The organism is Olsenella sp. KH1P3, from assembly GCF_900167315.1.
Classification (GTDB): domain Bacteria; phylum Actinomycetota; class Coriobacteriia; order Coriobacteriales; family Atopobiaceae; genus Olsenella_J; species Olsenella_J umbonata_A.
Map to the genome: position 1 here is coordinate 467,900 of NZ_FUWQ01000002.1, position 47,909 is coordinate 515,808.

General features: G+C 63.8%; 44 protein-coding genes and 4 tRNA genes (1 of these 48 cut by a window edge). 13 read left to right on the forward strand and 35 right to left on the reverse strand.

The window, feature by feature from the left end:
- The 4 genes from B5D13_RS04415 to B5D13_RS04430 all read right to left on the reverse strand — a co-directional run.
- Positions 1-577: the 5' portion of a PTS mannose/fructose/sorbose/N-acetylgalactosamine transporter subunit IIC gene (locus tag B5D13_RS04415; protein WP_078687117.1), read on the reverse strand. 224 nt of this gene lie to the left of the window's left edge; the window shows 577 of its 801 coding nt (coding positions 1-577); it begins with the start codon at positions 575-577; its stop codon lies beyond the left edge, outside the window.
- 124 nt (positions 578-701) lie between these two features.
- Positions 702-1,184 carry a PTS galactosamine transporter subunit IIB gene (gene agaB, locus B5D13_RS04420; RefSeq protein WP_078687118.1) on the reverse strand — a complete coding sequence of 161 codons (483 nt, stop codon included), beginning with the start codon at positions 1,182-1,184 and terminating at the stop codon, positions 702-704.
- A gap of 186 nt (positions 1,185-1,370) precedes the next feature.
- Positions 1,371-1,658: a preprotein translocase subunit YajC gene (yajC, locus tag B5D13_RS04425; protein ID WP_078687119.1), complete on the reverse strand. Its 288-nt coding sequence runs from the start codon at positions 1,656-1,658 to the stop codon at positions 1,371-1,373.
- Positions 1,658-2,092 carry a PTS sugar transporter subunit IIA gene (locus B5D13_RS04430; RefSeq protein WP_159443991.1) on the reverse strand — a complete coding sequence of 145 codons (435 nt, stop codon included), beginning with the start codon at positions 2,090-2,092 and terminating at the stop codon, positions 1,658-1,660. Before B5D13_RS04430 ends, yajC begins: the two co-directional genes overlap by 1 nt.
- 426 nt (positions 2,093-2,518) lie before the next feature.
- Here B5D13_RS04430 and B5D13_RS04435 point away from each other — a divergent pair, with 426 nt between their 5' ends.
- Complete coding sequence (locus B5D13_RS04435; RefSeq protein WP_078687121.1) at positions 2,519-3,451, forward strand: 1-phosphofructokinase family hexose kinase; 933 nt, start codon at positions 2,519-2,521, stop codon at positions 3,449-3,451.
- A 399-nt stretch (positions 3,452-3,850) separates the two neighbouring features.
- Here B5D13_RS04435 and B5D13_RS04440 read toward each other — a convergent pair whose 3' ends face one another.
- Positions 3,851-4,660 carry a DeoR/GlpR family DNA-binding transcription regulator gene (locus B5D13_RS04440; protein WP_078687122.1) on the reverse strand — a complete coding sequence of 270 codons (810 nt, stop codon included), beginning with the start codon at positions 4,658-4,660 and terminating at the stop codon, positions 3,851-3,853.
- Positions 4,661-4,979: 319 nt separating this feature from the next.
- Here B5D13_RS04440 and B5D13_RS04445 point away from each other — a divergent pair, with 319 nt between their 5' ends.
- Positions 4,980-5,831, forward strand: a complete 852-nt coding sequence (locus B5D13_RS04445) for a class II fructose-bisphosphate aldolase (RefSeq protein ID WP_078687123.1) — start codon at positions 4,980-4,982, stop codon at positions 5,829-5,831.
- Positions 5,832-6,072: 241 nt separating this feature from the next.
- Here the strand turns inward: B5D13_RS04445 and B5D13_RS04450 are convergent, their stop codons facing one another.
- The gene (locus B5D13_RS04450) at positions 6,073-6,543 is read right to left on the reverse strand and encodes a hypothetical protein (RefSeq protein WP_078687124.1); all 471 of its coding nucleotides are present in this window, start codon (positions 6,541-6,543) and stop codon (positions 6,073-6,075) included.
- Between the two features lie 413 nt (positions 6,544-6,956).
- Here B5D13_RS04450 and B5D13_RS04455 point away from each other — a divergent pair, with 413 nt between their 5' ends.
- The 5 genes from B5D13_RS04455 to B5D13_RS04475 all read left to right on the forward strand — a co-directional run bounded on the left by B5D13_RS04455 (position 6,957) and on the right by B5D13_RS04475 (position 11,154).
- The gene (locus tag B5D13_RS04455; RefSeq protein ID WP_078687125.1) at positions 6,957-7,937 is read left to right on the forward strand and encodes a helix-turn-helix domain-containing protein; all 981 of its coding nucleotides are present in this window, start codon (positions 6,957-6,959) and stop codon (positions 7,935-7,937) included.
- A gap of 71 nt (positions 7,938-8,008) precedes the next feature.
- Entirely contained in the window at positions 8,009-8,491 is a 483-nt protein-coding gene (locus tag B5D13_RS04460; protein ID WP_078687126.1) for a PTS sugar transporter subunit IIB, read from the forward strand.
- Between the two features lie 81 nt (positions 8,492-8,572).
- Positions 8,573-9,346, forward strand: coding sequence for a PTS mannose/fructose/sorbose/N-acetylgalactosamine transporter subunit IIC (locus tag B5D13_RS04465; RefSeq protein WP_078687127.1), 774 nt, complete (start codon positions 8,573-8,575; stop codon positions 9,344-9,346).
- 2 nt (positions 9,347-9,348) lie between these two features.
- The gene (locus B5D13_RS04470) at positions 9,349-10,209 is read left to right on the forward strand and encodes a PTS system mannose/fructose/sorbose family transporter subunit IID (RefSeq protein ID WP_078687128.1); all 861 of its coding nucleotides are present in this window, start codon (positions 9,349-9,351) and stop codon (positions 10,207-10,209) included.
- A 255-nt stretch (positions 10,210-10,464) separates the two neighbouring features.
- Positions 10,465-11,154 carry an N-acetylmannosamine-6-phosphate 2-epimerase gene (locus B5D13_RS04475; protein WP_078687129.1) on the forward strand — a complete coding sequence of 230 codons (690 nt, stop codon included), beginning with the start codon at positions 10,465-10,467 and terminating at the stop codon, positions 11,152-11,154.
- 88 nt (positions 11,155-11,242) lie between these two features.
- Here B5D13_RS04475 and B5D13_RS04480 read toward each other — a convergent pair whose 3' ends face one another.
- Both B5D13_RS04480 and B5D13_RS04485 read right to left on the reverse strand, forming a co-directional pair.
- Positions 11,243-11,848 carry a DNA-3-methyladenine glycosylase I gene (locus B5D13_RS04480; protein ID WP_078687130.1) on the reverse strand — a complete coding sequence of 202 codons (606 nt, stop codon included), beginning with the start codon at positions 11,846-11,848 and terminating at the stop codon, positions 11,243-11,245.
- Positions 11,849-12,685: 837 nt separating this feature from the next.
- Positions 12,686-12,949, reverse strand: coding sequence for a hypothetical protein (locus tag B5D13_RS04485; RefSeq protein WP_078687131.1), 264 nt, complete (start codon positions 12,947-12,949; stop codon positions 12,686-12,688).
- 87 nt (positions 12,950-13,036) lie between these two features.
- Between B5D13_RS04485 and B5D13_RS04490 the strand changes: the two genes are divergently transcribed.
- On the forward strand, positions 13,037-13,723 hold the full coding sequence (locus B5D13_RS04490; protein WP_078687132.1) for an outer membrane protein assembly factor BamD: 687 nt from the start codon (positions 13,037-13,039) through the stop codon (positions 13,721-13,723).
- 175 nt (positions 13,724-13,898) lie between these two features.
- Here B5D13_RS04490 and B5D13_RS04495 read toward each other — a convergent pair.
- The 26 genes from B5D13_RS04495 to murJ form a co-directional block, all read right to left on the reverse strand.
- Positions 13,899-13,973 (reverse strand) — tRNA-Val (locus B5D13_RS04495).
- A 147-nt stretch (positions 13,974-14,120) separates the two neighbouring features.
- Positions 14,121-14,432, reverse strand: a complete 312-nt coding sequence (locus B5D13_RS04500) for a hypothetical protein (RefSeq protein ID WP_078687133.1) — start codon at positions 14,430-14,432, stop codon at positions 14,121-14,123.
- Positions 14,433-14,608: 176 nt separating this feature from the next.
- Positions 14,609-15,754: a tRNA 2-thiouridine(34) synthase MnmA gene (gene mnmA / locus B5D13_RS04505; RefSeq protein ID WP_078687134.1), complete on the reverse strand. Its 1,146-nt coding sequence runs from the start codon at positions 15,752-15,754 to the stop codon at positions 14,609-14,611.
- 1 nt (position 15,755) lies between these two features.
- Positions 15,756-17,003 (reverse strand): cysteine desulfurase family protein, encoded by a 1,248-nt coding sequence (locus B5D13_RS04510; protein ID WP_078687135.1) that lies wholly within the window; start codon positions 17,001-17,003, stop codon positions 15,756-15,758.
- 67 nt (positions 17,004-17,070) lie between these two features.
- Positions 17,071-17,144, reverse strand: a tRNA-Cys gene (locus B5D13_RS04515).
- A 41-nt stretch (positions 17,145-17,185) separates the two neighbouring features.
- A tRNA-Gly gene (locus tag B5D13_RS04520) sits at positions 17,186-17,261 on the reverse strand.
- Between the two features lie 221 nt (positions 17,262-17,482).
- Positions 17,483-18,223 (reverse strand): anti-sigma factor antagonist, encoded by a 741-nt coding sequence (locus tag B5D13_RS04525; RefSeq protein WP_078687136.1) that lies wholly within the window; start codon positions 18,221-18,223, stop codon positions 17,483-17,485.
- A gap of 29 nt (positions 18,224-18,252) precedes the next feature.
- Positions 18,253-20,730, reverse strand: coding sequence for a GAF domain-containing SpoIIE family protein phosphatase (locus B5D13_RS04530; RefSeq protein WP_234970683.1), 2,478 nt, complete (start codon positions 20,728-20,730; stop codon positions 18,253-18,255).
- A 53-nt stretch (positions 20,731-20,783) separates the two neighbouring features.
- Positions 20,784-21,206, reverse strand: a complete 423-nt coding sequence (locus tag B5D13_RS04535) for a hypothetical protein (protein ID WP_078687137.1) — start codon at positions 21,204-21,206, stop codon at positions 20,784-20,786.
- Positions 21,207-21,414: 208 nt separating this feature from the next.
- A tRNA-Leu gene (locus B5D13_RS04540) sits at positions 21,415-21,505 on the reverse strand.
- Between the two features lie 533 nt (positions 21,506-22,038).
- Positions 22,039-23,073, reverse strand: a complete 1,035-nt coding sequence (locus B5D13_RS04545) for an ABC transporter ATP-binding protein (protein WP_078687138.1) — start codon at positions 23,071-23,073, stop codon at positions 22,039-22,041.
- Positions 23,074-24,168 (reverse strand): ABC transporter ATP-binding protein, encoded by a 1,095-nt coding sequence (locus B5D13_RS04550; protein WP_078687139.1) that lies wholly within the window; start codon positions 24,166-24,168, stop codon positions 23,074-23,076.
- The gene (locus B5D13_RS04555; protein WP_180363875.1) at positions 24,168-25,097 is read right to left on the reverse strand and encodes an ABC transporter permease; all 930 of its coding nucleotides are present in this window, start codon (positions 25,095-25,097) and stop codon (positions 24,168-24,170) included. Before B5D13_RS04555 ends, B5D13_RS04550 begins: the two co-directional genes overlap by 1 nt.
- A gap of 44 nt (positions 25,098-25,141) precedes the next feature.
- Entirely contained in the window at positions 25,142-26,179 is a 1,038-nt protein-coding gene (locus B5D13_RS04560; protein WP_078687141.1) for an ABC transporter permease, read from the reverse strand.
- A gap of 222 nt (positions 26,180-26,401) precedes the next feature.
- Positions 26,402-28,036 (reverse strand): peptide ABC transporter substrate-binding protein, encoded by a 1,635-nt coding sequence (locus B5D13_RS04565; protein WP_078687142.1) that lies wholly within the window; start codon positions 28,034-28,036, stop codon positions 26,402-26,404.
- Between the two features lie 666 nt (positions 28,037-28,702).
- On the reverse strand, positions 28,703-28,960 hold the full coding sequence (gene secG / locus B5D13_RS04570) for a preprotein translocase subunit SecG (RefSeq protein WP_078687143.1): 258 nt from the start codon (positions 28,958-28,960) through the stop codon (positions 28,703-28,705).
- A 99-nt stretch (positions 28,961-29,059) separates the two neighbouring features.
- Entirely contained in the window at positions 29,060-30,616 is a 1,557-nt protein-coding gene (gene gpmI, locus B5D13_RS04575; RefSeq protein WP_078687144.1) for a 2,3-bisphosphoglycerate-independent phosphoglycerate mutase, read from the reverse strand.
- Complete coding sequence (gene tpiA / locus B5D13_RS04580) at positions 30,616-31,380, reverse strand: triose-phosphate isomerase (RefSeq protein WP_078687145.1); 765 nt, start codon at positions 31,378-31,380, stop codon at positions 30,616-30,618. Before tpiA ends, gpmI begins: the two co-directional genes overlap by 1 nt.
- Positions 31,373-32,563, reverse strand: coding sequence for a phosphoglycerate kinase (gene pgk, locus B5D13_RS04585; protein ID WP_078687146.1), 1,191 nt, complete (start codon positions 32,561-32,563; stop codon positions 31,373-31,375). Before pgk ends, tpiA begins: the two co-directional genes overlap by 8 nt.
- Positions 32,564-32,674: 111 nt before the next feature.
- Entirely contained in the window at positions 32,675-33,700 is a 1,026-nt protein-coding gene (gene gap, locus B5D13_RS04590; protein ID WP_078687147.1) for a type I glyceraldehyde-3-phosphate dehydrogenase, read from the reverse strand.
- Positions 33,701-34,000: 300 nt separating this feature from the next.
- A complete protein-coding gene (gene whiA, locus B5D13_RS04595) occupies positions 34,001-34,948 on the reverse strand; it encodes a DNA-binding protein WhiA (protein ID WP_078687148.1) in 948 nt (315 codons plus the stop codon).
- Positions 34,949-34,951: 3 nt separating this feature from the next.
- Complete coding sequence (gene rapZ / locus B5D13_RS04600) at positions 34,952-35,878, reverse strand: RNase adapter RapZ (protein ID WP_078687149.1); 927 nt, start codon at positions 35,876-35,878, stop codon at positions 34,952-34,954.
- 149 nt (positions 35,879-36,027) lie between these two features.
- A complete protein-coding gene (uvrC, locus tag B5D13_RS04605; protein ID WP_234970693.1) occupies positions 36,028-37,968 on the reverse strand; it encodes an excinuclease ABC subunit UvrC in 1,941 nt (646 codons plus the stop codon).
- A gap of 81 nt (positions 37,969-38,049) precedes the next feature.
- Positions 38,050-39,291, reverse strand: coding sequence for a carboxylate--amine ligase (locus tag B5D13_RS04610; protein ID WP_078687151.1), 1,242 nt, complete (start codon positions 39,289-39,291; stop codon positions 38,050-38,052).
- Positions 39,292-39,355: 64 nt separating this feature from the next.
- Entirely contained in the window at positions 39,356-40,357 is a 1,002-nt protein-coding gene (locus B5D13_RS04615) for a lipid II:glycine glycyltransferase FemX (protein ID WP_234970686.1), read from the reverse strand.
- 179 nt (positions 40,358-40,536) lie between these two features.
- The gene (gene murJ / locus B5D13_RS04620) at positions 40,537-42,234 is read right to left on the reverse strand and encodes a murein biosynthesis integral membrane protein MurJ (RefSeq protein WP_234970687.1); all 1,698 of its coding nucleotides are present in this window, start codon (positions 42,232-42,234) and stop codon (positions 40,537-40,539) included.
- Between the two features lie 539 nt (positions 42,235-42,773).
- Here murJ and B5D13_RS04625 point away from each other — a divergent pair.
- The 5 genes from B5D13_RS04625 to B5D13_RS04645 all read left to right on the forward strand — a co-directional run bounded on the left by B5D13_RS04625 (position 42,774) and on the right by B5D13_RS04645 (position 47,484).
- Positions 42,774-44,015, forward strand: coding sequence for an ABC transporter ATP-binding protein (locus tag B5D13_RS04625; RefSeq protein WP_078687153.1), 1,242 nt, complete (start codon positions 42,774-42,776; stop codon positions 44,013-44,015).
- Positions 44,012-44,863 (forward strand): ABC transporter permease, encoded by an 852-nt coding sequence (locus tag B5D13_RS04630; RefSeq protein ID WP_078687154.1) that lies wholly within the window; start codon positions 44,012-44,014, stop codon positions 44,861-44,863. Before B5D13_RS04625 ends, B5D13_RS04630 begins: the two co-directional genes overlap by 4 nt.
- Positions 44,864-45,727 (forward strand): ABC transporter permease, encoded by an 864-nt coding sequence (locus tag B5D13_RS04635; protein ID WP_078687155.1) that lies wholly within the window; start codon positions 44,864-44,866, stop codon positions 45,725-45,727. It abuts the gene before it with no gap.
- Between the two features lie 94 nt (positions 45,728-45,821).
- Complete coding sequence (locus B5D13_RS04640) at positions 45,822-46,952, forward strand: ABC transporter substrate-binding protein (protein WP_078687156.1); 1,131 nt, start codon at positions 45,822-45,824, stop codon at positions 46,950-46,952.
- Position 46,953: 1 nt separating this feature from the next.
- On the forward strand, positions 46,954-47,484 hold the full coding sequence (locus tag B5D13_RS04645) for an L-2-amino-thiazoline-4-carboxylic acid hydrolase (protein WP_078687157.1): 531 nt from the start codon (positions 46,954-46,956) through the stop codon (positions 47,482-47,484).
- A 140-nt stretch (positions 47,485-47,624) separates the two neighbouring features.
- Here the strand turns inward: B5D13_RS04645 and B5D13_RS04650 are convergent, their stop codons facing one another.
- Positions 47,625-47,909 (reverse strand): IS3 family transposase, encoded by a 285-nt coding sequence (locus B5D13_RS04650; RefSeq protein WP_143327749.1) that lies wholly within the window; start codon positions 47,907-47,909, stop codon positions 47,625-47,627.

The window sequence follows — 47,909 nt, forward strand, 5'->3', positions numbered from 1 at the left end:
AGCCGACGAAGCGCATCATGCCACCGGCAGCGGAGAGGCCCGCGGACAGCCAGGTGGGGATTGCGTCGACGACGGACTGGCCCATGGTTGCGCCACCGATGAAGAACAGGGTGACGACGGCGCCGAAGACCAGGCCGAGAAGAGCCATGGCGAGGTAGTTGATGCGCTCGATGCCCTTGGGGTTGGCATCGGCGGCATACTGGTCGGCCTTGCCCATGAGGGGAGACATGAGCGTGAAGATCAGCGTAACGCCATACTGGCCAAGCAAGGAGAACGGGATTGCGGTCGCAACCGCGATGTTGGGCTCGAGCTTGAGGGAGATGGCAAGCACGCATGCCATGATGCCGCCAACGACCGCGTTGGGCGGCTGGGCACCTCCGATAGGCATGTTGCCAATGGTCATGAGCTGATAGGTACCACCCACGATAAGACCCGTCTTCAGGTCGCCGAGGATGAGACCGATTACCAGGCCCATAACGATGGGCTGGTACAGAGACTCCAAGAAGTTGAACTGGTCGATTGCCGCCACGAACGTGACGAGGAAGACCAGGGCCACCTGAATGACCGAATACTCCATCCTTGCTCCTCCTTTCCTTTCAGTTACAAATTTGCGCAAAGCTATCGCCAGCACCTCTCATCCCCATCTGAGACGTGCCATTGACCACAGATAAGTTTTCAAATGAATGAGACGAACGGGAGCCCTACTTGAAGAGCTTGCTCACGTCCTCCTCGGGAATGCTGGGGACGCGCTGGATCTGCAGCTCGACGCCGCACTCCTGAATCTCGCGGAAGGCCGCGACGTCCTCGTCGTCGACGGCGACGGAGGTTGCGACCTGGCGCTTGCCGTCGGACATATGCATGTTGCCGATGTTGAGCTTCTTGATGGGGACGCCGCCCTTGATCAGGCGAAGGGCGTCCTCGGGGCTCTCGACGATGATGAAGATGTGCTGACGCGGGGCCGCCTTGTGGATGACGTCAATGGTCTTCTGGATCGTGAAGTACCTAGTCGCGACGCCCTGGGGCGCAGCCATATTCATCAGGTTCTGGCGCATCTTGTTGCCGGCGACCTCGTCGTTGGCGACCAGCAGCAGGTTCGCGCCGATGGTGCTCGTCCACTGGGTCGCAACCTGACCGTGGATGAGGCGGTTGTCGATACGCGTAAGGAGGATGTTTGGTTCAGCCATGCTCTTCTCTCCGTTTCTTTCCGCGCAACGCGCGTCACTCAATAGGACCAACTCGGCTGAGCACACTCCGGGGACGGACGGTCGGATTCGACGGGCCAATCCACCAGTGGCGCTCAGGGGACGGCGCCTTGCCCGGGCGCCGCGACAAGGGGGATAAACGCGACGCCCGGGAAACGCCGGGAAAGGCTAGGACTCGATCGCCTGAATCGCGTAGCGCGACACCTCGATCACCTCGCCGGACTTGACCCGAACGTCACAGGTCTCGCGGCCGACTCTGACGAGTTCGCCAAACAGGCCGCCGGCGAACTGGACGCGCTGCCCCGACTCAAGAGTCTTGTGGAGCTTCTCGTAGTAGCTCTTCTGCTTGCGCGTCCTCATCGCGTTGAAGGCGAACAACACGACTCCCACGAGGGTCATCAGAACCAGAAGGACGATCGAAGAGGCCAGGACGGCCTCGCCCAGCGACGCACTCATTAGATACCGTCCTCTCCAGGCTCCTCGTCGGCTGCCGCGCCGGTCACAGACAGGTGAGCGACGCCGCTGCGGCCCGACTCCTGCGCCAGCGCGGCAAGCCCCTCGGCCGTCATGCTGTCATCGCGGCTCATCAGGCCTTCGAGAAGCATCGGAAGGTTAGTGCCAGCAACGACCTGCACCTGGGGAAGCTCTCCAGTGAGCATCATGGACTGGTTAAAGGGCGTACCGCCCACCAGGTCGCAAAAGACGACGCAGGAGCCGTCGCGATCGACCATGTCCCTTACGGCATCGGAGATCTTCTTCGCGTATTCGCCCGCACCCTCCTCATGGAACGGAACGGCACGGAACTCTTCCTGAGGACCGGCAATCATCTCGAGCGCGCTGGACAGGCCCAGCGCGAAGTCGCCGTGTCCCGTAACGATACAACCAACCATTGCGAACCCTTCCTCGGCCCGGGGACCGTACACCCAACCTGGGCCAGACACCCCAACCAACTGCATGTTCCTCTTCGTAAAGAAGAACAACTATCAATAACTAACTGGTTACAACCACGTGACATGACTGCACCATACAGCTCCTACAAACCATCGGTCAATGACAAATCGACAAACGACTCTCCAAATTTTTGAGCTTTTTGCCCACCATCCTAATACCAGCGTATCCGCAGGTAGATGGTATTGGCATTGAGATACCAGTTAAGCTCGTCGTGTCAAAGGACCAACAGTGGCGCGCCGTGGACAACATATGCGAGACGCCTTGCGGCACGCAGCATTTCTTGACAACTGGTATCAAAATCGTCTATTCACTGAAAGGCATAGGAAACAGTGTTTCGAGCTCGTCTCACGAGAGAGGACAGCCGAATGGTACTCACGATCACCCTCAACACCTCCATTGACAAGGCGTATTGCCTGACAGAGCCCATCGCAGATGGCACGGTGATGCGCGTGAAGGAGTGCATCAACGTTGCCGGCGGAAAGGGGCTCAACGCCTCGCGAGCCATTTCAACATGTGGCGAAGACGTGATTGCGACGGGCTTCTGCGGAGGAAACAACGGCCGGCTCCTCTGCGAACTTCTCGCCCAGGACGGCATCAGCGAGAGCTTCGTGCACGTAAAGAACGAGACGCGCTGCTGTGTGAACGTGCTCGATCCCGACGGTCGCTCGACCGAGTTCCTCGAGCCGGGACGCGAGGTGACCCCCGACGAGGTCGGCGCGTTCCTGAGGCGCATCGACGAGCTGTTGAAAGACGCCGACGTGGTGACCATCAACGGAAGCGTGCCCAAGGGGCTGCCGACCGACACCTACGCCACGCTGGTCGAACGCATCAAGCAGACGAGCGTCCCCGTCATCCTGGACACTTCCGGAGAGCTGCTGCGAGAGGGCATCAGGGCGTGTCCCACCATGGTCAAGCCGAACACCGACGAAATCGGCCAGCTCCTGGGCCGCTGCGTATCCTCGCTCGACGAGGTCGCACGCGCGGCATCCGACCTGCACGAGCAGGGCATCCAGAAGGTCGTCGTCTCACTGGGAGGAGACGGCGCGCTGATGGCCTGCGACGAGGGAGTGTTTCGCGGGATTGCCCCTGCCATCGAGGTGGTCAACCCCGTCGGCGCGGGAGACACCATGGTCGGAGCCTTTGCCGTCGGCATCGCGCGTGGCATGGCACCTGACGCGCAGCTTGCCTATGCCATGAGCTGCGCGAGCGCGAACTGCCTCTCCCCCTCCACCGGTCACTTCGACATGGGCGTTGCACGCGACCTCCTCTCGCGCACGACTGTGGAGAAAATCGCTTAGGCGGCGACTAGGCGTGCGCAAGTCATCGCGACCAGTGTACTTCGGGCAAGATTTACAGCTCGAGGGCCACTGTTTCGCAAATACAGCCGAGCGGTGTGGACGAAACACACCGCTCGGCGTCATCTGTGCAGGGCCCAACGGCATATCCTGCGACTTTGCGAAAGGGAGATCCTCGCGCGGCATGCCGATTGCCCCTTCGGTCACCCGAATCGCTTCAGATAAGCTCTTTGGTCGCCCAAATCGGCTCGCGGCAACTCTCTGGGCCCAGTTTTGCTGGGCAAACGTGGAGGGAAGTGCTTCTTGCGGGCGATTCGGGTGACCGCAGGGCTTCCGGCGGCCGATTCGGGTGACCGCCCACGTCGTTCGTCACCCTTTGTGCAACGGCACCCCTCCCGCGCGCTATGCCTCCGGAGACGCAATCACCAGGCGCGCGTCGCAATCGGCGGCCTCGGCGGCGAGCAATCCTTCGGGGTCACTGTCCGCTACGACCGTGTCGACGTCCTCAAGCGAGCCGAAACGCATAAGCCCCGACGCGCCGACCTTCGCGTAGTCCAGAAGCGCCACGGTGGTCTCGGCGCACGAGAGGAACGCCTGCTTGAGCTCGGCCATCGCTTGGTAGTTGGTCATGAAGCCGCGCCCGGGGACGAACGAGGTCGGGACGACGAAGGCCTTGTCGGGATGGAGCATCCTCAGGGCAGACAGGGCCATGGGACCGCAGGTATAGCGATGGCCCTTCCTCAACCTTCCGCCCAGCATGATGACGTTCATCGCCGGCATCGAGCGATCCACGAAGTCGGCGATAGTGAAGTCGTCCGTCACGACCGTGACGCCGCTCTTTCCGCCCAAGGCGCGCACGAACTCGAGGGCCGTCGTGCCGGAGTCGACCAGAATCGAGTCTCCGTCCGAAACCAGGGCCGATGCCGCAACGCCAATCGCCCGCTTCGCCCCGACGTTTACGTTCACGCGAGCGTCCTGGATGGAAACCGTGAGCGTCTTGGAGAGCGAGACCGCTCCGCCGTGCGTCCTGCGAAGCTTGCCGTCACGCTCGAGCGCGTCCAGGTCGGCGCGCGCCGTCACGCGCGAGACGCCAAACGTCTCGGCGATCTCCGACACCTGCACCGACGAGTTCTGCCGGAGCATCGACAGGATGGCGGCTCGCCTCTCCTCGACATAGAGCTTCTGGTGGGTTGCTTCCTGGGGCAGATCCATGACTTCCTCCCTCGAGCACCTGCGAGGATGCCCTCAAGACGCGCTACTTCAACGTCAATTGTGTAGCTCGTGTGTTTCTTTTCCTTTCGGCAAAAACAAGTATTCGACTTTCTTTTCTTTTGGGAACCAACCGAGGAATACCGTGTCTGAGCTTGCCGAACAGGAGCGTAACGCTAATCATTCCCTTTTTCTTTTCATTTTAGGCCTTTTCGCAAAATGAAAGGAAAACGTCAAAACGAAAACCCCAATAGAATAGCCGCAAACAACAACGACGCCGGGGGCAAAAACACCCGACGCACCGGCGAAAGGGGTCACGCTCATGCTGACAACCACAAAGGAAATGCTTCTCAAGGCACAGGACGGCCACTACGCGGTCGGCGCGTTCAACGTCGAGAACCTCGAGTTCGTCATGGCCGTCATCGCCGCGGCAGAAGAGAGGCACTCCCCCGTCATCATGCAAACCACTCCGGGAACCGTGAAGTACGCGTCGCTGGACTACTTCGCGGCAATGGCCCGCGTCGCCGCCCAGAGTGCCTCGGTCCCCGTCGCAATTCACCTTGACCACGGCGACGGCTTCGACCGCTGCATGCAGGCCATGCACGCAGGCTACACCTCCGTCATGATCGACGGCTCTCACGAGAAGTTCGAGGACAACATCGACCTGACCGCCTCGGTCACGAAGGTCGCCCTTCCCCTCGACATCCCCGTCGAGGCCGAGCTCGGCAAGGTCGGCGGCAAGGAGGACGACGGCCCGGCGGTCGAGGGCGAGAGCCCCTACACCGATCCCGACCAGGCCCAGCAGTTCGTCGAGACCACGCTGTGCTCCAGCCTCGCCGTCGGCGTCGGCACCGCGCACGGCGTCTACAAGGGAACGCCCCACATCGAGCAGCAGGTCCTGAAGGACATCCGCAGCCGCGTCGACGTTCCCCTGGTCCTCCACGGCACCTCCGGCGTGCCCGACGACCAGGTCGCAGAGGCAATCAAGAACGGCATCTGCAAGGTCAACTACGCCACCGAGCTGCGCCAGGCCTACACGCGCGGCTTCATGGGCTTCATGTCCAAGTACCCCGACACCTTCGATCCCAAGAAGGCTGCCAAGCCCGCGATGGAAGAGATCAAGCAGCTCGTCATGAGCCACATGGACAACCTCGGCTCCTCCTACAAGGCCTAGCGCCAAAAAAAGCGGCGCCGCCCGCCGGCAGCGCCGCCACAAAAGCCAATCCCCCCCTAGGCGGCCCGGAAGCGCACAACCGGGCCGCCCCCCTCTTTTTTCGGGCCCGCTTCCGCATCAGGCCCGCTTCCGCGCACGGGAAGAAGGGCCTCCATCTCGGGGCCCCAGCCCGCAACGAACCTCAGGCTGCCGGTGGCCCCAACCCGTCGCTGCCACCGGCCCGTCACCGACCCGGCAGGCGCTAGTACAGCTTCGCGCCCGCGGGAATCGCGTCGTCGACCATCAGCAGGCTCAGGCGCTCCTCGCCCGCGACCTCCCACACGGCCGAAAGCAGCATGCCGCACGAGTCGATGCCCATCATCTTGCGCGGCGGGATGTTCACGATCGCGACGACCGTCTTTCCAACAAGCTCATCGGGCTCGTAGTACATGTGGATACCCGAGAGGATCGTGCGCTCGGTGCCCGAACCGTCATCCAGCGTAAACCGGAGCAGCTTCTTGCTCTTCTTCACAGCGACGCAGTCCAGAACCTTGCAGACGCGCATGTCGGACTTCGAGAACGTGTCAAAGTCGATGTCATCCATCAGCGGCTCGATGGTCGGCGCGCCGGCAGCCCCAGCGCCAGCGCCCTCGGTACCAGTGACCTCAGCGCCAGCAACCTCAACCACGCCTTCCTCCGTCTGCACGTCTTTGACGTCCTCAAGCTCAGCCATTGCACTCCTCCTCACGGCCGCGCATCCGCGCGGCGACGGTCAATCCAGAAATCCCAAGGCAACGCGTCCGTCTGTTCGCGCGCCCAACCAGTCCATTCTATCGCACGGCCCTTGCGCCACCCATGCCCGCAAGCCGCCCGTTAGCGGATTCGGGGTCAGATTTGTTACCACTCGGTGCCGATTAACGAACGCCTGCGCCCACTTCGATTTACAAATCCGAGTCCGAGGAGCACCCTTGCGCTAACGACTTATTTTCACCTTGCAAATAAGTCTCATTTCCAGCTCCGTTCGTCTTGTACGTCACCGTACCAGCTCTTTTAGCCCCCAGGGGGCAACGCCGCTCGCCTTGGTCCCGGCAATCGGGCAGCACGGGCACACGGTTTCGTCACACGAGCTCAAGGGAGAAGGGCAGCATGGGCAGCTTCGGCATCACCAAGGTCGTCACCTCCAACCGCTCCCGGGTCATCCAGGCGGTGGTTGAGGGCAAGGCCCCTTCCCGCACGCAGATTGCCGACGCAACCGGACTCTCCGCATCCACCGTGACGCGCGTGGTGGCGCTCCTCATGACCGAAGGCGTCCTCGCCGAGGACGTGGGACGCGTCGCCACCGAGGGCCGCAGCCGCATTCCCATCAAGATCAACCCCTCGTACGGAAGCGTGCTCGCGCTCTCGGTCAACCGTGACGGCATCACCCTCGCCGAGTATGACATGAACCTCAAGAGCCTGGGCGGCCAGAGGCTCGACCATCCGTGGGCCGGCGCAGACGACCTGGTGGACCATGTCGCGCACACCGTCTCGCTCACCGACAGGCCCCGCCCCTTCCCCGCGCCCATACGCGGCATGGGCGTCGTCCTAGGGGACGACATTGCACTCGAGCTGAGCGTCACGCGGCAGGAGCAGCTGGTCGAAGCGCTCTCCGCGACGCTTGGCATCCCCGTGGTCCAGGCGACCGCGCAGGAATGCACCGAGCGCCACATCATCAGCGGGTCTCCCGAGGACGTCGGCGCCAACCACGCCCTCGTCAGCTGCGGCTCGCACGTGCTCGTCAGCATCACGCAGAACGGCTCCATGCTCCCCATGCGAAACGGCAGCTTCGCCAGCTTCGACCTCGGGCAGGGCGGCCTTGGCACCGGCGAGCTCGAGGCGCAGGCCGTCGAGCGACTGGCGGAGCTCACCCGCACCATCCCGCGGCTCTTCTCCATCAATACGGTGTTCCTCAGGTTCGCCAACCCCAAGCACGACGCGTACGACAGCGGGTCCGCCATCCGGAACATGATGCGCATCGAGGAGCAGCTGGGTCCCAAGGTCCCGCCGTTCGTGCTGCTCAACACGCACTCGAGCGACCTTCGGCGCGCAATCGGCCGCGAGGCCCGCGTCGCCGCGCTGTGCACCTAGCGCCTTTGGCAGCTCCGCCCGCCCGCGGGCGCGAGATAGCACCAGCAAGCATCGGACGGAAGGGAGAACGAATGATTGCACTGGTACGATGCGACGATCGCCTGATCCATGGCCAGACGATGACCGTCGTCGTGAAGTTGAACCACATCGAAAGAATCATCGTGGTCGACAACCTCACCGCCACCAACCCCGTACTCAAGAAGGTATTCGAGACGGCGGTCCCGGCCTCGATGAAGGCTGGCGCCTACACCGTCAGCGAGGCCGTCCCCCTAATCGAGGCAGCGCTCGCCAACGACGAACGCACGCTCGTGCTCATGAAGACGCCCGAGGTCTATCGCGATCTTCTGGAGAAGGTCGCAGACATGCCGCTCGAGCTCAACGTCGGGCCCATGAGCAAACGCAAGGACACAACCGAGGTCCACGCCGCGGCGCACCTCACGGCATCTGAGGCCCAGGCGGTCAAGGAGGCCGTCGCCAAGGGCGCCCACGTCTACTTCCAGCAGATCCCATCGCAGCCAAAGGTCGAGTGGGCCGACGTGGCGGACAGGTTCTAGGCCAAGGCGGCGCGGCTTAGGCCACGCCAACCAAAGTCGCACGCAAGGCAGCAAGGAACATCGTTCGAAAGGAGCATTGCCATGACATTCCTTCAGGCATTCCTTCTCGCACTGTTCGGGTGGATGGGCTCCATCTACTCGCCGGTGCTCATCGGCGGACTCGCCGGTTGGTACACCATCGGACGCCCCCTGGTATCCGGTCTGATCATCGGCCTCATCCTGGGTGACGTCCAGACGGGCATCATCATGGGCGCGGCCATCCAGATGCTCTACATCGGTCTGGTCACCCCCGGTGGCACCATGCCCGCCGACGTCAACTTCGCCGCGTGGATCGGCATCCCGCTGGCCATGGTCGCCGGTGCGGGCAAGGAGTACGCACTCGCGCTGGCCGTGCCCCTCTCCACGCTTGGCGTTCTGGCGGTTTACGGACTCTGCGCAATCAACCTGTTCTTCGTCCACAAGCAGGATGCGCTGGTCGAGGCCGGCAAGCTCGACGCCGCGGCCATGGTTCCCGTCTGGGGCCAGATCACCAACTTCGTCCTGCGCTTCGTCCCCATTCTACTGATCAACTACTTCGGCGCAGACCTCATCACCACGCTGGTCAACGCCATGCCCACCCAGGTGACCGACATCCTTCAGATCTTCGCCAACATGCTCCCGCTCGTCGGCTTCATGCTGCTCATGCGCATGATCTGCAAGAAGGACATTGAGCTCATCCTGTTCTGCGCCGGCTTCGCGCTGACCGCGGTCCTCAACCTCAGCATGGTCCCCATCGTGGTCTTCGCCCTCGTCGTCGCATACCTTGACTACCGCGGAAGCGGTTCCGCGGCCGAGACCCAGAAGGCTGGTGAGTAACAATGGCAGAAGAGAAGACCGAGGCAACCGAGCTCACGGGCGGCGCCACCAAGCTCAGCAAGAAGGCCACCCGTCGTGCGTACTGGGACTGGATGTTCTGGAACCTCTCGATGCAGAACTTCGAGAGGATGCAGGGCCCTGCCATCATTAAGATGCTCGGCGACATTCGCGAGGACCTCTACCCCGGCGACAAGGAGTCGCAGCAGGAGATGCTCGAGCGCCACGAGGTGTTCTTCAACACCGAGCCCTACCTGGGGTCGATCGTCCCCGGAATCGTGCTCGGCATGGAGGCATCCAAGGCCGAGGGCAACGACGACGTCACGCCCGAGTTCATCAACGCGATCAAGACGGCCCTCATGGGGCCCTTCGCCGGCATCGGCGACTCGCTCCTGCCGGGCACCCTCATCCCCATCCTGCTCTCCATCGCCCTGGGCCTGTGCCCCAACGGCGAGCTTACGGGCCCGCTCTTCTACGTGGTCGCCTTCCTCGCGATTATGCTCCCGCTCACGTGGTTCCTCTTCAGCTACGGCGTGAAGGCGGGCGCCAACGCGGCAGAGCTCGTTCTCTCCGGCGGCGTGAAGGACAAGGTCACCCGCGCGGCCGAGGTCGTTGGCCTCATCGTCGTGGGCGCCATCGTCGCGGCCTACACCAAGTTCAACATCGGCCTGGTCTACACCAGCGGCGACCTCTCGATCAGCATCGCGGACATCCTCGACTCCATCTTCCCCGCGCTGCCCGTGCTGATCCTCTCGTTCGTCACCTACTGGCTCATGGTCAAGAAGAACTGGGGTGCCGGCAAGACGATGCTCCTCTTCCTCGCGATCTCGATCATCGGCTACTTCACGACCATCCTGGCCGTCTAGCCTGACACCCAGCCGCAAGGAGCGGCGACCGCGTTCGAATCCCGACGGTTTCGAATCACGACGGGGCGGGCCACCTTCGGCTCGCCCCGCCTATCATGCGCATCGGTGCCACAGCTCCCCAGGACCGCGCGAATGCAAAGAAGCGCAGGGCACGCGTCCCGAATACGGGCGACGATGCGACGGCATCACGAATCAGAAGGAAAGCATCAGGCAGGGGACGCGGCAGCGCCGCTCGCCCAAGGAAGGAAGAGAACCATGGAGGTTGCACCTCTCGTCCAGAGCCTCAAGGGTAGGCTCATCGTAAGCGTCCAGGCGTATCCCGGCGAGCCCCTGCGCCACCCGGAGACCATGGCGCAGATGGCCCAGGCCTGCGAGGAGGGCGGTGCCGCCGCCATCCGCTGCCAGGGCCTCGCCGACATCGCCGCCATCAAGGGACGGGTCGAGGTGCCCGTCATCGGACTGTGGAAGGAGGGGCACGAGGGCGTCTACATCACCCCCACCCTGCGCCACGCCGTGGCCTGCGTGAACGCCGGCGCCGACGTCGTCGCCATCGACGCGACCGACCGGCCCCGCCCCGACGGCCGCACGTTCGAGCAGACGGTACGCGACCTGCGCGCCCAGTGCGAGACCCTCGTCATGGCAGACTGCATGACCATGGAGGACATCCGCCGCGCCGTCACCTGCGGCTGCGACCTGGTCTCGACCACGCTGAGCCACAACAAGCCCGCGATTCAGACCACCATGGACGAGGGCCCCGACATCGCCCTCCTGCACCAGGCGACGCTGGAGTTCCCGGATCTGCCCATCATCTGCGAGGGACACGTGCACACGCCCGCCGACGGTGCCGCGGCCATCGACGCGGGCGCCTGGGCGGTCGTCGTTGGCACGGGCATCACGCACCCCACCAGCCTCACCAAGTGGTTCCGCGCCGCAATCGAGGGATAGCACCTGGCAACCTGGCACCGGCAGCCCCCTGGCACCGGTGCCGTTTTCTCTTGCTAGGCGACGCATCTTGCGCCCTGGTGTCCGTGCGCTAGCGGCAGGGGCAGTCGCGCAGGTGGTCGTTCACCAGGCCCACGGCCTGCATGAACGAATAGGTGATGGTCGGCCCCACGAAGACCATCCCACGATGCCTAAGGTCCGCGCTCAGTCGACGCGACTCGTCCGACTTTGTGGGAATCTGGTCGACGGACGCCCAGTGCCCGTCGATGGGGCTCCCGCCCACGAAGTCCCACAGGTACGCGTCAAAGCTGCCAAGTTCGCGCTGGATCCGGAGAACGGCTCGGGCGTTTCTCCGCACGCCGAAAACCTTCGCACGGTTGCGCACGATGCCGGGGTTTTCCAGGAGGCCCTCCAGCGCGACGTCGCCGAGCGCCGCGCACGCGGCGACGTCGAAGTTGCAGAAGGCATCCAGGTACGTCCGGCGCTTGCGCATGATGGTCTTCCACGAGAGGCCGGTGCTCGCGCCCTCGAGGCAGAGCATCTCGAACTGGAATCGGTCGTCGTGGCTGGGCTTGCACCACTCGTGGTCGTGGTAGTCCTCCAGCAGCGGGTCGCCCTCGAACCACGCCCGGCAGGCGGTCGCGCCGGACTTGCCTGCGCCGGCCTTGCTCGCGCCGGCCTCTGCCCACTCGGCCATTCGCACCACGCCCTCCTCCGCCGCCTTGCGGCACCTGGACGCCACGCCCGGCCGCCGCCGACCCAACGCTTGCATTGTAAGCCACCCGTCACAGGCCAAGGAGCGGGCTGACGGACGTAGAATGGCCACAGCGACAGGCGCTTGCGATGGCCTAGCGCTGGTCACGCGCCGGGGTCCCCGCGGCCCAGGAGCGTCTGTCGCAACGCGAGCTGCCCTACGATGGCGCAAGGCCCATGCTCGTGGTGGACATCGAGGGCCACGAGGCCGTTGCCGAGCTCGTCGCGGCAATGCTTCCAGAACTAGCCCGGAAATAGCGCCTGAAGCCGTCCACAACGATCGCTGAATCGAAGGAACCAGCTTCGGAGGCAACTGGGAGATTCACCGGCTAGATTGTGAACTTCGCAGATGGCTTTGGTAAGTCATCGTCCCGATTGAAATCAAGCTGCGCGCGCAATTCGCTTGCCAGTTAGGACATCGTTGCGATGCGACTCAACCCAAAGATGCTCAAACGTGATAAACGGTTTGCGAGCAGCAAGAGACGCAAAGCCCGCCCTAGATCCACCACTCGGGCGTGAGCCCTCCCATGGTCACGACCCTCTGCGCGGAGTAGTCCAGCATTAATCTCTCTGGGCCTCTGGGCTGCCCTGGCCGCCTCGTAGAGCTCTTTCCAGATTGGTTCCACTGCAACTCCCGCAATCGTTGGGGTCATCAATAGCACCTCATTCTACGGGAGAAGTGCTTGGCGTTCGCGGGCCGAAAGGGCATGCTTAACGCTCGTTTCTCAGACGAGCGCGCCGGCCCAGAGCAAATCTCCAGATCGGCGCGCATGCAATCACGCTACGACGCGGACTCGAAGTCCTCGATCAGGTGCACGAGGGGCAAATACTCCCTCTCGTAACGCGCAAGCAGCGACGCAACGGCAACAGAGGCCCCCTCCAGGGCGAATGCGCGCGCCGGCGTCCCGACAACGGAAGACCCCCTGCGCACAGAGGGGCTCGCCGCGCTGATCGCGTGCGCACTTCTGGCCCTGTCGGCAGGACTGGTCGAAAGGCGACCCAGGCCCTGAGGAAGAGCGACGGCCAGCCCGCGTTTGGTTGGCACCGCCAATCCGATTCGGCCTCATGGGCGATTCTTCCCCTGGGTACACTAAACTCAACGATTCGCAAGCGTTCGGGAGGGGTGGAACCGATGCGGAAAACCCTGGCAACCATTCTGTCGTGCTGCACGCTCGCGCTAACGCTGGGCCTTGTCGCCTGCAGCGGGGACAGCCCTTCGTCTTCGGGAACCGAAGCGTTCGGCAGCGCCGAATCAGACCCCAACAGCCCCAGCTCCGACAAAGCCGCAAAGGCCGAGTACGACCGCGCCGGTGCCCTGTACGAGCAAGGCAAGTACTACAGCGCGAAAGAGGCCTACGAGAAGAGCGAATACGGCGACTGGGAGCAGCGCGCCGCCGAGTGCGCGCAGCCCATGCCGGAGACCGGCGAGCTCTTCCACGACCCGAACATGACCAGCAACAACATGATCCTCAATTTCATCGTCAACGACGACGGCGCCGGCACGGGAACCTACATCTCGGTGTACACGAAGGACAACACGCTCGTCGAAACCGTGTTCATCAAGGGCGGAGGCTCTGTGGAGACGCGGCTGCCGGGCGGCGAGTACTACGTGAAAGACTCAACCGGAACCGAGTGGTACGGCGAGGACGAGCAGTTCGGACCCGACGGGCATTACGAGTCCATGGTGTTCAACTCGGTCGAGGGCGACCCCTGCCTCGTCGTGCTTGAAGAGGGCTACCAATGGGACATCACCATCAACGACGCCGACAGCTCGGGACGAAGCGTCGAGTCACAAGAAGAGAGCTGGGGCAACCGCTAGCTTGCGGCCACCCAGAAGCACGCGTCAAAATCTGAAATGCGTCGAATCTGAAATTGTCCATGGCCCCACCAACGCTCTGTTTTGGTGGGGTCACATTTCTGGCATCTGCTTTGGCGTCCAGCTTGGTGTCCTAAACGAAAACAGGCCACCGCGTACACGATGACCTGAGAATTCATGGTGGGCGTTAGAAGATTTGAACTTCTGACCTCTTCCGTGTCAGGGAAGCGCTCTCCCCCTGAGCTAAACGCCCGAACTTGTCTCGCTGGGGTGGGGTGCCTCAGCGCGGTAGCTACTATACGGTAACTAAGAACCAAACGCAACCGACAATTTCGATTCCTTCACAATTAGTTCGAGAAATCGTGAAATCGCAGGTAGACGAGATGTGCTACCAATCGCGCTACTCGAACATCGCCGCGACGACCAGTCCCCACACATACATGATCGCGATCACGTTGAGGACAACCGAGAAGACGTAGCACATGATGGGGGCGATGGCGTCGTGCTTGACGTCAACCTCCTCATGCTTGACGAACTTGCGGTACGGGATGCGTGCCGCAAGGTAGATCGAGACGCCCGCAAGCACGGCCGCCGCGAGGAACACGAAGATGGCCGGGCTCGTGAGCGTGGTGAGGGCAACCATGTACAGAAGGTAGAAGCACCCGAACAGAAGCATGATCGGCATGATGATGAGAATGCTGAGGGCAGCCATGTGTATCTCTCCCTTAGGTGGCGCGGGGCGGACGGACGCGACCACGCGGACACGCTACGGCGCGCAACACGGGCACGGCCCTCCCCTTGCGGTCTCGGACTGTGCCATTGTATGCGGAAACGGCGGACGGGACGCTGCGGACCCCACTTGGTAACGCGACGAGCGTGTGAGGAGCGCTAGTCGCAAGGGCGTTGGATGATGCCGCCGCCCATGCAGCGAAGTCCGTCGTAGATGACCGCGCTCTGGCCAGGCGCGACCGTGCGCAGGGGCTCTGCGAAGTCGATGCGGGCCGCAAGGCCGGCCTGCTGGCAGGAGGCTGCAGAGGCCTCCGCACAGGGGGCTTGCGAGTGCTCCGCAGACGGCGTCAGCGTCACGTGGGCGCGACGTAGCTCGCCGGTATGGCGCGTGCGCACGAGGTAGTCGCCCTCGGGCAGGTCCTCGGCGACCAGGTGGACGTCGGCAAGCTCCATGGAGGAGGTCCAGAGCGCAGGACAGTCACGGTTTGCGGTCACGTAGACTATGTTCTTCTCTACGTCCGTCCTGACGACGTAGCGGGCGGGCCCGCCGCCCAGGTTGAGGCCCTTGCGCTGACCCACGGTGAACAAGAAGGCTCCGTCGTGGCGGCCGAGGACGGCGCCCGTCTCCCAGTCGACGATGTCACCCGCCCGGCGCTCGAGGGTGTCGAGCAGGAAGGTGCGGATGCCGACCTCGCCCACGAAGCAGATGCCGTCGCTGTCGGGCTTGCGCTCGACGCCCAGGCCGCGCTCGGCACACATGGCGCGAACCTCGGCCTTGCTGGCGATGCCGCCCACCGGGAAGAGCGTGCGCGCGAAGATGTCGCGGGGAACACGCCAGAGGAAGTAGGTCTGGTCCTTGTGCTCGTCGGCGGCACGCATGAGGCGCGTGGTGGCGCCGGCGGAGTCGGCGGGATCGGCCACGGCGCGGGCGTAGTGGCCCGTCGCGACATAGTCCGCCCCCTCGGCGAAGGCGCGGTCCGCGAAGGTGCCGAACTTGACCGTCTGGTTGCACATGACGTCGGGGTTGGGCGTGAGGCCGTGGGCATAGGAGTCGACGAGGTAGTCGACGACGGTCTGCTTGTACTCTCGCTCGCAGTCCCACACCTCGAGGTCGAGCCCCAGCGTGACGCAGACGCGCTCCGCATCGGCGAGGTCCTCGGCCCAAGTGCACTTGAAGCCGGGCAGGTCGCGCGACCAGTTGCGCATGTAGACGGCCTTAACGTCGTAGCCCTGCTCGAGCAGGAGCGCGGCGGAGAGCGACGAGTCGACGCCGCCGCTCATGCCGAGATAGACCCTCTTGCCCACGCTAGATCACGTCCTTCCTGCCCGTTGCGGGGTCGATGCCGAGGCGGCCCGCCTCCTGGCGCACGGCGTCGCAGATGGCCCGTGCAGCGTAGTCGACGTCCTCGGCCGTGGTGGGGCGTCCCAGCGTGATGCGCAGCGAGCCCGCGGCGACATCGTCTGGCACGCCGACGGCGCGCAGCACGTGCGAGACGCGCATCTTGCTGGCGGCGCAGGCCGATCCCGTGCCCACGCAGACGCCGACGCGCTCGAGCAGGATGACCAGGCGTCGCGCCTCGAGGCCGGGAAACGACACGTGCATGAGGCCCGGCAGGCGACTCTTGCCGGAGCGGGGCCCCGACACCCACGCCCACGGGAACGCGGCCATGATGCGGCCCTGGAGGCCGTCACGAAGCATAGCCAGGCGGCGCGACTCCTGCGGGCGCAGCTCCTCCGCGAGCTCGAGCGCGCGGGCGAACGCGACCACGCCGGCCACGTTCTCGGTTCCGGAGCGCACGCCGCGCTCCTGTCCGCCACCCAGGGTGAGCGGGCGCAACTCGACGCCATCTGCCGCCCAGAGAAGACCAACCTGTTTGGGGCCGTAGACCTTGGCCGCGGAGAGCGTCACGAGGTCGGCCCCGAGAGTCGACACGTTGACCGACACGTTGCCGGCCGCCTGGGAGGCGTCGGTGTGCAGAAGGAGGGGGCACTTCTGGCCCGCCTCAAGCCTGCGCATGCGCTCGGAGCGCACCACCTGGGCGATCCTGCGGATGGGCTGGACGCAGCCAATCTCTCCGTTGGCGAGGCTGATGGAGACAAGCTGGGTCTGGGGCGTAAGCGCACGCGCAACCTCGGCCGGGTCCACGAGACCCTCTGGGGAGACGGGCACGAAGGCGTGCTCGCGGGCCTCGGCCACGCGCAGGGTGCTCTCATGCTCCGTCGCGACGGTGAGGACAGGGCCGTCCACGGCGGCAAAGGCCAGGTTGTTGGCCTCGGTTGCGCCAGCCGTGAGTGTCACGTTGTCGGGCCGCGCGCCGATGACGTGGGCGAGGCGGGCACGGGCGTCCTCGAAGTCGGCCTTGGCCGCGCGGGCCAGGGCGTAGGGCGCGCTGGGGTTGCAGAAGCGCTCACTCAGGTACGGGAGCATGGCCTCGAGCGCCTCGGGGGCCATGGGCGTGGCCGCGGCGTAGTCGAGGTAGCAGGTGTGCGGGGCGGGGCGTCCGGGCGCGGCAGCGGGTGCCGTGGGCGATGCGTCTGTGGCGTCGTATGGCATGTTCTTCTCCCCTGGGCCGTGCCTACGCGAAAAGAGCACCCGCTTTCGCAGGTGCTCCCGAGTTTACTGGAGGCGAGACCCGGATTCGAACCGGGGATAAAGGCTTTGCAGGCCTCTGCCTTACCACTTGGCCATCTCGCCGAATATGAAAAGAGCCGAGTGAATCGGCTCCAGATAAATCATGGAGCGGGCTACGGGGTTCGAACCCGCGACCTCCACCTTGGCAAGGTGGCGCGCTACCAACTGCGCCAAGCCCGCGACGCAGGAGATAATATACGTGAGGGTGCGTGCGGATGCAAGCATTAATTTGAAAAAAGTTGGCGCGGGGCCGCGCGACGGGTCGCACTGGGCTGGCCAGCGGCTTCAAGATGATTGCAGTGGCCAGCTAATGGCGAGGTAGATACGGTATTTTTGGCGAGCTTGGGGCGAGACGGCGCATCTGGCAGGCAGGTGCAGGCGACGTGGAGGGCGGTCGCAGGCTACTGCGCGCTTCGCACGAGCTTCACGAGGCGCACGCGCGTGCCCTTGCCCGTGCCCCTGCGCGAGATGGTGACCGAGTCGGCCAGCAGGCACATGAGCCTGATGCCGCGGCCGCGCTCGTCGGCGGCTCCGGCATGCGGGATGTCTGAGACACTGCGGACCTCGAAGCCGTCGCCGACGTCGGTCACGTCGATCACCACGCGGTCGGGATAGCTGGCGATGGTGACCAGCGCGCCCTCCCCGGAGGTGTGGTCGACCGCGTTGCCCATGGCCTCCCCCACCGCAAGGGTGATGTCGAACATCTGGTCAGGCGAGAACGGCATGCGACCCACCAGCTGCTCGACACGCGCACGGGTCTGCGACAGGTGGCGGGCGTCCACGCTGAGGGTGGTGCGCCAGTTGGGCACCACCGTGGGGTCGAGGTCTGCCACCTCGCGGTGCGCCCCCGCCCCCGTGACGGGCGCGAAGTCGACCACGCGCGCGATCCTGAGGGAGCGCAGAACACGGTCGCTCACGTTGACGAGAGAGACTAGACCGCCCGCCTCGCGCATGCGACGAATCTCCCTGAACAGGAGGGCCATGCCCGCCGAGTCGAGGTAGGAGCATCCGCTCATGTTGAGCACGATACGCCGACAGCCGTCGTCAATCAGGCCGTCTATCACCTTGCGTGAGCGTTGTACGGTGGTGACGTCCAGGTCGCAGTCGATGGGCACCTGGGCTATGTAGGCTCTTCTCTCCATACCTTGCTTGTTCCCACAAATCTCTGGCACTAAGCACTCTGGCCGGAGCCGGGCTGGCTGACGGCAGGCTGCGACGAGTCGAGCTGGCTGGAGTCGGACTGGGTCGCGGCGGGCTGCGGCGAGTCGGGCAGGCCGTCGAAGCGCAGCGCTACCATGGCCACGTCGTCCTCGAGGTGGCGGTCCGTGAACACGTCGAGATCGCCCAACAGGCGGTCGAGCACGCCCTCGAAGCCCAGCGCCCACTCGCGCACGACCGCGTCGCGCAGGCCGTCCTCCCCGAAGAAGGAGCCGTCGATGGCGCGGGCCTCGGTGGTGCCGTCGGTATAGAGCAGCAACATGTCGCCCGTGTCGAAGCGGGCGATGCCGTCGTGATAGCCCATGTCGTGGAAGGCGCCCACGACGCCGGACTGGACGTTGAGAGCCTCGACCTCGGCTGTCTTCGCGCGAACCATCATTGCGGGGGGATGACCCGCCGAGCAGTAGGTGATGCGGCTGGTCACAAGGTCAATCATGCCGACGAAGAGCGTGGCGAAGGTCTCGAGGCGCGAAAACCCGAGCAGAAACTCGTTGAGCAGTCGCACCATGCGCGAGGGCGGAAGCCCCTGCCACGAGTAGGCGCCCAGCGCGGTCTTGACTGCCGCCGAGACCGACGCGGCCTCGACGCCCTTGCCGCTGACGTCGCCCATGATCACGCACGCCCGGTTGTCGGGCAGGCGAATCAGGTCGTAGAAGTCGCCGCCGATGACAGCCGCCTGGGTGGCGGACGAGTAGATTCCCGACGCGCTTATGCCCACCACGTCCTGCAGCTCGTTCTTCATTCCGGTCTGGAGCGCCTGGGCGATGTGCTTCTGCTGGCGACGCACCTCACCGCCCTGGGCCAGGCCCTTGACGCCCTCGGCCACGCGGCCCACGAAGGCGAGCTCGAGCTCGTCGAGCGGCTCGTCGTCCGCGTCGCGCAAAAGCAGGAACACGCGACGGATCCCCTCGATACGACCGAGGTCAACCACCACGCCCACGCAGGGGCCACCTTCGCGGCCCAGCTCGCAGGACAGCTCCGAGCCCTCGTCGATGGTCACGACGCTCGCGTCAGAGTGCCCCTTGGCAGAAAGGTGCGAGGAGAGGTCCAGCTCGCAGAGAGCTCCCGTGGGCAGGGTCACCTGAGCCATGAGCGAGCCGTCGGTTGCAAGCTCGGCTGGGACGAAGGCGGCACCGACGGTGGCGGCCGCGTCGTCGAGCGCGAGGGCCATGCCCTCCTCGTCCACGTCGCCCTGGCTCATGAGCATCTCGCGGATGCGAGACGAGGCCTCCTGCAGGCTCTGCTCGCGCTGCTCGCGCATGGCCGAGAACGCGCCCACGAGCTGGACGGACAGGTATTGTGCGACGGCGTCGAGCAGCTCGGCGTCCTCGCGACGCGTCGGATGCATGCGACCCCAGCCGACCTCGATCATCGCTATCACGTGGCTGCCGAACCAGACCGGTACCGCGATAAAGCTCGCGAACGGCGGCATGTGCTCGACGCGGACCTGGTAGGTCTCGCCCGTCTCCTCGTCCATCACCTCGCGGTGGGTGAGACGGCCCTGGCGCAGCGCCTCCGGGTCGGGCGAGAGGGCGCGCAGCCTGAGCGCGTGGCCCTGCTGCGTGGTCAGCTTGTCGATCGTGCGGTCGAACGACATGAAGCGCGCGAGGTGGGGGCAGTCGAGCCCCGTGCTGGTGCCACGCAGATGATATCCGTCCGACCCCGCGACGTAGAAGATGGTACCCGTAGCCTCCATCGTGCTCGCAATCTCGTCGAGCACGCGCGAGAAGAGCGTCATTACGTCCTCTGAGTCCAGCGTGGCGAGCACGATGCTGAGCGTGCCGGAGAGCCTGCGGTTGGAGCGGGAGAGCTCCTCGACGAGACGCTCGTGCTCGCGGTCGCTCGCAAGCTCCTCGCTGTGCTCTCGGGCAACCAGTACATAGCGCACGGTGGTTGCGGAGGGGCCCTGAACAGCCGCATCGCGGAGGGCGGAGCCGAAGAGGTCCGGCGTCGCGGCGCTGATGCGCTCGCACCTAAGGTTCACCTGGAACGAGGCGCCATCCGAGCGCCGGGCGAAGGCGGAGCAGGACTGCCCGTCAAGCGAAAAGGGAAGCTCCCCTAGGTCGAAGGCGAGCGTGGGCACGGGACCCGCGCCCTTCTCGCCCTCTGGGGAGGGCGCAGGCGCGACCACGTCCGGAGCCTCGACGGGCCTTCCGTCACACCCGAGGAACAGCTGACGCACGCTCAGGCCCATCAGAGAGGCGCGAGAGAGCCCCCAGACCCCTTGGGCCGCTTCATTGGCCAGCAGCACCCTGCCGGAGCCGTCAAAGGCGATTACAGCCTCGCTCATGAGCGACAGGACGGCAGCCAGAGCGTCATCGGTCATTGGCTTGGTCTTAGTGAGCCGGCCGGCAGCTGACTGGTCGCCAGCCTCTGACTGCCGGGTGCTTGGCTGAAGGATTCTAGATTGTTGGGGGCTTGCGTCTGGCATGTGGGTCTCCTGGTCGCGTTCTGCACACTAGGATACCCACTGCGGAACGTAGGTTACTCGTGGATGCCAAGCTCCTCCGCGCTCATGCCGAGGAAGCCAATCTCTGCGAGCTTCACCTCGACCGGCTCGCTCGAGACGTTGATGATGTCGACCACACGGCCGCCTATCGTGCAGCAGTAGGCGTAGCCGATGTTAAGGTCGGCGGAGACCAGGCGGGCAAGGATGGTCGAGAGGCCACCGGGGACGTCGGGAACCGCGATGGCGAGAACCTCAGTGACGGCGGCCTGGATGCCCGCCTCCTGAAGCGACTTGCATGCGCGGACGGGGTAGTCACAGGTGAAGCGCACTGCGCTGAAGTCGCTTGAGTCAGCCACCATAAGGCCGAGAATCTGAATCCCTGCATCGCCTAAGACCTTGCTCATCTGCATGAGCACGCCGGGCTTGTTTGGCAGAAACGCCGTGACCTGCTTGATCATTCTGAACCCCTTCCCCGCTTGCCATCGGTGGCCACCGACAGCCGATCTGGCGGTGGCGCTGTAAGACCGATGCTACGGACGAAGGCTTTCAGACTCGTTGCGCGAGCGTTGCTCGGGGATTGGTCCTTGGTTAGGAAGCGCTTTCCGGAGAGGTCCGCGAAAGTTGCTCAAATAAAAAAGGGACCCTTTCGGGTCCCTTGAAAGATCGTGGTGTCGGAGGCGGGACTTGAACCCGCACGACCTTTTAGTCAGTCACTAGCACCTCAAGCTAGCGCGTCTGCCAATTCCGCCACTCCGACATGGGGTTGGTGCGAGAGCTATAGTAGCACGGTGTTCTGGAATGGCCAACGACAATTTGAGATTTTTTCTCTCGCACCGTCTCTAGGTAGGAATGAGATAAGCCAATTAGGCGATTACAGGCCATTTACCTGCACTGACACAAGTTGTGAAGACACATTCATAACTCAAACGAATGTGGGAGCCTTCTTCCTGTCGGACGGCGGCACAGGAGGGCCGCAGGCGCACGCAAGGTCGGATCTCCTGTGCGTGACAGACCGGAGATCCCCCGAATTAGGTTGCTGCCGCCGCCTGGTCGCCCGGATTCGCCGGCAGAAGCTCATTGGCCACCGTAATCGGACAGTGAGGGCCTTGAGTGGCGAGTGGGGCTCCGGAGACCTGAAGAAACATGTCAACCATCCGTGGGAAGAGCTTGCGCCGAGCGATTTTGGCGACCGCGGGCAAGAGCCAATAGAAAAAGCCCCACCCTCTCGTGGAGGATGGGGCAAGATGGCATGTGCGGCCCGTTGCTGGCCCAGGTGCCCGGAAGTCCTGCTTAGAGCTCGACCGAGGCGCCCTTGATCGGGTTCGGCGCGGCGAAGTGGCACGCGCAGAAGTGTCCGGGCTTGACCTCACGCAGCTCAGGCATCTCGCCAGAGGCGCAGACGTCCTGGGCGATGGGGCAGCGCGTGTGGAACGGGCAGCCCGCAGGCGGCTCGATGGGCGAAGGGGGATCGCCCTTCAGGATGATGCGCTTGCGGGAGCGCTGCACGTCCGGGTCGGGCACGGGCACGGCAGAGAGCAGTGCCTGCGTGTACGGGTGGTACGGCTCGTCGTAGAGCGTCTTCCAGTCGGAGTTCTCCATCATGTGGCCGAGATACATGACGGCCACGCGATCGGAGATGTGCTGGACGACCGAGAGGTCGTGGGCGATGAACAGGTATGCGGTGCCGTACTCCTTCTGGAGGTCGCTCAGGAGGTTGAGGACCTGTGCCTGAATGGAGACGTCGAGTGCGGAGACCGGCTCGTCGCAGATGATCAGCTTAGGCTTGAGAGCGAAGGCGCGCGCAATGCCGACGCGCTGGCGCTGGCCGCCCGAGAACTCGTGCGGGTAGCGGTTGATGTGCTCGGGGTTCAGGCCGACGATGTCGAGAAGCGAGCGGACGTACTCGAGGCGCTCCTTGGCATCGGGCATGACGTTGTGGATCTGGAGCGGCTCGGAGACGATCTCGCCGATGGTCATGCGCGGGTTCAGCGAGGCGTAGGGGTCCTGGAAGATGAACTGCATATTGCGGCGCATCTCCTTGAGCTCCTTCTTGTTCATCTTCGCGACATCCTTGCCGTCGAAGACGACCTTGCCCGAGGTAGGGTTGGTAAGGCGCATAATGGTGCGTCCGGTAGTGGACTTGCCGCAACCGGACTCGCCAACGAGGCCGAAGGTCTCGCCGGGATAGATGTCAAAGGAGACGTCCTCCACCGCATGAACGCGCTTCTTGTTCATGCGGCTGGCGAACACGCCGGCCTCTACGGGGAACTCCTTGGTCAGGTGCTCGACGTGCAGCAGGGACGCGCCCTGGTTCTTCTCTGCCATTTACTGCTCGCCTCCTTCTGCGTTCTGGGTGCGCGAGGTGGACGGCGCGTTCTTCTTGATGAAGTCGGGGTCGCTCGCGAAGTGGCACTTGGTGTAGTGGCCCTCCCCCACAAAGTGAGGCTCGGGCTTTTTGTTGCGGCAGATGTCCTGCGCGTAGGGGCACCTGGGCGAGAAGGGACAGCCCTTGGGTGCGTTGACAAGCGAGGGCGGGTTGCCCTTGATTGGCGTGAGAGGCTTCTTCTCGTCCTTGACCTGCTTCGGGATAGAGCGGATGAGGCCCCAGGTGTAGGGGTGGGACGCGCCGTAGAAGATCTCGTCGGCGGTGCCGAACTCGACGGGCGAACCAGCGTACATAACCATGATCTTGTCCGCGACGTCTGCGACGACGCCCAGGTCGTGGGTGATCATGATGATGGCGTTGCCGTTCTTCTCCTGCATCTCCTTCATCAGCTCGATGATCTGAGCCTGGATGGTGACGTCGAGGGCCGTGGTGGGCTCGTCGGCGATCAGGATGTCAGGGTCGCAGGCCAGCGCCATGGCGATCATGACGCGCTGGCGCATGCCGCCGGAGAACTCGTGCGGATAGTCCTTGACACGCTGCTCGGCGTTGGGGATGCCGACCATCCTGAGGAGCTCGATGGAGCGCTCGGTCGCCTGCTCCTTGGTGTAGCCGCGGTGAAGCCTTAGGCCCTCGCCCAGCTGACGACCGATGGTGTAGACCGGGTTCAGCGAGGTCATGGGGTCCTGGAAGATCATCGCGATGTCATTACCGCGGATGTGCTCCATCTCGTGCTCGGACATCTCGAGCAAGGACTTGCCGCGGTAGCGGACGTCGCCGCCTTCGATCTTTCCCGGGGGCATGTCGATGAGGCCCATGATCGTGAGTGAGGTGACCGACTTGCCGGAGCCGGACTCGCCGACGACGCCGAGGGTTTCTCCGCGGTCGAGGGTGTAGGAGACGCCGTCGACTGCCTTGACCACGCCGTCCTGGGTGTGGAAGTACATCTTGAGGTCGTCGACCTCGAGGAGGTGCGAGCCCTCGGGAACGGGCTGGTCCTTGAGCTCGACCCAGTTGTCATTCTTCTTGCGTGCCATTATGCGTCCTTCATCTTGACGTCGAGTGCATCGCGCAGGCCATCGCCCAGGAGCGTGAAGGCAAGCACGGTGGTGAGGATAGCGAGACCGGGCATGAGCATGAGCCAAGGCTGGGTGGCCAGGTAGGTCTGGCCGTCCTGAATCATGATGCCCCAGGAAGGATCAGGCGGAACGACGCCCATGCCGAGGTAGGACAGAGCCGACTCGGTCAGGATGGCGCCACCGATGTTCATCGTCGCGTAGACAACGATGGAAGCAACGGAGTTGGGGAAAATGTGACGAGCGATGATGCGGAAGTCGGAGGCTCCCATGGCACGCGCCGCGTCGACGTAGTCATTCTCCTTGACCGAGAGGATCGCGGAGCGGAAGACGCGCGCGATCGACGGCCAGCCAAGGATGCCGATTGCAATGAACACGTTCTGGATGCCCGAGCCGATGACCGCGAGCATCGCAATGACGAAGAGCGTGTACGGGAATGCCAAGAATATGTCTGCCAGGCGCATGATGATCGTATCCCAGATGCCGCCGTAGTAGGCCGCGAGCGCACCCATCACCAGACCGATGAGCGTGGAGATCGCCGTGGCGAGAACGCCAACGGCCAGCGAGATGCGTGCACCGTAGATGACGCGGCAGAGCACGTCGCGACCGAGGGTGTCGGTGCCGAACGGGTGCTCGGCCGACGGGGCCAGGCGCGACATCTGCGCCATGGTAGTGGAGTCAGCCTCTGTCGGGCTTCCCAGGGTCTGCGGGACCCAGAGGTCGGCGGTCAGGGCGACGAGGATCATGAAGATGATCCAGATGGCGCCAAAGATGGCGAGCTTGTTCTTGCGCAGGCGCTTCCAGGCGTCACCCCAGAGGGTTCGGGCGGGAGCGGCGGAAAGATCCTCGGCCTGGGCGGAAGCCTCGACCTTGACTTGAGACTCAGTCATGGTTTCCATGTCCTTCTTGGATTCAGTAGCCATTCGCGCACCTCCTATTCGTTCTTGCCAGCGCCGTACCTGATGCGCGGATCGAGGAAGGCGTAGGAGACGTCGACGAGAAGGTTGATGACCATGACCACGACGACGATGACGGTTACGGAACCAAGGACGATCGGCCAGTCGCGCTGCGTGATGGCGCGGTAGGTCTCGTAGCCGACGCCGGGCCAGTTGAAGACCGTCTCGGTCAGGATTGCGCCGGCCATCATGGCACCGAAGTCGATGCCGATGTAGGTGACGACGGGAATGAGCGCGTTCTTGAGCGCGTGGTGCCAGATTACGTCCCTGCGGGAGAGGCCCTTGGCACGGGCGGTGCGAATGTAGTCCTGGTTGAGGACCTCAAGAAGCTGGGAGCGCATGATGCGCGCGCAGTATGCGGTCGAGACCGCGGCGAGGGTCATTGCGGGGAGGATGTAGTACACCCAGTCGTTGAACTCCGCGTTGGGGCCACCGGCGCCCGAGATCGGGAGGTAGAAGCCGCCGCCCGTGACGTCCTTCAGGACGATGCCGAAGAACAGCTGGAGCAGCATGCCGAACCAGAAGGCAGGCATTGCGACCAGGATCGAGGTGACCAGCGTGACAAGAATGTCCCAGAAGGAATATCTCTTGATTGCCGAGACCATGCCGGCCCCGATACCCACGATGGCTTCGAGCAGGATTGCGCAGATCGAAAGCCTGATCGTGTAGGGATACTTCTGCGCCAGGATGTCGGCCACGGGCTGGCCGCTGCGCTGGTACGAAGTGCCCAGGTCACCATGAAGCAGGCCCGAGACGTAGAAGACGTAGCGCTTCCACATAGGCGTCTCGATGGTGTTCCCGCTCTCGTCGTACACCGGCTGACCGTTGTCATCGGTCTCAATGAGGTGGTACGACGCGCGGAGGGTGACCTCGGTCTGAGGATCAAGCTTCTTCTCCCCTGCCATCAGCTTGATCGGGTCACCCGGAACGATATTCTCCATCGCGAAAAGAATCAGCGTCACGCCCAGAAACACGGGAATGAACTGGAGAATACGTTTGAGAATGTACTTTCCCATACTAGGAATCCCCTTGCGTAGTCCAACAGATACCGTTCGAGCCTGCATAAACAAGCCGTAGAACCCGTAAATTATACCGTGTGGTGAACTTCTTTATATACAGGCAGCTAAATAAAGCGAACAGCACACGATAAATCCCATAAGCATAGAAGCCAAAAAGCGGGGCACCGGACGCGCCGATGCCCCAGGTACTTCTAGCTGCGATAAAGCGAGCGGAAGTGCTTATGCCATGGTCGCGGAAGCAAACTCGCCCTTGCTCTGCGGATCGAAGAAGAAGGTACCGATCTTGTCAGAGCCAACCCACATGTGGGAGTAGAACATCAGCGGGATGATGGGCACCTGAGCGCCGATCTTCTTGTTGATCTCGCGGTAGGCGGCCTTGCGATCGTCGTCACTGGTCATCTGACGTGCGTCCTCGATGGCCTTGTCGATCTCGGGGTCGTTGTACTTGGAGTAGTTGTTGTCCGCCGTGGAGAAGAAGTTCGGGTAGATGAAGTTGTCCATGGTCGGGTAGTCGGCGTTCCAGCCAAGACGGCCGACCTGGAAGTTGCCGTCACCGAGGGCGGTCAGGTAGGTAGCCCACTCCATGGAGGACTGGGTCACCTTGAAGCCGACGGCCTCGAGGTCGGTCTGGATGATGGACATGATGTCCTCGTGGCCACCGCCAGAGTTGTAGGAGAGGGTGATCTCGGTGCCGGCGAGGTTGTTCTCGTCCATGATCTTCTGGGCGGCGTCCTTGTCGTACTTGCAGAACTCCCAAGCGTTGCCGTCATCCTCGTCGATAACGCCGGGGAAGATGCAGTCGGCAGGCTTACGGGTGCCCTCGAAGAGGGTGTCAACGATGTTCTGGCGGTTGATGGCCAGAGACATAGCCTTACGGACGTTGACGTCCTTCATGACGGGATCGTTCATGTTGATGCAGAGATAGTAGACGGAAGCCTCGGCACCGGTCAGGACCTGGGCACCCTTGGTGACGGTGTAGCCGTCCTTGGCCTCGCCATACTTGTCCTTGGCCTCGGAGATGCGGCCCGCGGGAATCTGGGCGAAGTCCATGTTGCCGGCCTCGAACTCGCGGTAGGCGGTCTCGGGGTCCTTCTGGATGGAGAAGTTGATGCCGTCGAGCTTGGCCTTCTCGCCGTAGTAGTCGTCAAAGCGAACGACGTTGATGTACTGGCCAGTCTCCCACTTGCCGTCCATCTTGAAGGGGCCGTTGCCGATGGGGGCGGTCAAGAAGGAAGCAGGATCGTCGATGGCTGCCTTGGGGACGGGAGCCAGCGCGGGGTGGGCGCAGACATAGGGGAAGTCAGCCATAGGAGCGGAGAGCTTGACGACGAAGGTGTTCTCGTCGGGGCAGCTGAGGCCGGAGAGCTCGGTTGCGGCACCGGACTTCATCTCGTCGTAGCCAGCGACGGGAGCAAGGTGGTAGCCGATCTCGGAAGGCGTGGCCATGCTGGGGTCGACCAGACGCTGCCAACCGCGCTTGAAGGACTCTGCGTCGACGGGGTCGCCGTTGTGGAACTTGGCGCCCTTCACAAGGTGGAAGGTGTACTCGGTGGCGTCGTCGTTAACATCCCAGGACTCAGCAGCCTTGGGGACAACCTCCTGCTTGTCCCAATCGAAGTCGGTAAGGGCGTCGAACAGGATGTGCTCGACCTGGGTGCCCTCGGACTCCTGAGTGTTGTAGGGATCGATAGCAACGGGGTCGTTGATGTAGAACTTCATGGTTCCACCCTTGGCCTCACCCGCGCCGTCAGAGGAGCCACCCTTCTTGCCGCAGCCCGCGAGGGCAGCGAGCGCGCTGGCCGCAAGTCCGCCCTGGACGAACGTGCGACGGCCCATCATCAGCTTATCCGCCATTCTTTCCTCCAATACTTGTTTTGCATCACGGCTTGTGCCGGGACGTCTTATTAAAAACGAGACAGCCTCGTCGAATGTACGTATTTTTACTCAATATGCATGCACGTGCAAATCTTCTGAAGTTCAAAAAACAAGTCTGCAACAATTACTTTAAACAGAAGAAATGCAGGTTAAACACATTAAAAGTCATAGCTACACGCTAGTACCGGCACGGTTCACGAGTGTCAAAGTTAACACTTACGAAATAGAGCAAATTGCAGGTAAACCAATAAAGGACTGATTGGCTGTTGCGTCAATTCTCTTCGACCCAAGTTCAATTATGCAGATGACATTGGCTGTGAGCTGCCAATTATGCGCACAGAATAGCATCACAGCCGAGAGGGGGAGGCACTTCTTCCCCCTAACTCCGCCATGCACCGGGGATGGGAGAGACTGCGTCTGCCCAGAAATGCCTGAGCGGTGCGTGGGCGAACGAAGGACGCACGTCGGGCGATTTGGGTAACTGGCGGCATGAAAAAGCACCCGGCATGCCACGAGAGCACACCGAGTGCGGAGGTTGCGAACTTGCTTAGGCAACAAGCGCGTTGCGAGCGACCAGAGAGGTGTCAGGCACTTGGGCCTGGAAAGCTCGCAGCGCGGGCTGGCAAAGGAACTGGCCGAGTGGGACTAAGCCATGCCGATGACGCCCTGCGGGAAGGTGAGAGCCATGACCAGAATGCAGAGGCCAAATACCACGGCGGTGATTACGGTGAGGCGATCGAGGTTCTTCTCCCACACACCAGAGCCGGCCGTGGAGTTGTACATGGAGGAGGAAATCATGTCAGACACGCCAGTGCCCTTGCCGGAGTGCAGGAGGATCAGGATGATCGTCAGGACTGCAGAAACGGCCAGAATGAAAAGAAAAATGAGGTTCAGAGGGCTCACGTGTACTCCTTTTAGAAAAGGTCGGCACCGCTCGCGCGATGCCGACCCCCGATTGCTTCACACGACAGCGTAGAAGCATATCACAGTTTGACGTGCTCTTTAGAGCTCGACCAGGACTCTCCCCGTCATCTCCTCAGGACGATCGATGCCCATCATGGCAAGGATCGTGGGGGCGATGTCGCTCAGGCGACCATCCTCGATGCCGGCAAGCTTAACGGGCTTGTCGTCGGCGATGATCAGCGGGACGCGGTTGGTGGTGTGAGCCGTGAAGGGCTTCTTCTCGCCATCGACGACGTCGTACATGTGGTCGGCGTTGCCGTGGTCTGCGGTAATCAGCGCGAAACCGCCCTTGGCGAGGATCGCGGGAATGACCTGGGACAGACCGTGGTCGACGGCCTCGGTTGCCTTGACGGCGGCCTCGACGACACCGGTGTGGCCAACCATGTCGCAGTTGGCGTAGTTGACGACGTAGAAGTCAGCCTCGTCATTGTTGATGGCCTCGACGAGCTTTTCCGTAACCTCGGGCTCGCTCATCTCAGGCTGCAGGTCATAGGTAGCGACCTTGGGAGAAGGAACGAGCACGCGGGTCTCGTTCTTCTTCGGCTCCTCGACGCCGCCGTTGAGGAAGAACGTGACGTGCGCGTACTTCTCGGTCTCGGCGGTGTGCAGCTGCTTGTAGCCGCCATCGGCAAGGACGTCCGCCAGGACGTGCGCGGGAACGCTCTTGGGGAAGGCGATATCGACGTCGAAGGTGGGGTCGTACTCGGTCATGGTAACGAAGGCGGAAAGCTTCGGGAACTTCTTGCGGTCGAAGCCCTCGAATGCCTTGTCGGTCATGGCGCGGGTCATCTCGCGGGCGCGATCGGGACGGAAGTTGAAGAACACGACTGCGTCGCCGTCGTTCACTCCCCCGTCGTCGAGCACGAACGGGGTGACGAACTCGTCGCCACGCTCGTCCTGCACGTAGTAGTCAAGCAGACCCTGCTCGGCAGTGGTCGCCTTGACGCCCTCGCCGCAGACGATGGCGTCGTAGGACTTCTGCTCGCGCTCCCAGCGGTTGTCGCGGTCCATTCCCCAGTAGCGGCCGGCCACCGTCGCGATCTTGGTGTCGTTGCCAAACTTGGAAGAGATTCCCTCGCAGTACGCCTGGAGGTCCTTCATGAAGCCAGCACCCGACTGGGTCGGAACGTCGCGGCCGTCCGTGAAGGCGTCGATGCGGACGCGCTTGACGCCACGCTCGCCAGCCATCTCGAGCAGCGCCTCGCAGTGGCTCATCTCGGAGTGGACGCCACCGTTGGAGATGAGGCCCATGACGTGGAGAGTGCTGCCGTTGGCAACGACGCCGTCCATGGCCTTGACGAGAGCCTCGTTGGACTTGAAGGAACCGTCCTTGATCGCGTTGTTGATCAGCGAGAGGGACTGGTAGACGATGCGGCCGGCACCGATGTTGAGGTGACCGACCTCGGAGTTGCCCATCTGGCCGTCAGGCAGACCGACGTCCTCGCCGGAGGCGCCTAGCGTGGTGTAGGCGTACTTCTCGACGAGAGAATCGAAGAACGGCCTCTTGGCCAGAGAGACGGCGTTATCGGGGCCGGCGGGCGCAAGGCCGCAGCCGTCCATGATAACGAGGAGAGCAGGAGTACGAACCTCAGACATTACATTGCCGCCTTAACCATAGCTGCGAAAGAATCGGCCTTGAGCGAAGCGCCGCCGACGAGGGCACCGTCGACGTCCTCCTTCTCGAGGAAGCCGGCGACGTTCTCGGGCTTGGCGGAGCCGCCGTAGAGGACACGGATGCCGTCAGCGGTCTCCTGACCGAAGATCTCGGCGAGGGTCTTGCGGATGGCGCCGCAGACCTCCTGGGCGTCGTCGGCAGTGGCGGTCTTGCCGGTGCCGATGGCCCAGATGGGCTCGTAGGCGACGACATACTTGGAGGGATCGGAGATCTCGAGGCCCTCGGTGTCCTTCTTGATCTGGTCGACGACGAACTCGACGTGCTTGCCGGCCTCGCGGACCTCAAGGGGCTCACCGCAGCAGCTGATGGGGACGATGTCGTGAGCCATCAGAGCCTTGGCCTTCTTGTTGATGTCCTCGTCGGACTCGCCGAAGTAGCCGCGACGCTCGGAGTGACCGATGATGCAGTAGGTTGCACCGATGTTGGTCAGCATGCCGGGAGCGGTCTCGCCGGTGAAGGCACCGGACTCCTCCCAATAGACGTTCTGGGCACCAAGCGAGAAGGGCGCGCCCTCCTGCTTGATGACCTCAGCAACGCCCTTGAGGTCAACGGTCGGGGGGCAGACCACGACGTCGACGTCGCCGGTGCCGTCCGCGAGCTCCTTGGCAAGACCCTGAGCGAGGACGACGCCCTCGGTGTAGGTCTTGTTCATCTTCCAGTTACCAGCAATCATCCTATTACGCATCGAGAAGCGCCTCCACTCCAGGAAGAGCCTTGCCCTCGACGAGCTCCATGGAAGCGCCACCGCCGGTGGAGATCCAGCTCATCTTGTCCGCAAGGTCAAACTTGTTGATAGCTGCGACGGAGTCGCCGCCGCCAATGATCGACGTGCAGTCAGAGTCCGCGACAGCGCGCGCGACGGCCTCGGTGCCGGCTGCGAACTGGTCGAACTCGAAGACGCCCATGGGGCCGTTCCAGAAGACGGTCTTGGCGCCCTTGATGGCCTCCGCGTAGAGCTCGCGGGTCTTGGGACCGATGTCCATACCCATGCGATCGTCAGGGATCTTGTCAGCGTCGACGACCTCGCCCTCGGCATCCTCGCCGAAGTGGTCTGCGACGACGTTGTCGATCGGGAGCAGGATCTTAACGCCCTTCTCCTCTGCCTTCTTCATCATCTCGGCAGCACGCTCAACCCAGTCCTCCTCCTTGAGGGAGGTGCCGACGGTGTAGCCCTTGGCCAGGTAGAAGGTGTAGGCCATGCCGCCGCCGATGATCAGGGTGTCAGCGGAGTCGATGAGGTGATCGAGGACACCGATCTTGGAAGACACCTTGGAGCCGCCGACAATGGCGACGAAGGGACGCTCGGGCTCGGCGAAGATGGAGGTCAGGGTGTCGACCTCCTTCTCGAGCAGGAAGCCGGCTACTGCGGGGATGTGGGCAGCCGGGCCGACGACGGAGCCCTGGGCACGGTGGGCGGTGCCGAAGGCGTCAAGGACGAAGATGTCACCGTAAGAGGCGAGCTTCTTGGCGACCTCAGGGTCATTCTTCTTCTCGGCCTTGAGGAAGCGGACGTTCTCGAGGACGAGGATGTCGCCAGGCTTGACCTCGGCGACGGCAGTGGCAGCCACGTCACCGTAGGTGTCGGGGCAGAACTTCACGTCGTAGCCGGTGAGCTCGGCAAGCTTGTCGGCAGCGGGCTTGAGCGAGAGCTCGGGCTCGGGGCCGTCGCCCTTGGGGCGACCAAGGTGGGACATGAGCACGATGCCAGCACCCTGCTCCTTGAGGTACTTGATGGTGGGGATGGCCGCGCGGACGCGGGTGTCGTCGGTAACGACGCCGTCCTTCAGAGGCACATTGAAATCGACGCGCATGATGACGCGCTTGCCCTTGACGTCAATGTCGCGGACGGTCTTCTTGGTAAAGGCCATGTTGCAACTCCTTGCTGATAGCTTCTTACCTAATGACATAAAAAGGGGCACGGCCGCGGCCCGTGGACCTGCGACCGCACCCCTTGTGATACCCGAAAGTCAGGATCGCACTTAGGCGACGAACTTCTCGAAGTACTTGATGGTGCGGACCATCTGAGAGGTGTAGGAGTTCTCGTTGTCGTACCAAGAGGTGACCTGAACGAGGGACTGGCCGTTGCCAAGGTCCTGGACCATGGTCTGGGTGGCATCGAAGATGGAGCCGTGGGTCTCGCCGACGATGTCGTGGGAGACGATCTGGTCCTCGTTGTAGCCGAAGGTCTCGGGGATGGTCTCAGCGTAAGCCTTCATGGCAGCGTTGACCTGCTCGACGGTGACGGTGCCCTCGACGACAGCGTAAAGGTTGGTGAGGGAGCCGGTCGGCGTCGGGACGCGCTGAGCAGCGCCGATGAGCTTGCCGTTGAGCTCGGGGAGAACCAGGCCGATTGCCTTAGCGGCACCGGTGGTGTTGGGGACGATGTTCTCTGCGCCGGCGCGGGAGCGACGGAAGTTGCCCTTGCGCTGGGGGCCGTCGAGGATCATCTGGTCGCCGGTGTAGGCGTGGATGGTGGTCATGATGCCGGAAACGATGGGAGCAAAGTCGTTCAGGCCCTTGGCCATAGGAGCGAGGCAGTTGGTGGTGCAGGAAGCAGCGGAGATGATGTTGTCATCAGCGGTGAGCTTCTCGTGGTTGACGTTGAAGACGATGGTCGGGAGGTCATTGCCCGCAGGAGCGGAGATGACGACCTTCTTGGCGCCAGCGTTGATGTGAGCCTGAGCCTTGTCCTTGGAGGTGTAGAAGCCGGTGCACTCGAGGACGACGTCGACGCCGAGCTCGCCCCAAGGCAGGTTGTTGGCGTCTGCCTCCTTGTAGATGGTAATCTCGTGGCCATCAACGATGATGGAGTGATCGGTAGCCTCGACCTTGTGATCACGAGAGTAGTTGCCCTGCGTGGAGTCGTACTTCAGAAGGTAGGCGAGCATCTCGGGAGAGGTGAGGTCGTTGATAGCAACGATCTCGGAGCCCTCGTGACCGAACATCTGACGGAATGCCAGACGGCCAATACGACCAAAGCCGTTAATAGCAACCTTAACTGCCATGCTATCTCCTTTCGCGAGGTCACTCGGGGCCCTTCCCCAAGCTGACCAACACAGACATGCACTAGATTCGATTTTACCCGCTTTCAAGAATTTCCGATTCGTGAACACGCATAGTTTGAAGAAATGAAGCACCCACCAGAGGTTGTCCATCCATCGCTATTCAATTCAGTGAGCGGCGTAATTCTGTCTGCGAACGGTGTACCAGCGAATTGTTCTAACTTGACCAATCATTACTGATCATTGGTTTAGGCTTTGCCGAACCATCAACTTTGCGTCACATTTGCGGAGAATGACCAACCATCACTGTTCATTAGCGGAGCCGTCCGCCTCGCCCATGAGGCGCTGCAGCCTGAGCACGCGATGGTACATGGCCGACTTCGACGCCGGCGGGTTGCACCTCTGGCCCAGCGCGGCCAGCGACAGATCGGGGTTGGCACGGCGCAGCAGGCAGAACTCGCGCAGGGCAGGCGGCATGGAGCGCAGGCCGATGACCTTCTCGGCCTGGGCGATCATCTGGATCTGGTCGGCGGCTGCGCCCGTGGAGCGCGCCTGGTTGGCGATCTCGGCGTTGACACGGCGGTTCACGTCGTTCTTGAGCGACTTAACGCGCCGCACGTTGGCGACGGCCTGCGCGGAGCGGCGCGCGCCCATAGCGGTCAGCAGGGTCACGATGTCGTCGAAGCTCTTGACGTAGATGGCAAACGACCCGCGGCGTCGGTTGAGGCGCGCCTTGACGCCCAACTGCTGGAAGAGCTCCACCACGCCGGTCGCGAAGTCCTCGCCCGTGACCGCGATCTCGAGGTGGAAGTCGCCGCGCGGGTCGGCGATGAAGCCACCCGCCATGAAGGCGCCGCGCACGAAGGAGCGCGCGCAGCAGGGGCTGCCGAGAAGTTCCTGGGGCACGCCAGGTGCGACCCCCTGCCCCGGGAGGAGGATGCCGAGTCGGATGAGGTCTGCCTCGAGCTCGTCCTGCTCCGGGATCTCGATGAGGTAGTTGCGCGTCTTGTGCAGGTTGGAGTGGCGCACCGTCAGCGGGGTCTCGAGCTCGAAGAGCTCGTGAGTGAGCTTGATCATCGTGCGCGCGACGGCGCCGGTCTCGGTGGCCACGCGGATGGAGTAGCGGCCCGAGCCGCGAAACGACAGCGTGCCGCAGACGCGGGTGATGGCCGAGAGCTGCGCGTAGGCGCACCCCGGGCACTCGCCGTCGACACGCGAGAGCTCGTCTTTTACCTGTGCGGTGAACGACATGCGCTATCCCGTCGTGACGTTTGCCAGCTTGAGGTCGCGGTGCGAGAGCGTCACGTGGTAGCCCTGCTCCTTGAGGTAGGCGGCGGTGTCGTTGGCGATGGCAACGCTGCGATGCTGGCCGCCGGTGCAGCCCACGGCAATGGAGAGCTGCGTCTTGCCCTCGGCGATGTAGCCGGGCATAGCGACGTCGAGCAGCTGGCGCCAGGCCTTGAGGAACTTGCGGGTGACGTCGTTGTCGAGCACGAAGCGCGCGACCTTCTCGTCATTTCCCGTCATGGTACGCATCTCGGGGTCGTAGAACGGGTTGGGCAGGAAGCGGACGTCAATCATGAGGTCGGCCTCGACGGGCATACCGTGCTTGAAGCCGAACGAGTAGACGCTCACGTCAAGCAGCTGCTGGTCGGAGAGTTCCGAGAAGCTGCGACGAATGCGGTTGCGAAGCGTGGAGGTGCGGATGCGGCTGGTGTCGATGACCAGGTCGGCACGGTCGCGCACGGGCTGGAGCTGGAGTCGCTCACGCTCGATCGCGCTTTCGAGCGACTCGCCCGAGAGCGCGATGGGGTGACGGCGGCGCGTCTCCTTGTAGCGACGAATCAGGACCTCGTCAGAGCAATCCAGGTAGAGAAGCTTGACCGTGAGCTCGTGGTTCTCGAGCTGGTGCATGACGTCGAACATCTCGTCGAACAGGCCCTGGCTACGCAGGTCGCAGGTAACGGCCAGGTGACGGCCCACGCCGGAGTTGATGCCGACGACGCGGGCAAGGTCGAGTACCAGGCGCGGGGGCAGGTTGTCGATGCAGTAGTAGCCCATGTCCTCGAACACGTGCATGGCCTGCGTGCGGCCACTTCCCGACATGCCCGTGATGACCACGATGTCGGGAATGCGGTCGCTCTCCGCAGCCGCGCGCATCTCTTGTCCGGACTTAGCCATGCATACCTCCGTGGTGGGGACGCCGCCCGGGCGACCCGTTCGTTCGAGCACTGTCTAGAGGATACCCTTAGCGCCCGGACGCGGGGGCGTCTCCCCCATCTGCACGCAGCTTCGCCACGATGCCGCGACCTTGGCGGCGACCGAACCGCCTAGGCCTCGGGCTCCTGTGCCTCGTCGCCGTCGCGCCGGACCGACTCGGCCTCCTCGCCCCAGGCGCGCAGCTCCTGCCAGACGGCTTGCGCTATGGAGTCCGGAACGCCCTTGACCTGCGCAATCTCCTCCGGCGAGGCCGAACGCAGGCGCTTCATCGAGCCGAAGTGGCGCATGATGGCCTTCTTGCGCTTGGGGCCAACGCCCTCGATGTCGTCGAGGATCGAGACGCTCTGCGCCTTGGTGCGCAGCTCGCGGTGGAACGTGATGGCAAAGCGATGCGACTCGTCGCGGACCTGCTTGATGAGGTAGAGCGAAGCCGAGCCCGAGGGCAGGACGACGGGCGTGTCGTCCCAGGGCACAAAGACCTCCTCGTCCGACTTGGCCAGGCCGCAGACGGGAATGTCGAGCCCCAGCTGGGACAGCTGCGTCATGGCAGCCGTCAGCTGCGGCTTGCCGCCGTCGACCACCAAAAGGTCCGGCGCGCTCTTGGCAAAGCGCTCGTCGGCCATGCGATCGGGCCCGTAGCGCCTGCCCAGGACCTCCTGCATGCTGACGAAGTCGTTCGCCTCGTCCAATTCGGCGCGGATCTTGAAGCGGCGGTACTGTCCCTTGTCGGGCCGGCCGTTAGTGAAAACCACCATCGAGGCGACGGTGAAGTTGCCATGCAGCGTCGAGATGTCGAAGCACTCGATGCGCATGGGTGGCGCGTCAAGCGCAAGTGCGCTCTCCAATTGGAGAAGTGCCTGGTTCGTGCGGTCGTCGGCATACCCCGTCCGGACCATGTAGCGATTGAGGGCGTGGTGGGCGTTGCGCGAGGCCATCTGGAGGAGGTGGCTCTTCTCGCCGCGCTGGGGACGATGCACATGGCAGGAGAGGCCGCGCTTGCCCGAGAGCCACTCCCCCAGCACCTCGGCGTCGGCGAGGTCCACGGTCACGTCGACCTCGGCGGGAATGTCGGCCGTCTCGTCGTAGTAGCGCTTGACGAAGCCGCCGACGAGCTCCTCCTCGTCGACGTCCATGCCCTTGTTGAGGATGAACTCGCTCGTACGGATGGTACGACCTTCTCGCACGACGAAGACGCAGGCCGCCGAGATGGTCTCCTCGCGGTAGATGCCCACCAGGTCGAGGCTCACGTTGGTGGGGAACGTCACCTGCTGCTTGTCGTCCAGGCCGTTGATGACCTCGAGGCGGTGCTTGAGGCGGGCGGCGCGCTCGAACTCGAGGTTCGCGGCGGCATCGGCCATCTGCTCCTCGAGCTCGCCGATGATCTCGCTGCGCTTGCCCGAGAGGAACTTCTCGACCTGCCTGATGTTGCTCGCGTAGTCGACCGTGGAGATGGCCCCGCAGCACACGCCGGGGCCGCGCCCCACGTGGTAGTCGAAGCAGGGACGTCCGCGCTCGGCCAGCACCATATTGGCCACCGCGGCGTCGTCGGGGTGGCTCTGGAGGAAGCGGCGAGTGCGCTTCCACTCGGCGCAGTTCGCAACGCAGACGGGCACGGCCTTGCGCAGCGTGTCGATGGTCGCGCGCGCGGCATGGGCGTCGGTGTAGGGGCCGAAGTAGCGCGTGCCCTTCTTGTGCTTCTCGCGCGTGTACTTGATGGCCGGAAAGACGTCGGACTCCGTGATGGCGATGCAAGGGTAGCTCTTGTCGTCTCTGAAGTCGACGTTGAAGTACGGGTGGTACTGCTCGATGAGATTGCGCTCGAGCAACAGGGCCTCGTGCTCGGAGCCCACCACGACGTAGTCGAAGCTGCGAACCACTTGCATCATCAGGGGGATCTTGGCGCGGTCGTCGGTCAGGTTGACGTACTGGAACATGCGGCTGCGCAGGTTCTTGGCCTTGCCGACGTAGATGACCTCGCCCTTGGAGTCCTTCCACAGGTAGCAGCCGGGCGAGGTGGGAACCTGCGCCACCTGCTCGGCGATGCTGGGCATGCCAAGGTCCTCGGGGCGCGGGGCCGCCGAGCCGAGGTCGGGCGTGATGGGGGCAGGGTCCTTCACCGACATGGCCGCTCGCTAGAACGAGGTGTCTGTGGGCTCGGGGTAGTAGCGCGAGAACTTGCGGATCTGGTTCTTCTCGGTGAGCTCGACGTCCAGGGCGCGGCGGAGGCCCCAATCCTTCTTGTAGCGCTGCGGGTCGAACACGAGGCCCTTCTTGACCAGGCCGTTGACCTGCTCGAGCAGCTGCGGGTCGCGCACGTACTTGCGCAGCAGGCTCACGGGGACGAGCGTGTAGAGCACCTTGTCAGAGGCGGTCTGGGGCTCGACCGCCTCGTGGTCCACCAGGTCGCGCACGGCCAGCTCGACAGGGTTCACGCCCGCGGCCAGGTTGTAGAACGAGTTGCGCCCGATGCGCGGGTTGACCTCAAAGAACACGTAGCGGCCCGGGTGCTTGGGATCGCGCTTGATGTCGAAGTTGGCGAAGCCGCGGTAGCCCACGGACTTGAGCATCTGGGAGGTCTTCTGCCAGAGCTCGGGCACCTGCTGGGTGATCATCGCGACGGGGTTGCCCAGCATGGCGGGGGCGTGATCCTCGAGCAGGACGCGCGCCGAACCGAAGAGCGTGCACTCCCCTCGCTGGTCAAGGTACAGGGTGATGGAGTCCATCCAGGTGTCGTCGCCCTCGATGAGCTCCTGCACCAGCATGTCACCCGCAAAGCCGGCCTCGCGAAGCAACGTCAGGATGCCCTCGAGCTCCTGCTGGCTCTGGACGTAGTAGACCTTCTGGAAGCCGCGCGCGATGTAGGCGGCATACTCGGGAGAGTAGGCGGGCTTCAGCACCAGGGGGAAGTCCTTCTCCCATACGGGCCACGCCTCGTCGCCGCCGCAGCGAGCGACCAGCGAAAGCGGTGCCTCGAGGCCGTTCTGCTCGCAGAGGCGCGCGAACTCGACCTTGTCGGAGACCAGGTCGACGACCTCGGCGGGAGGCATGCACATGACCAGGTTGTCGGGAAGCTCCGCTGCCAGGCGGCTCAGGATCGCGATGATCGGGTCGGCGTTGGACAGCACGAAGACGGTCTTGCCGGCGTTGGCGGCCGCGATGTCGCGCAGGGCATCGCGCAGGTGCTCCTGCGAGAGCGACTCGACGCGGTGCCAGTCGAAGATCTTTGAGTGCCGGATCGCGCCGATAGGCAGGGGCGCCACGCAGATGCTCCTGACGCCGAAGGCCTCGTGCATCTCGCGCCCCAGCGCGTAGGCGCCGATGTCGCCCGCGATGACGACGGATACGAGGTCTGTCCTGGTCTGACCCTGGGTCATGTGTGCTCCGATCATGGGATGGACGTGGTGCGGTGACGCGGCTCGAGGCCGCCTGCGGCAGATGTTAGCGCTGCTCGGAGGTGTCCTGCTGGACGCTCGAGGCACTCTGGCGGATGCGGTGACGGGTGAGCGCCCAGTCCCACAGGCCGGCGAGGGCCTTCAGGCGGCAGTCGAACGAGCCGATCCAGAAGGTGGGCTCCTTCACGAACAGCATCTTAAAGTCGCTGATGCCATCGTTGAGAAGACCGTTGAGGTCGTAGTAGAGGGCGCCCTTTGCCTTCGCGTCCAGAATCGCGTGCCACTTCAGGCCGTAGTTCGCACGACTGCGCTTGCCGGCGTCGGTCACGGCGCCCCAGAGCTCGAACGCGGTGCCGCCCTTCGTAGTGACGTTCCACAGGAAGGCCTGGATCTCTCCGTCCTTCTCGGCAACGTAGAACTGGTTGATGCCATCCATCACGTCGAACGCGGCGCGATAGAACTCGTCGGCGTGCAGCGCAAAGCCGTCGGCCTCGGCGGTGTTGTGGTAGATCGACAGAACCTGGTCCAGGTCGTCCTTGGTCGCGGCGCGGAAGACGATGCCGTCGCGTGCGGACTTGCGGATGTACTGCCTGCACTTGCGATTGGGAATGGACTTGTTGAGCGCGTCCTCGTCGAGAGTCAGGTCCATGACGGCGGTCTTCTTGACCAGCACGCGCTCGCTCTTGCGCCAGGAGTCGGACAGCTTGAGCTCGGTCACGGCCGGGTCGATCTTGACGGTGATTGCGGCGGTGTTCTTGCGGCACCACTCGGCAATGGCGTCTGCCACCTCGGGCAGGAGCGCGGGATCCTTGGCAAGCGGGCCGCGCGGCACGTAGGCCATCATCTTGAACGGGAAGGGCAGGGTGCGCAGGAGGACCTGGGCGGCGCCCACGACCTCTCCCCCCTCGAGGCAGACGACGCGCTTGGCGTCCCACGGACCGGTCTGCGACTTAAGCTGGCCCCACTGCCAGGCCTGGAGCGGGTGGCCGCCGCAGGACTCTACGATTTCGTTCCAGCTCTTGGGGTCATTCTCGATGCGATAATCCAACGATCTGCCTTCCTTCGGTTGCCACCCGGGGGCGGCGCTTGGGAGCCGCGCGGGACGCGGCGCAAAACCTAGAATCCCATCCATATAAGCAGACGGGGCGCGCCATGAGCACGCCCCGAGCAAAAACCCATCACGATGACACCTTGCGGTGGCCGGCGCACGACCGGGCCAGCACCCCCCTAGCGTCGCGAGAAGCGCGACAGCAGCGAGCCGACCGCCTCGCCCTCGGGGAACCTCAGCAGCACCGCGCCGCCGAAGGTGACCGCCACCGCAGGGATGCCGGCGCAGACGCAGTAGATCAGGCTGCGCAGGAGCGACCCGCTCCACGAGCCGATGGTCGCCTGGAGCAGCAGGAAGATGCCCATGGCGACGGCGCAGCCCAGCGCGCCGAGCACCAGCGAGCGGACGAACGAGAAGAACATCGAGCGCAGGCCGAGCGCGCCGATCTGCTTGCGAATGTGCAGGAAGCTCACCACGTCGACCGCAGCGAAGAACAGGGTCGACGAGAACGCCACGCCCGGCAGGCCCAGGATGTCGGTGGTCAGGAAGCAGAAGGCCACCTGGACCGCCGCCGCGATGACGGTCGCGACCGCAAAGAAGTTCATGCGCCTGAGCGACGAGCAGATCTTCTGGATGTAGGTGCTGATGCCGTAGAACGGCAGCGCCGTCGCGAGCCAGGTGAGGTAGACGATGGTGTCGTCGAGGCCCTGCGCGTCGAACTTGCCGCCCGCAAGGAGCGTGATGAGGCAGGGCGAGAAGATCACGAGGAACATGGCGAAGGGAACGAGCAAGAAGACGATCCTCTCGGTGCCGAAGCGAATGCCCCGCTTGAAGGACTCCATGTCGCCGTTGGAGGCATAGTCGCTCAGCTCGGTGAACATGGCCACGGTCAGGGGCACCGCGAACACCGAGTACGGCAGCATGTACCAAAGGCGCGCGTAGTAGGCCACCGAGGCTCCGGCGGCGGTCACCTGCAGGGCGCTGCTGGTCTGGACCGCAACCGTGGGAAACGAAGCGACGGTCACGACGAGTGTGGGGACGCCGATGGTCAGGGTCTCGCGCAGGGCGGGGTCATGCCAGTCGATGCGGGCGTGCAGCCTGATGCCATGGCGGGAGAGCGCCGGCAGCTGCATGACCACCTGCACCAGGACGCCCAGGGGGTTGCCCACGGCGAGCGCGAGGATGCCCAGCATCGGGCTTGACTCGCGGAACAGCGCGTAGAGCAGGAAGGACGCGATGCAGATGAGGTTGTTGAAGATGGGCGCGGCGTTGCTCCACAGGTAGTCGCGCTCGGCGTTGAGGATGCCCGAGACGATGGAGCTCATGGCGTAGAGCACGACCTCAATCACGAAGAACCTGAAGAAGTAGGTCGACATCTGCGCATCGAAGTCGGCGCTCGCCGAGAACGACTGCGTCCAGATGATCCACTCCGCGAGCGCGAACGAGACCACGGTCAGGATGCCCATGAGCAGCGTGACGATGGAGAGAAGGTTGGAGGCGTAGTCCGTCGAGCCCTGCGAGCCCGCGCGCTTCTTGACCGACATGTAGACGGGCAGGAACGCCGTCATGATCATGCCGCCCGCAACCAGCTCGTACAGCTGGTTGGGCATGTTGTTGGCCACGGTGTAGGCACTGGCCAGCGCCGTGACGCCCAGCGCGTAGGCCTGGGCCCAGGTGCGGGCGAAGCCCGTTATGCGGCTGACGACGACCAGTGCGCTCATCAGAGCGGCGGAGCGACCGACGGCCTGGCGCGTGGCGGCGCCCATCTGCTCGTCGCCCTGGACGGCATCCGGGCCGGCGGCCGATGCGGACTTGGCCTCGACCACCCGCCTGTCCTTGGGAGACGCGACCACGGGAGGGACAGCCCGGGAAGCCACGGCAGTGGTTCTTCTCATATGCTTGGGAGCACCCATCAAAACGTCCTCACGATGCGAACTGCGTAAACACCGAAAGGTTAGCAGGTTGGCCCACCACCTTGCCGCGCTTCACGAATAAAGGGGAGAAGGTCGGTCGGCGGAGCGGGCGACTCATTTTGCTATTAGCAAAATCGATAACCAGAATTACCCAAATTTACTAACTCCTAGCACTTTGGTAGGAGTATAGTGTTCGAGACGCGCGGGGCACGGGCCCCGCCCACGGACGCAACGAACGAGAGGAGAAGGGCATGACTCAGGCAATGCAGCAGACTCGCACCCGCATGGGCAAGCCCTTCTGCATGTCTACTGGCGTCTGTCCCAGCGGCTGTAGCCGCTAACTCCCTCGCGCGGGCGACGGCGTCCGCGGCGACGCCCAGCGACTCGCCCGCGCACAGGTGTCCCCAAGCACCAAGCAACAAGCGAACAACACATGAGACGCAAGCCGTCGCACCACCCATCGGCACGCCGCCGACGGGACAGTCATAGCCAGGGAGGGCAATATGACCACACTTACCCAGACGAAGCCCAAGAAGAGGATACGGCTCAGGCCGCAGCTCGGCGGTCGAGACGCGGAGCAGAAGAAGGGGCAGGAGGTAGCGTCCACGCCCGCAAAGCCGGAAGCGGACCACTCCGGCCAGGGCCTCGGTCCCGCAGATGAGGACGTCGTCTTGAGAGTCGAGCACCTCAGCAAGTCGTTCGGGGACGTCCGCGTTCTGGACGACGTGTCCTTCGAGCTCAGGCGCGGGGAGTTCTTCACGCTGCTGGGCTCGAGCGGCTGCGGCAAGACGACCACGCTCAGGATCATCTCGGGCCTCGAGGCCCCCGACTCGGGCGCGGTCTACGTGAACGGCGAAGACGTCACCGCGCTTCCGCCCAACAAGCGCGAGCTCAACACCGTCTTCCAGAGCTACGCGCTCTTCCCCAGCATGAACGTGTACCAGAACGTCGCCTACGGCCTGAAGATCCGCCACGTTGCCAAGGGCCAGATCGAGCGCGAGGTGAAGCGCGCCCTCGAACTGGTGCGGCTTTCCGACTACGGCGACCGCAAGCCCAGCGAGCTGTCGGGCGGCCAGCGGCAGCGGGCCGCCATTGCCCGCGCCATCGTGCTGAGGCCCAACGTCCTGCTGCTGGACGAGCCGCTGGGCGCCCTCGACCTCAAGCTGCGCAAGCAGATGCAGCTGGAGCTCAAGCGCATGCAGCGCGAGATCGGGATCACCTTCGTCTATGTCACGCACGACCAGGAGGAGGCCCTCAGCATGTCCGACCGCATCGGCGTCCTGCGCAACGGGCGCTTCGAGCAGGTCGGCACACCCGAGGAGATCTATCAGGCGCCCCAGACCGAGTACGTGGCCGACTTCATCGGAGACACCAACCTGCTCGAGGCAAAGGTCGTGGCAGACGAGGGCGCCGGCCTCTACCGAGTCCGCTTCCCCCATGGCGAGGCAGGCGCCCGCGCGCTGGAGGGCACGTCCTTCTCGCCCGGAGACAGCGTGGTGGTCTCCGTCCGCCCGGAGCACATCCGCTACACCCAGCAGGTGGTGGACGAGAAGAACACGGCCTTCCAGGGAGAGGTGCGCTCCTCCCAGTTCCTGGGCTCCTACTACAAGGCAGTCATCGAGCTCGACGGCGGCAAGCGCCTGCACGCGAACAACTCCCTGGTCGAACAGAACCTTAACGCAGGCACGCGCGTCTGGGTCAGCTGGCCCGGCCACGACGCCGTTATCGTGGGAGGCGCCCGATGAGCGCGGGCCAGAGGGGCCGAGCGCTCGGCATCGCGCCGGCGTTTGCCTGGTACGTCCTTCTGCTCCTGGTGCCCCTGGCCTACATCGTCCTCGTGAGCTTCTGCACCCCGCAGAGCGGCTGGGGCTTCAGCCTGAGCTTCACCCTCCAGAACTACCAGCGCCTGTTCGAGCCGGCATACCTCCAGGTGTTCGGCCAGTCGTTCGTGGTCGCCACGCTCGCAACCGCGCTCACCTTGCTCATCGGCTACCCCTTCGCGTACTTCCTCACCCGCATAGACCACAGGTGGAGGCTTCTGGCGCTCGTGGCGGTCGAGCTGCCCTTCTTCGTCAGCAGCGTCATCCGCATCTACGGCTGGGACATCCTGCTGCAGAGCAGGGGCGTTATCAACGCGGCCCTTCTCGCCATCGGCGCGACGAGGGAGCCCCTCCAGCTGCTCTACACCGACGGGGCCGTGCTCATGGGCACCATCTACACGCTCCTGCCCCTCATGGTCCTGCCCCTCTACAACTCCATCGAGAAGATCGACGGCAGCCTGCTGGAGGCATCCAGGGACCTGGGCGCCAGCGCGTGGCAGGCCTTCCTGGACGTGACGGTCCGAAACTCGACGCCCGGCATCGTATCAGGCTGCCTAATGGTATTCGTCCCCTCCGTCGGCCTGTTCTACGTCTCGGACATGCTCGGCGGCTCTCAGACGGTGCTCCTGGGCAACCTCGTCAAGAGCCAGTTCGTCGAGTCCCACGATTGGCCCTTCGGAGCCGCCCTCGCCGTCGTCATGACCGTGGCCACCATCGGGCTCGTCGCCCTCGGAAAGCGCCTCTCGAAGTCCGACCAGATCGAGGTGATCTAGATGAAGACGCGTCTTGGCACCGGAGCGCGCATCTACACGGCACTGCTGTTCCTCTTCCTCTACCTGCCCATCATCGTCATCGTCGCGTACTCGTTCAACGCCAACCCGGTCTCGTCCTCGGCCGACTTCACGGGTTTCACGCTCGACTGGTACCGGCAGCTTGGCGGCGACCACGAGATCTCGAAGTCGCTCGCCACGAGCCTCACCGTGGGCATCCAGGCCGTTGCAGTCTCGCTCGTCGTCGGCATCCCCGCGGCGCTCGCCCTCTCGCGCTCGCACTTCCCCGGGCGCAGGGTCTTCGACCAGCTCAACCTCCTGCCGCTCCTGCTTCCCGAAGTCGTCCTGGGCATCGCGTTCATGTCGTTCTACGCCCTGGTCGGCATCCCCTTCGGCAACGTCTCGCTCGTGGTCTCGCACGCCACGTTCTGCATCCCCTACGTGGTCATCCTGGTATCCACGAGGCTCGCGGGCTTCGACCATTCGCTCGTCGAGGCCTCGCAGGACCTGGGCGCTGGCCCGCTGCGCACGTTCTTCTCCATCGTGCTTCCCGAGCTCGTCCCTGCCGTCGTCTCGGCGGCCGCCCTGGGCTTCGTCCTCTCGTTCGACGACGTGGTCATCAGCTTCTTCACGGCAGGCGCCACCAGCTCGACCCTCCCCGTACTGATTTACTCGCAGGTCAAGCTGCACCCGCAGCCCACGACCAAGGCGCTCTGCTCCCTCCTCATCGTCTCCCTCTCCGTGGCGGTAGTCGCCTTCTACCTCATCAGGCTCAGGCTCGAGAGGCGCGCACGACAGAGGGAGCGCGAGCACGCGACGACGCAGGCGGATGGAGGCGATGCACCCCAGCTCCAGGCAGCCGCATAGTCGCGCGGCCGTGGCGGCATAGTCAACACCAGCCAACCACCGCACGCAAGACAGCACGGCACGCACCATCCACGACACAGCAAAGGACCACACCATGTTCAGACCCAACGCCTACCTCTCTAGATCACAGTTCCTCAGCCTTGCGGGCGGCAGCGCCCTCGGCGCCCTGAACGCAGGCCTCCTCTCGGGCTGCGGCTCAACCATCTCGACGTCTGGCTCGAGCGACTCGGGCAGCTCGGACGGCGGCAGCAAGGTCCTGAACCTCTACACCTGGCAGGAGTACGTCCCGCCCAAGGTCGTCGAGGGCTTCCAGGAGGAGACGGGCATCACCATCAACTACTCGTACTTCTCGACCTGCGAGGAGATGCTCGCGAAGCTCGAGGCAACCGGCGGCGCAGACTACGACGTCATCCTCACTACCGACTACAGCATCAAGATCGCGGCCGACGAGGGTCTGCTCCAGAAGATCGACGCCCCCAAGCTGAGCAACCTCAAGAACGTCGACCCACGCCTGCAGAAGCAGTACTTCGACCCCGACGGCGACCTCTCCATCCCCTACTGGATCAGCTCGGCCGCCATCCTCTTCAACCCCGCGCGCACCAACCTCAGCTTCGAGAGCTTCGCCGACCTTGCGGACCCGTCGCTTGCGGGCAACGTCGTCGTGACCGACAGCGAGCGCGACATCATCGGCACCGCCATCGTGGTGAGCGGCGGCGACTTCAACACGCAGGACGTAAACGTCATCAAGGGCTCGAAGGAGTTCCTCGACAGGCTCAGGCCCAGCATCAAGGCGTTCAACACCGACTCGCCCGAGTTCGTGGTGACCAACGGCGATGCCATCGCCTCGTACCACACGGGCGCCCAGGCCGTCGCCGGCGTCCTCGCAGACCCGTCGCTCAAGTTCACCTACCCCAAGGAGTCGACCACGCTGGGCATCGACGCGTTCGTCGTCCCGTCCCAGGCACCCAACCTCGACAACGTCTACACCTTCCTGGACTACGTGCTGCGTCCCGAGGTCGCGGCCACGGCCGTCGAGCACACCCACTACCACAACAGCAACATCGGCGACGGCTTCAAGGAGGGCATCCAGGAGTACGTCGACCAGAACAGCGTCGCAATCATTCCCGACGAGATCCTGGACAACTACCAGCTGAACCAGAGCCTGACTGCCGACGCGCAGAAGGCGTACGACGACCTCTGGACCGAGTTCAAGCAGGGGGCATAGCATGGCAGACCAGACGACCAACCAGATTGAGTCCCTGGACGAAGAGGGGTTCCGCACGAGCCTCGGCATAGAGGAGGCTCGCGACGAGCGTGCCGGTTGCGCGGAGTGGCTGTGGTACCTCGGACGCAAGTGGCTCGCAGAAGAGAAGGGCGACGGCCCCCTGCACCAGGCCATCCGCCAAAGCGGTTACGACGCGGCCCACGGGCGCTATGCCGGCGTCAAGACCACGCGCGAGTTCGCCAAGGCCTTTACCGCAGAGCCATCCCGCTCGGTCCTCAAGCTGAAGACGCTCGAGCTCACCGATGACACGTTCGAGGTCGAGTTCAACGAGTGCCCCCTGGTGACGGCCTGGAGGGAGCTGGGTGCCACGCCCGAGGAGGTGGTCAAGCTCTGCGACATCGCCATGGAGGAGGACCGCGGCGCCATCGAGGAGATCGGCACGCTCAACTACGAGCTGAAGGAGACCATCGCCGAGGGCAGCCACCACTGCATCGTAAGAATCACGGCAAAGCAGCAGGAAGCCCAGGCATAGCGGCACGCACCACAAACGCAGCAGCAGGCGACTCGGACGCAAGCCAGACAACGCCAACGCACCACCGACACAGACCAGCACAAAAGGCGGCCCCCATCACTGAACTGCGCCCCAGTTCTTGGACGGGCAAATAAAGCGGCCTAGGCCGCATGCAGGGACTGATTCCGGAACTCCTCCGGGGTCAGTCCCTTCAGCTTAACCTGACGCCTCCTCGTGTTCCAGTGGACGACGTAGGCGTCGAGGTCCCTCTTGAACGCGTCGAAGCTCGGCCATGTCTGGTCACGGAAGAACTCGTCCTTCAGGTGGCCGAACACCTGCTCGGTCGCCCCGTTGTCGATGCAGTTGCCCTTCCGGGACATGCTCTGCACGACGCCCGCCTCCTTCAGCCTGTTGCACCACCCGGCCTGCTGGTACTGCCAGCCCAT

Excerpts from the sequence above, each read along its gene's own strand:
- agaB (WP_078687118.1), bottom strand. The coding sequence starts at position 1,184 with ATGGCTGAACCAAACATCCTCCTTACGCGTATCGACAACCGCCTCATC.
- yajC (WP_078687119.1), bottom strand. The coding sequence starts at position 1,658 with ATGAGTGCGTCGCTGGGCGAGGCCGTCCTGGCCTCTTCGATCGTCCTT.
- B5D13_RS04430 (WP_159443991.1), bottom strand. The coding sequence starts at position 2,092 with ATGGTTGGTTGTATCGTTACGGGACACGGCGACTTCGCGCTGGGCCTG.
- B5D13_RS04435 (WP_078687121.1), top strand. The coding sequence starts at position 2,519 with ATGGTACTCACGATCACCCTCAACACCTCCATTGACAAGGCGTATTGC.
- B5D13_RS04440 (WP_078687122.1), bottom strand. The coding sequence starts at position 4,660 with ATGGATCTGCCCCAGGAAGCAACCCACCAGAAGCTCTATGTCGAGGAG.
- B5D13_RS04445 (WP_078687123.1), top strand. The coding sequence starts at position 4,980 with ATGCTGACAACCACAAAGGAAATGCTTCTCAAGGCACAGGACGGCCAC.
- B5D13_RS04450 (WP_078687124.1), bottom strand. The coding sequence starts at position 6,543 with ATGGCTGAGCTTGAGGACGTCAAAGACGTGCAGACGGAGGAAGGCGTG.
- B5D13_RS04455 (WP_078687125.1), top strand. The coding sequence starts at position 6,957 with ATGGGCAGCTTCGGCATCACCAAGGTCGTCACCTCCAACCGCTCCCGG.
- B5D13_RS04460 (WP_078687126.1), top strand. The coding sequence starts at position 8,009 with ATGATTGCACTGGTACGATGCGACGATCGCCTGATCCATGGCCAGACG.
- B5D13_RS04465 (WP_078687127.1), top strand. The coding sequence starts at position 8,573 with ATGACATTCCTTCAGGCATTCCTTCTCGCACTGTTCGGGTGGATGGGC.
- B5D13_RS04470 (WP_078687128.1), top strand. The coding sequence starts at position 9,349 with ATGGCAGAAGAGAAGACCGAGGCAACCGAGCTCACGGGCGGCGCCACC.
- B5D13_RS04475 (WP_078687129.1), top strand. The coding sequence starts at position 10,465 with ATGGAGGTTGCACCTCTCGTCCAGAGCCTCAAGGGTAGGCTCATCGTA.
- B5D13_RS04480 (WP_078687130.1), bottom strand. The coding sequence starts at position 11,848 with ATGGCCGAGTGGGCAGAGGCCGGCGCGAGCAAGGCCGGCGCAGGCAAG.
- B5D13_RS04490 (WP_078687132.1), top strand. The coding sequence starts at position 13,037 with ATGCGGAAAACCCTGGCAACCATTCTGTCGTGCTGCACGCTCGCGCTA.
- B5D13_RS04500 (WP_078687133.1), bottom strand. The coding sequence starts at position 14,432 with ATGGCTGCCCTCAGCATTCTCATCATCATGCCGATCATGCTTCTGTTC.
- B5D13_RS04510 (WP_078687135.1), bottom strand. The coding sequence starts at position 17,003 with ATGCCATACGACGCCACAGACGCATCGCCCACGGCACCCGCTGCCGCG.
- B5D13_RS04525 (WP_078687136.1), bottom strand. The coding sequence starts at position 18,223 with ATGGAGAGAAGAGCCTACATAGCCCAGGTGCCCATCGACTGCGACCTG.
- B5D13_RS04530 (WP_234970683.1), bottom strand. The coding sequence starts at position 20,730 with ATGCCAGACGCAAGCCCCCAACAATCTAGAATCCTTCAGCCAAGCACC.
- B5D13_RS04535 (WP_078687137.1), bottom strand. The coding sequence starts at position 21,206 with ATGATCAAGCAGGTCACGGCGTTTCTGCCAAACAAGCCCGGCGTGCTC.
- B5D13_RS04545 (WP_078687138.1), bottom strand. The coding sequence starts at position 23,073 with ATGGCAGAGAAGAACCAGGGCGCGTCCCTGCTGCACGTCGAGCACCTG.
- B5D13_RS04550 (WP_078687139.1), bottom strand. The coding sequence starts at position 24,168 with ATGGCACGCAAGAAGAATGACAACTGGGTCGAGCTCAAGGACCAGCCC.
- B5D13_RS04555 (WP_180363875.1), bottom strand. The coding sequence starts at position 25,097 with ATGACTGAGTCTCAAGTCAAGGTCGAGGCTTCCGCCCAGGCCGAGGAT.
- B5D13_RS04560 (WP_078687141.1), bottom strand. The coding sequence starts at position 26,179 with ATGGGAAAGTACATTCTCAAACGTATTCTCCAGTTCATTCCCGTGTTT.
- B5D13_RS04565 (WP_078687142.1), bottom strand. The coding sequence starts at position 28,036 with ATGGCGGATAAGCTGATGATGGGCCGTCGCACGTTCGTCCAGGGCGGA.
- gpmI (WP_078687144.1), bottom strand. The coding sequence starts at position 30,616 with ATGTCTGAGGTTCGTACTCCTGCTCTCCTCGTTATCATGGACGGCTGC.
- tpiA (WP_078687145.1), bottom strand. The coding sequence starts at position 31,380 with ATGCGTAATAGGATGATTGCTGGTAACTGGAAGATGAACAAGACCTAC.
- pgk (WP_078687146.1), bottom strand. The coding sequence starts at position 32,563 with ATGGCCTTTACCAAGAAGACCGTCCGCGACATTGACGTCAAGGGCAAG.
- gap (WP_078687147.1), bottom strand. The coding sequence starts at position 33,700 with ATGGCAGTTAAGGTTGCTATTAACGGCTTTGGTCGTATTGGCCGTCTG.
- whiA (WP_078687148.1), bottom strand. The coding sequence starts at position 34,948 with ATGTCGTTCACCGCACAGGTAAAAGACGAGCTCTCGCGTGTCGACGGC.
- rapZ (WP_078687149.1), bottom strand. The coding sequence starts at position 35,878 with ATGGCTAAGTCCGGACAAGAGATGCGCGCGGCTGCGGAGAGCGACCGC.
- uvrC (WP_234970693.1), bottom strand. The coding sequence starts at position 37,968 with ATGCCCAGCATCGCCGAGCAGGTGGCGCAGGTTCCCACCTCGCCCGGC.
- B5D13_RS04610 (WP_078687151.1), bottom strand. The coding sequence starts at position 39,291 with ATGACCCAGGGTCAGACCAGGACAGACCTCGTATCCGTCGTCATCGCG.
- B5D13_RS04625 (WP_078687153.1), top strand. The coding sequence starts at position 42,774 with ATGACCACACTTACCCAGACGAAGCCCAAGAAGAGGATACGGCTCAGG.
- B5D13_RS04630 (WP_078687154.1), top strand. The coding sequence starts at position 44,012 with ATGAGCGCGGGCCAGAGGGGCCGAGCGCTCGGCATCGCGCCGGCGTTT.
- B5D13_RS04635 (WP_078687155.1), top strand. The coding sequence starts at position 44,864 with ATGAAGACGCGTCTTGGCACCGGAGCGCGCATCTACACGGCACTGCTG.
- B5D13_RS04640 (WP_078687156.1), top strand. The coding sequence starts at position 45,822 with ATGTTCAGACCCAACGCCTACCTCTCTAGATCACAGTTCCTCAGCCTT.
- B5D13_RS04645 (WP_078687157.1), top strand. The coding sequence starts at position 46,954 with ATGGCAGACCAGACGACCAACCAGATTGAGTCCCTGGACGAAGAGGGG.
- B5D13_RS04650 (WP_143327749.1), bottom strand. The coding sequence starts at position 47,909 with ATGGGCTGGCAGTACCAGCAGGCCGGGTGGTGCAACAGGCTGAAGGAG.